Genomic DNA, 55,490 nt, shown 5'->3' with positions numbered 1-55,490 from the left:
CCGAGGTGCTGTGAGGCTGGCGCAGTGGCGGGAGAACGCGGGCCGGCGCGGTGTCGGCCCGCCGGCCCTGGCCGCCATCGCCGATCGCTGCCGGATCACCGCGGATTCCTTCGCGGTGCTGGACGCGCTGACCGAGATCACCGATCCGGCCGGAAAGTCCTTCTTCGCGATCCCGGCCGGCTCGAGCGCCGGTGACATCGCCGCTGCGGTCCTGATGACCTATGTGCTCAACGCCGGAACCGGGTACCGCGCCGCCGGCGCCCCCGGGGATTTCGCCGAGACGCCGTACTCGGTTGCCGAGGTTCGGCGCATCGCGGCTCGCCAGCGCCGCAACCGGTGGAGTTACCCGCGGGCTGCCCTGGCGGTGAATCGGGGCGGCGCGCTGGCCACCACCCCCAACGGCATGCTGATGGGGGTGGGTGGCCCGGTGTTGTCGGCGGTCAGCTTCCGCGGCGGCACCACCTGGGGCGATGTGTTCGCGGTCAATGTCGCCGCAGCCGGGGATCCCGTCGAGGCGCTGCGCGCCAATATCGGTTGCGGGCGAGCGTGTTTCGCCCGCGACGACGGCGTGCTGCGGGCCGGCTCACTGAGCCTGGACCGGCTGCTGCACCACGAAGAACGGCACGCCCAGCAGTGGGCGGTGCGCGGCGCGGCCCGGATGGTCGCCGATTACGCGGCCGGCCAGCTGTACGCGGCCACGACCGGGCGCCCGCATCCGATGGAGGTCGACGCCGGGCTGTCCGACGGTGGGTACCGCTAGACCGCAAGCAATGCCGAGCGTGCGCTGGGTCGCGAGCGAAACCGGAGCCTGCGGAGGTTTGCGCAGCGGGCTCGTTGACGGGTCCGCGTCAAAGTGTGCGCGAAATCGGGGGTGCCGAGGGCGCATTGCCCTTTGGCCGTGCGTTTTCGTGCACATTTTGACGATCGGGATCGTCCGGCTAGATCGCGCGGCGATTGAACGACCGGGCGCCCATGATCAGCGCGAACACCACCAGCGAGCCGACCACCCCGACACCCACCCGAACCGGGGTGGCGTCGGCGGCCGGAAGCAGGTCGAGGGCCTTGATGGCGGTGTCTTCGGCGACGTCGGGCTCGGGCGCGACCAGCGCCGGATCCGGCTCGACGAGTTGGCCGACCGAGGTGCCCGGCTCGGTGCCGAACCCGTAGTCCAGCAGCCGGGCGGCCTGCTCCCACGGCGCGATCGGCACCCGGGTGCCGCGCAGCAGCACCGCGACCAGCCGTCGACCGTCGCGCTCGGCGGCTCCGACGAAGGTCTGCCCGGCGTCGTCGGTGTAGCCGGTCTTGCCGCCGAGAGCCCCGGGGTAGTTGTGCAGCAGCTTGTTGTCGTTCTCCATCTCGTACCCGGGCCGCTCCGGGTCGCCCGGGAAGAAGTAGCTGCGGGTGCCGACGATCTGTGCGAACGCCGGGTTCGACCAGGCGTAGCGGTAAAACAGGCCGACGTCGTAGGCGGAGGTGCTCATGCCGGGGCCGTCCAGGCCCGACGGGGTCGCCGCGCGGGTGTCCCGGGCGCCGAGCTGGCTGGCCAGGGTGTTGATCTTGCCCATGGTGGCGGGCATGCCGCCGAGCTGACCGGCCAGAGCGGTGGCGGTGTCGTTGCCGGACACCATCAGCAGGCCGTGCAGCAGATCGTTGACGGTGTAGGTGCCGCCCGGGTTCACCCCGGCCTTGCTGCCCTCGGTGCGGGCGTCCTCGATGGTGCCGGCGACCGGCTTGTTCAGATTGAGCTCGTTGAGCGACTGCATGGCGATCAGCACCTTGATCACCGAGGCCGGGCGGTGCCGGCCGTGCGGGTCGCGGGCGGCGATGATCTCGCCGGTGTCCAGGTCCGCCAGCAGCCAGGCCTCGGCGGAGACGTCCTCGGGCGCGGGACCGGCGCCCTCGGCGGTGATGATTCCGCAGTTGCTCAGCGCGTCGCCGCCGACGGTCTTGACCGGGACCGGCAGCGGCCCGGGGGTCGGGTCACCGGGCTTGGGCACCTCGGAGGCGTCGACGGCGGGCGGGGTGCTGACCTTGTACGGGCACTCCGGTACCGCGGGGGCGTCGGGTTCGGGGTCGGCGATCGCGCTCGGCGCGAACAGCACCGGAGCGACGACCATGAGCAGCGCTGCGGTCAGCGCGGACAGCCTGCTGGTGCGTGATCGTGAGGTCCCCATTGTGAACAGCAGAGTAGGCGAGGATAGGGCCGATCCCGCGGCGGCGCGCTGTTACGGATGGGATTAATGATGCAATTGTTACTGCGGCGGGGGAGGCGGCTTGGGCGCTCCGGCCGGCGGCGGGATCTTCGGGTAGCTGCGGCCCGCCGGAACCGGCGCGCTGTCCGCGCCAGCCGCGACCGGCATCTCCCGGCCCGGTGACGGGTCCCACCCGGTGTCCACCAGCTTGCGCTGCACCAGCACCGCCAGCACCAGCAGCAGCACCCCGATCAGCACCATCACCACCGCGCCCGGCCAGGAGCCCAGCTTGGCGGCGTTGCCGAGCAGGATGCCGTACCAACCGAAGTCGGTGTCGCCGAAGGTGGTGTTGCCGATCATGCCGATCACCTGCACCAGCAGCGCGGGCAGGAAGGTGATCAGCAGGCCGTTGACGAAACCGCCGGCGATCGCGCCGCGCCGCCCGCCGGTGGCGTTGCCGTACACGCCCGCCGCGCCGCCGGTGAAGAAGTGCGGCACCAGTCCGGGTAGCACCAGCACCAACCCGAACGCCGGGCCGAGCCACAGCGACAGCACCGCCAGCCCGACCAGTCCGGCGGCGAAGCTGGACAGGAAGCCGATCAGCACCGCGTTCTGCGCGTACGGGAAGACGATCGGCGCGTCCAGGGCCGGGACCGCGCCGGGCACCACCCGCTCGGCGATGCCCTGGAAGGCCGGCACCAACTCGCCCAGGATGGTCCGGACGCCGAACAGGATCACCGCGACGGCCACGCCGAAGCTCAGGCCCTCGGTGACCCCCTTCATCAGGAAGTTGCCGACGCCGGTCGCCGCGCCGGCCCCGGTGTCGTCGGCGTAGGCGGTGAACGCGGTGTCGCCGCCGACCCGGCTCAGGTAGATCAGCGACACCACCAGGTACATCAGCACCATCGACAGCGCGGTGGCGACCATCGAATCGCGCAGGAAGCGCAGCCCCTCGGGCAGTTTCAGGTCCTCGGTGGACTTGCTCTTGGCGCCGCCGACGAACCGTCCGGTGATGCCGGAGGCGATGTAGCCCAGGGTGCCGAAGTGCCCGATGGCGATGGAGTCGTCGCCGGTGATCCGTCGGGTCCAGGGCTGGGAGATGGCCGGCAGGGACACCATCACCACCGCCAGCAGGAACCCGCCGAGGACGATCACCGCCCAGGCGGGGAGCTCGCCGGTGGCCAGCACCATGGTCAGCAGGGTCGCCATGAACAGGATGTGATGCCCGGTCAGGAAGACGTAGTGCAGCGGGGTGAACCGCGCCAGCACCAGGCTGATCGCGAAGCCGAGGATCATCAGCCAGGCCACCCGCGCGCCGAACTCCTGCTGCGCGATGCCGACGATGGCCTCATTGGTGGGCACCACGCCCTGTTGGCCGGCCGCCCCGGAGATCATCACCCCCAACGGTTCCAGCGATTTCACCACCAGGGTGGCGCCCGCGCCGATCAGCAGGAAGCCCAGCGTGGCCTTCAGCGCGCCGCCGATCACCTGGCCGGTGGACTTGCGCAGCGCGATCAGGCCGACGGCGGTGATGATGCCGATCAGGTAGGCGGGAACCGCCAGGATCTCGTTGACGATGAATTCGGCGAAGCTGGCAAGCCATCCCATTTCCGGGCTCCTTAGACGTCGTAGGACTCGCGCAGCGCCGCGTCGATCTCGGCGGTGGAGGTGAAGTTCTCGATCACTCGGACTGGCACGCCCACATCGCCGAGGGTCCGGGCGATTTCGCCGGAGGTGAGGATCAGGTCGGCGTCCTTGGCCTTGCCCTTGGCCGAGATGGTGTCGGTGGCCTCGACGGTCAAGAACGGCGACCAGCCCCACGCGGTCAGCACCTGCTCCAGGGTGTTTTTCAGAAACAGGCTGGTGCCCAGGCCATTTCCGCAGACGGTGAGGATCAGGTTGTTGGTGCGGCGCCCGCCCACATCGGGTTCGGTCGGCACGACGGGCACGGTCGCGGGCTCCGGCTCACCGGCGATCACCTGGAGGAGTTCCTCGGGGGTGGCGGCGGTGTCGAGCTTGGCGCGACGGGTCTTGTCGCCCAACAGTTTTGCCAGCTCGGCCATCGCCTTGTTGTGGGCGCCGGTGTCGGTGGCGGCCAGCGCCACCACCAGCGTGACCGGGTCATTGCTCTTGTGCCCGAACGCGACCGGGGACGCCAGTCGGATCCAGGACATCCCGGTGCGGCGCACGGCCTCCGACGGCCGGGCGTGCGCGAACGCGAAACCCGGCGCGACGACGATGTAGGGGCCGTTGGTCTCGACGTTTTCGATCATCGAGTCGGTGTAGGCCTGCTCGGCGACGCCGTCGTGTTCCAACAGGGCCCCGGCGGCGCGGATGGCGGACTGCCAGTCCGGGGCGTCGACGTCGAGCGCGATGCGGCTCGCGTCGAGCAGATCGGTGATAGCGGACATGTCCGACATTCTCACCGGGGAGCGGTGCGAATGTGGAGGTTTGGAGGTCGCGGGCTGGAACCGACCCTGGGAAGCTTCACGAGCGCCGCTTATTGCACGAGCGCCGCTTCTCGCACGTGTTTCCCCAGGACGGGGTGGGCGGAAAGTGGCGCTCGTGCAAAAAGCGGCGCTCGTCAGTGGGCGAAGGGGCGTCAGCGGGCGGCGCCGGCTTCGACCTCGCTCGTCAGCGGGCAGCACCAGATCGCCCGCTTCCTCCCTCGGTCTCCTTCGTCGACCTCGGTCGTCAGCGGGCGAACATCAGCGCCCGCTTGACCTCCTGGATCGCCTTGGTCACCTGGATGCCGCGGGGGCAGGCGTCGGTGCAGTTGAAGGTGGTGCGGCAGCGCCACACCCCGTCGACCTCGTTGAGGATGTCGAGCCGCTCGGCGGCGGCCTCGTCGCGCGAATCGAAGATGAACCGGTGCGCGTTGACGATGGCGGCCGGGCCGAAGTAGGAGCCTTCGTTCCAGTACACCGGGCAGCTGGTGGTGCAGCAGGCGCACAGGATGCACTTGGTGGTGTCGTCGAAGCGGGCCCGGTCGGTCTGGGACTGGATGCGCTCGCGGGTCGGGGCGTTGCCGGTGGTGATCAGGTACGGCTTCACCGCGCGGAAGGCGTCGAAGAACGGCTCCATGTTGACCACCAGGTCCTTCTCCACGGGCAGCCCGCGGATCGGCTCGATGGTGATGGTCAGCGGTTTGTTGTTCTTGGGCAGCAGGTCTCGCATCAGCACCTTGCAGGCCAGCCGGTTCACGCCGTTGATCCGCATGGCATCCGAGCCGCACACGCCGTGCGCGCAGGACCGGCGGAACGTCAGCGTGCCGTCCAGGTAGCCCTTCACATACAGCAGCAGGTTCAGCAGCCGGTCACTGGGCAGGCACGGCACCCGGTAACTCTGGAAGCCGGCGGCGTCGGGATCCTCGGGGTTGAACCGGGCGATCTTCAGCGTGACCATCACCGCGCCGTCGGGCACGGGCGGCAGCGGGGGATCGCCGGCTTCGGGTTTGTCGAGAACTGGTGCGCTCATCAGTACTTCCGCTCCATCGGCTCGTACCGGGTCTGGACGACGGGCTTGTAGTCCAGCCGGATGTCGGACAGCAGGTCGGAACCTTCCTTGTACGCCATGGTGTGGCGCATGAAGTTGACGTCGTCGCGGTTGGGGTAGTCCTCGCGGGCGTGTCCGCCGCGGGACTCCTTGCGGGTCAGCGCGCCGATGACGGTGACCTCGGCCAGCTCCAGCAGGAAGCCCAGTTCGATGGCCTCCAGCAGATCGGAGTTGAAGCGTTTGCCCTTGTCGTGCACCGTGATCCGGGAGTAGCGCTCCTTGAGCGCGTGGATATCGGTGAGCGCCTGCTTGAGGGTCTCCTCGGTGCGGAACACCGCGGCGTTGTTGTCCATCGACTGCTGCAGGGCGGTCCGGATGTCGGCGACCCGCTCGTGGCCGTGGTCGCTGAGGATGTCGCCGACCCAGTTGATGACCATGTCGGCCGGTTCCGGCGGCATCTCGACGAAGTCGTGGCTCTCGGCGTACTTCGCCGCCGCGATGCCGGCCCGGCGGCCGAACACGTTGATGTCCAGCAGCGAGTTGGTGCCAAGCCGGTTCGCGCCGTGCACCGAGACGCAGGCGCACTCGCCGGCCGCGTACAGGCCCGGCACGACATTGTTGTTGTCGCGCAACACCTGTCCGGCCACGTTGGTGGGGATGCCACCCATCACGTAGTGGCAGGTCGGGTAGACCGGCACCAGTTCGGTGACGGGGTCGACGCCGAGGTAGGTGCGGGCGAACTCGGTGATGTCGGGGAGTTTGGCCTCCAGCACGTCCTCGCCGAGGTGGCGCACGTCGATGTAGACGTAGTCCTTGTTCGGCCCGGCGCCGCGGCCTTCGAGCACTTCCAGCACCATCGAGCGGGCCACGATGTCGCGGGGGGCCAGATCGACGATGGTGGGGGCGTAGCGCTCCATGAACCGCTCGCCGTCGGCGTTGAGCAGGCGGCCGCCCTCGCCGCGCACCGCCTCGGAGATCAGGATGCCCAGTCCGGCCAGGCCGGTCGGGTGGAACTGGTGGAACTCCATGTCCTCCAGCGGCAGTCCCTTGCGGAACACGATGCCCAGGCCGTCGCCGGTCAGAGTGTGCGCGTTGGAGGTGGTCTTGTACATCCGGCCCGACCCGCCGGTGGCGAACACGATCGCCTTGGCGGCGAAGATGTGGATGTCGCCGGTGGCGAGCTCGTAGGCGATGACGCCGGTGGCCACCGGGCCGGACGGGGTGTCGGTGAGCACCAGGTCCAGCGCGTAGAACTCGTTGAAGAACTGCACGTCGTGCTTGACGCAGTTTTGGTACAGCGTCTGCAGGATCATGTGGCCGGTGCGGTCGGCGGCGTAACAGGCCCGGCGCACCGGGGCCTTGCCGTGGTCACGGGTGTGGCCGCCGAATCGGCGCTGGTCGATGCGGCCCTCGGGGGTGCGGTTGAACGGCATCCCCATCTTCTCCAGGTCCAGCACCGCGTCGATGGCTTCCTTGCACATGATCTCGACGGCGTCCTGGTCGGCGAGGTAATCGCCACCCTTGACGGTGTCGAAGGTGTGCCACTCCCAGTTGTCTTCCTCGACATTCGCCAGCGCGGCGCACATGCCGCCCTGGGCCGCGCCGGTGTGGCTGCGGGTCGGGTAGAGCTTGGTCAGCACGGCGGTGCGGACCCGGGGGCCGGCCTCCACGGCGGCGCGCATCCCGGCGCCTCCGGCGCCCACGATGACGACGTCGTAGCGGTGTTCCTGGATCATCGAGTGTCCCCTCCGAGGGTTAGATGTTCGGGTTGAACGTCACCAGGACGTAGCTGCCCAGCACCAAGGTGAAGCCGGTGACCAGCAGCAACACCGAGTTCAGCCAGAACTTGGTGGTGTTCTTGCGGGCGTAGTCGCCGATGATGGTGCGCATGCCGTTGGCGCCGTGCACCATCGCCAGCCACAGCAGCGACATGTCCCAGATCTGCCAGAACGGCGAGGCCCAGCGCTCGGCGACGTAGTTGAAGTCGATCCGGTACACGCCGTCGGACCACATCAGCATGATGAACAGGTGGCCGATGACCAGGAAGACCAGGGCGACCCCGGAGAACCGCATGAACAGCCACGCGTACTTCTCGAAGTACGGGATGCCGCGCGGTTTGCGCGGGGCGCGCGGGTGGTCCAGAGCGGCCGGCCGGTCGAATTCCTTCTCCAGCACCGGGGCGATGCGGCCCTCGCGGTGATGCGGGCTCCACGGCGTGCTCATTTAGAGGAACCTTTCTGCCATGTGCATTCCGAGGGTGACCAGCGCCGGCACCATCAGCAGCAGCCAGACCGCCGCCACGATGACGAGCATCTTCTTCTGGTGACGCGGACCCTCGGCCCAGAAGTCGATCAGGATGAGCCGGATACCGTTGAACGCGTGGAACAGCACGGCGGCGACCAGGCCGATCTCCATCAGGCCGACGGGGATGGTCTTGTAGGTCGCGACGACGGCGTTGTAGGCCTCCGGGCTGACCCGGACCAGGGCGGTGTCGAGCACATGCACGACCAGGAAGAAGAAGATGGTCGCACCCGTGATGCGGTGCAGGACCCAGGACCACATGCCCGGATCGCCGCGATACAGGGTGCGTCGGCGTCGGGGGCCCGCCTTTGCGGGCTCGGCCGGTGCCGCTGTTGTCATCAGCGCCTCCAACGTCATCGGTGGTCGCCGGTCGGGGCTGCCCGGGCCGGCGAGGCGGTGTTCGCGAGATTTCCGGCGCGAGGGCTTGATGTCCGGAACAACCGTCTGTTGGACTCTAATCCTTTTCGTTGGCCAGTAACCAACCGAATGGATATGTCTATCTACCTGGGCGTCAAGGGAAAAGGTTTGCCTACCCTTTATTACCCGCGCGTAGCATGCGCGCTCGGAATGCATTCAGAGCGGAGCGACCGATGACCGGAACCGATCCATCGATCGACTGGAAAGTATTGCGGGACAACGCAATCCAAGCCTCAACGCGGGCGTACGCGCCGTATTCGGCGTTCCCGGTCGGCGCGGCCGCACTGGCAGCCGACGGCCGTGTGGTCACTGGGACCAATGTGGAGAATGTCTCATATGGTTTGGGCCTGTGCGCCGAGTGCGCCGTGGTCTGCGCGTTGTTTGCCGGCGAGGGCAGCCGACGCCTGCTGGCGCTGGCCTGCGTGGACGCCGACGGACACGCGCTGCTGCCGTGTGGGCGCTGCCGCCAAGTGCTTTACGAGCACGGCGGCCCGGACCTGCTGATCGACACCCCCGCCGGGCCCCGGCCGCTCGGGGAGTTGCTGCCCGAGGCGTTCGGCCCCGACGACCTGGCCCGGGTGGCCCGCCGATGAGCGAGCAATGCTTTTCCGCGAGCGAACGAGGCGGACAGAGGGCGGAGCTGATGACGGGATTCGACGCGCCGACGGTCATCAAGGCCAAGCGCGACGGCGGGCGACTGTCGGACGACGCCATCGATTGGGTGATCGGCGCCTACACCCGCGGCGAGGTCGGCGACGAGCAGATGGCCGCCCTGCTGATGGCGATCTTCCTGCGCGGCATGACCGGCGGGGAGATCACCCGCTGGACCGCCGCGATGATCAACTCCGGACCGCGGCTGGACTTCTCCGACCTGCGCCGCGACGGCGCCCGGGTCCGGCTGGTCGACAAGCACTCCACCGGCGGGGTGGGCGACAAGATCACCATCCCGCTGGCGCCGATCATCGTCGCCTGCGGCGGGACGGTGCCGCAGGCCTCCGGACGCGGCCTCGGGCACACCGGTGGCACGCTGGACAAACTGGAGTCCATCCCCGGGTTCTCCGGCGAGCTCAGCGTCGCCGCCATCCGGGCGCAGCTGGGGCAGGTCGGGGCGGCCATCTTCGCCGCCGGCGAGCTCGCCCCGGCCGACCGCAAGCTCTATGCGCTGCGCGACATCACCGCCACCGTCGATTCGCTGCCGCTGATCGCCTCGTCGATCATGAGCAAGAAACTCGCCGAGGGCGCCGAATCGCTGGTGCTGGACGTCAAATCCGGCTCTGGGGCGTTCCTCACCGACCCGGAGGAAGCCGCCGCGCTGGCAGCCACCATGGTCGAACTCGGCGCCGGCTACGGGGTGCCGACCCGCGCCCTGCTCACCGACATGTCCGTCCCGCTCGGGCGGATGGTCGGCAACGCCGTCGAGATCGCCGAATCCGTCGAGGTGCTCGCCGGCGGCGGGCCCGACGACGTGGTGGAGCTGACCCTGGCGCTGGCCGCGGAGATGCTGGATCTGGCCGGCCTCGACGGCCGCGACCCCGCCGACACCCTGGCCGACGGCTCCGCGATGGACGCCTACCGCGCGCTGATCCGCGCCCAGGGTGGCGACCCGGACGCGGCGCTGCCGATCGGGGCGTGCCGGGAAACCGTCACGGCGGGCGAAGCCGGGGTGATGGGCGACATCGACGCCCTCGCGGTCGGCATGGCGGTCTGGCGGCTCGGCGCGGGCCGGACAGTTCCAGGCGCGGCCGTGCAGGCCGGCGCGGGCCTGGAGATTCACCGCCGCCCCGGCGAACCGGTGTCCGCCGGACAACCGCTGTTCACCTTGTTCACCGACACTGCCGAGAAACTCGGCCCGGCGCTGGCCGAACTGGACGGCGCCTGGACGGTCGGACAGCGCCCACCACCGCCGAGGAAACTGATCCTGGGCCGGGTCGAGGAGGAGAAGTCATGAGCGCACCCACCCTGGAGACCATCCGGATCGCGCCGAAGGTGCTGCTGCACGACCACCTCGACGGCGGGCTGCGGCCGCAGACCGTGCTGGAACTCGCCGACGCCGTCGGCTACTCCGACCTGCCGGCCGACACCGGACCGGCGCTGGGCGACTGGTTCCGGGTGGCCGCGCACAGCGGATCGCTGGAGCGCTACCTGGAGCCGTTCGCGCACACCGTCGCGGTGATGCAGACGCCCGAGGCGCTGCACCGGGTGGCGTTCGAGGCCGTCGAGGACCTGGCCGCCGACTCGGTGGTCTACGCCGAGGTGCGTTTCGCCCCCGAGTTGCACCTGGAGCGGGGCCTGAGCCTGGAGCAGGTCGTCGAGGCGGTGCTGGCCGGGTTCGCCGATGGGCAGCGCGCGGCCGCGAGCGCCGGGACCCCGATCGTGGTGCGCTGCCTGGTCACCGCGATGCGCCACGCCGCCCGCTCCCTGGACATCGCCGAGCTGGCCATCGCCTACCGCGACCGCGGGGTGTGCGGCTTCGACATCGCCGGCGCGGAGGCCGGCTACCCGCCGACCCGGCACCTGGACGCGTTCGAGCACATGCGGGAGTTCAACGGGCACTTCACCATTCACGCCGGAGAGGCCTTTGGCCTACCGTCCATCCACGAGGCGCTGGCGTTCTGCGGCGCGGATCGGCTGGGGCACGGTGTGCGCATCGTCGACGACATCACCGACGACCCGGCGAGCGGCCGGCGGCTGGGCCGGTTGGCCGCGCTGGTCCGGGACAACCGGGTGCCGCTGGAGATGTGCCCGTCGTCGAACGTGCAGACCGGCGCGGTGGCCAGCATCGCCGAGCACCCGTTCGACCTGCTGGCCCGGCTGCGGTTCCGGGTGACCGTGAACACCGACAACCGGCTGATGAGCGACACCACGCTGAGCCAGGAGATGGCCCGGCTGGTCGAGGCGTTCGGCTACGGCTGGACCGATCTGCAGCGGTTCACCATCAACGCGATGAAGTCCGCGTTCTACCCGTTCGACCAGCGGCTGGCGCTGATCGACGACGTCATCAAGCCCCGCTACGCGGTGTTGGCCGGCTGACTCAAGAGAGCACGGCGATGCCGGTGACGCCGCCGCCCAGGGTGGCCACGGTTCGCTCGGCGCCGCTTGTCAGGTTCACTTCGCGGATCCTGCCGCTGTAGAGCGAGCTGACGTACCAGCGCTCACCGTCGGCCGAGGCCAACCCGATCGCTTCCTGGTAGTCGCCGGAGATCACCCGGTGTGATCCGGGAACCGGTTGCACCACACCGCGATTGAGTGTGTTCCCGGCCGGCGGGTCGCCACGGTCGGTCCACAGCAGGTCGTCGCCGAGCAACTCCAGGTCGATCGGCTCGGGCAGCTGGTCCCACAGCAACTCGACGTCGGCGCGGCGCGCCGCGTCCTGGCCGTCGGGAATCTCGATGGGGCAGCGGAAGATCCGGCCCTGCCCGGCGTTCGGGGCGCCCTTCTGGGTCCAGTACAGCAGCCCGCGGGCGGTGTCCACGGCAATCCCGACGCAGTGATTTCGCGCGTCCGCGGCGTCGTCGGGACCGCTCCCGGTGACCACCACGGCCTCCAACTCGCTGCCGTCCAGGTTGCACCGCCGCACGGCCATGCCTTCCCGGTCGCACCAGTAGAGCTTGCCGGCGGCGAAGTCGGCGGTCAGTTGCTTGCCGGTGGTGAAACCACCCGCCGGCACGATGGTCCTGCGGTTCGAGCCGTCGAGATCCACCCGCTCGATGGATCCGTTCGCGGCCAGGAACGTCGGCTCGGCGCCCGGCGCCGGGGGACCGTCGGGCGCGCCCATATTGGTCCAGTAGATGTGCCCGGCCGCGCGGTCGACGACCACGCCGTCGGGGCACTGATCGACGCCGTCGACCAGCACACGTTCCGGTGAGCCGTCGGTGGGCGCCGCCAGGATCTGCTTGCGGGCCAGGTGCAGCGCCACCAGTTCGGTCACGTGGGATCCTTCGGGTAGGTGTAGAAACCTTCTCCGGATTTCGCGCCGAGCTTGCCGGCGTCGACGTAGCGGTGCAGCAGTTCCCGCGGTCCGGTGGGAAGATTCGGGTTCTCCGCGGCATAGTGGTTCTCGATGTCGAGCACCACATCCAGGCCGACGTGGTCCATCATCTGGAACGGTCCCTGCGCGGAGCCGCTGTTCACCCGCCACATCGCGTCGACGTCCTCAGGTGTGGAAATCCCTTCGGCGACAACGGAAAGCGCCTCGCGTTTGATGGCCGCCCAGATCCGGTTGAAGATGAACCCGGTGCTCTCCTTGTGGCACAGGAACGGTGACAGGCCGTAGTCGGGGAAGGCGGCCAGCACGAAATCGAGCACCTCGTCGGAGGTTTCGCCGTTGCTCATCACGTCGACCGCGAGCTGCAGGGGCGGCATGTAGAAGTGCGTGTTGCACATCCGCGACGCGGTCGGCAGACCCGCGGTGAACAGCCGACTGGCATACGACGACGAGTTCGAGGTGACGACGGCGTCCGGCGGCCGCCTGGTCGTCGGTGTGGCGCGCCGACCCGGCGGTGAACCCGTCATGCCGGGACACCCACGCCGCGAGCTGCTCGTTGACGTAGGCCACCGCGGCGGCGCCGACCTCGGCGTTCGGGTCGCTGATTCGGACCTCGCCCCCGCGGCCGGCGAACATCAACGCGATGCGTCGGCCCAGGGTGCCCGCGCCGATCACCGCCACGGGACGGTGCTGGAAGTCGGTCGGAATGCCCATCCGGCCACGCTAGCGCCGCGTGCCCGGGTGCGGAAGGACTATTCCCGCCGCAGCCGCGACTCCACGAACCGCTCCAGCTTTTCCCAGGAGCTGACCGCCTCGGCCGGCTTGGCCGGGGCGTCGGCGCCGTCGAGCACGTGGGAGACGAAGGCGCCCAACGCCGCGTCGGAGGCCAGCGCCTTTTCGACGGTGTCCTCCTCGGAGTAGTCGCCCACGTCGCGCAGCAACTCGACCGCGAGCTCCAGCTGGTCGTGGTCGACCGCGTCGGCGCCGTCGGCGATGTCGTCGGCCAGCCCGGTCAGCACGTACACGTTCTCGTCGGTCACCTTGACCACCAGCGAGCCGTCGGTCGCGGCGGTGCGGATGTCGTCGTAGGTGACCAGGTCGGCGAGGTCGTGGTCGTGCTCGTCGGCCAGGTAGCGGGCCAGCGCGCGCTCGGAGCTGAACACGCTGATTCGGCCGTTGCGGCCCAGGAAGATCGGCCGGTCGCGGAAGTAGCAGCGCAGCGTGTAGAAGGTGCCCGAGCCGATCATCAGCCGGATCGGGTCGATGCCCACCCGGCCCCAGAAGTCGGCGTCACTGCCCAGGACCGCGGTGTCGCCGGCCGCGCGGACCGCGCCCGGCTCGACACCGTCCCCATCCTCGGCGGTTTCGGCGCCCTCGGCGTCGTCGTCCTCCTCGATGATGAGGACGTCCTCCTCCTCGATGACCGGCGGATCGGCTTCCAGCTCCTCGGCGGCCTTCGCGGAGGCCTTCTCGTCCACCTCGGGGGTGCTCAGCACCTCGTCGATGGCGGCGAGCACCTTCTCCCAGTTGCGGGCGATGACCGCGGCGATGGCGTCCCAGCGCTTGCGGCCGGCCCGGCCGCTGAACTCGTCGACGCCGTTGTTCAGGGTGACCAGCGACGGGTTTCCGTTGAAGAATTTGGTGACGGCGGGCAACTCGCACACCGACCCGATCGCCGACACCACCGCGAGGGTGGAGGCCAGCGAGGTCACCGAGGTCTCGCTCGGCTTCTCGGCGGCCAGTTCCTCGACGGCCAGCAGGTCGAAGTGGTGGTCCTCGTCCGGGTTCAGCGCGTGCGCGTTGGCCTCGGTCAGCGCGGCCCAGGCCGGGTGGTCGGACAGATCGTTCTCGGCGCCGGAGCGCACGAACGCGGCCAGGTCGGCGGCGCTGGCGAAGCCGTACAGGTCCTCGTCCTTGCCCAGGAACGCCTCCCACTCGTCCCCGGCGTCGCGCCACGGCGGCGCCCAGAGGGTGTACAGGTCGCCGGCGGTCACACTGAGCCGGATGGGTACCAGGTCTGCTGCCATGGCGCTCAGAATAACGGCGCCGACCGGGGCGCGAACTCGCCCGTAGGCCGTAGTGTCCTCGTCCATGGACCTCCGCGTGATCAACCACCCACTCGCCGCGGTCCGGATGACGACGCTGCGCGACGCGCACAGCGGCAACGCGGCCTTCCGCGCCGCGCTGGCCGAGCTCACCCTGATGCTGGTCTACGAGGCGACCCGGGACCTCTGCTGCGACGAACAGACCGTGACGACGCCGCTGGCGCCGACGACGGGTCACCGGCTGTCGGCGCCGCCGCTGCTGGTGCCGGTGCTGCGGGCGGGGCTGGGCATGCTGGCCCCCGCGCAGCAACTGCTGCCGGAGTCGCGCGCCGGGTTCGTCGGGATGGCCCGCGACGAGGCGACCCACCGGGCGCACGAGTACCTGGTGTCGTTGCCCGATGACCTCGGCGGCGTCCCGGTGCTGGTGCTGGACCCGATGCTGGCTACCGGCGGGTCGCTGGCGCACGCGCTCGGGCTGCTCGCCGACCGCGGGGCCACCGACGTCACCGCCGTCTGCGTGGTGTCCGCGCCCGACGGCATCGACGTCATCGAGAAGTTCTCGTCGCGATTCGAGAAGTATGCGCTGGTGACGGCCGTCGTCGACGACGGCCTCAACGGCGACAAGTTCATCGTGCCGGGCCTCGGCGACGCGGGGGACCGGCAGTTCGGGCCCCGCTAGTCACCCCAGGGACACCGTGTCGTGCGTCGAATCGTGCGGGATGCCCCCGTCGACGACGGCGGTCACCACGCAGTTGTTCAGCGCGATCGCGCCCTTGTGGTTGTCCAGGAACGCGGTGTCCGCGGCGTCGCGTCCGGTGGTGATCCGCACCATCGACTGACGCGGCGCCAGGCAGGTCGCGTCCACCACCCGCCAGGCGCCGTCGACGAACGCCTCGGCGACGGCGTGGAAATCCATCGGCTCGCATCCCGGCGCGTAGACCGCCACCAGCCGGGCGGGGACCTTGACCGCCCGCAGCAACGCCACCACCAGGTGGGCGTAGTCGCGGCAGACACCGCGGCCCGCCAGCAGGGTGTCGGTCGCCCCGTCGATCGGGTCGCTGGCCCCGGGGACGTATTCCAGCCGCGTCCCGACCCACGCCGACACCTTCTCCAGCAGCGTGACCGAGTCGCTGTACTCGCCGAACTCGGTGCCGGCGAACCCGAAGAACTTGTCGGATTCCGCGTAGCGGCTCGGCCGCAGGTAGCGGGTCAGGTCGGCCGCGCAGACCTCCGCGGGTTCGGCGCGGCCCAGCAGCGTCGCGGAATAGCTGGCGGTGACGTTGCCCTCGCCGACTTCCAGGGCGTGGATCCGGTTGCCGTGTTCGGCGATGATCTCGGTGGCGGCGACCTCCTCGCCGTTCCAGGTGAACGTCAGTGATTCGGTCACCGCCACGTCGGGATGGGGCGCCACCGCGATCTGGAACTCCAAGGTGGTGGGCGCGAGGATCCGCACATCGAGGTCGGCGGTGACGTCCCTTTTCATACCGGGGTTGTACCCGGGGCCGCTGCCGGCCGCAATTCGGCGATCACCGCGCGCAGCAATTCGCCCATCCGGGTCGCCGACGCGCGCCCGGCCTCGAGCACCTCGGCGTGCGACAGCGGCTCACCGGTCATTCCGGCGGCCAGGTTCGTGACCAGCGACAGGCCCAGCACCTGAGCGCCGGCCGCGCGGGCGGCGATCGTCTCGTGCACGGTGGACATCCCGACCAGGTCGGCGCCGAGGGCGCGCAGCATCCGAATCTCGGCGGGCGTCTCGTAATGCGGGCCGGGCAGGCCCGCGTACACCCCTTCGGCGAGCCGGGGATCGACCCGCCGGGCCAGCGCGCGAAGCTCCGGTGAGTATGCGTTGACCAGGTCGACGAACTGCGCCCCGACCAGCGGGGAGCGGGCGGTCAGGTTCAGGTGGTCGGCGATCAGCACCGGCTGACCGACCTGGTGCTCCGGACGCAGACCACCGGCGGCATTGGTCAGCACCACCGTGGTGGCGCCGGCCGCGCACGCGGCGCGCACCGGGTGCACGACGGCGGACAGGTCGTGGCCCTCGTAGGCGTGGATCCGGCCGAGCAGCACCAGCACCCGCCGTCCGCCGATCTGCAGCGAACGCAGCTGACCACCGTGCCCGGCGGCCGTCGGCGTGCTGAAGCCGGGAAGTTCAGCCATCGGGATCACCGACCGCGGGTCGCCCAGCGCGTCGGCGGCGGGGGCCCATCCCGAGCCCAGCACCACCGCCACGTCGTGGGTGGCGATTCCGGTGCCTTCGGCGATGACGGCCGCGGCCTGCGCGGCCTGCTGCGTCGGTGTCACAGCCCGGCAGCTTAATCGCCGGACGCGAGGTGAAATACTGCGGGAATGAGTCTGGCCGACAGCGCGGAGAGCTGGCTGGCTGCGCATTGCGCCGACGTGGTCAGCTGGCGTCGTCGCATTCACGCTCACCCGGAGCTGGGCCGCCAGGAGCACGCCACCACCGCCTTCGTCTACGAGACGTTGACGGCGGCCGGTCTCGCGCCGAAGATCCTGCCCGGCGGCACCGGTCTGACCTGCGATATCGGCCCCGACTATCTGGCAAGGATCGCGCTGCGCGCCGACATGGACGCGTTGCCGATGCTGGAGAACACCGGGCTGGCGTTCGCTTCCGAGGTGCCCGGCGTCGCGCACAGCTGCGGCCACGACGCGCACACCGCGATCCTGTTGGGGGCCGGTCTGGCGCTGGCCGCGGCGCCTGCGCTGCCCGTCGCGGTGCGGTTGGTGTTCCAGCCGGCCGAGGAGCTGATGCCCGGCGGCGCGCTAGACGCGATCGCCGCCGGCGCCCTGGACGGGGTGTCCCGGATCTTCGCGCTGCACTGCGACCCGCGGCTGGCCGTCGGCAAGGTGGCCATCACCCCCGGCCCGATCACCTCCGCCGCGGATTGGATGAGCGTCACCCTGGCCTCCCCGGGCGGGCACACTTCCCGGCCGCACCTGACCGGGGACCTGGTCTATGCGCTGGGCGCGCTGATCACCGGGGTGCCCGGGGTGCTGTCGCGCCGGCTGGACCCGCGCGATTCCACGGTGATGGTGTGGGGCGCGGTCAACGCCGGGATGGCCGCCAATGCCATCCCGCAGAGCGGCACCCTGTCCGGGACGGTGCGGACCGCCAGCCGCGAGGCCTGGCGGGAGATGGAGGCGCTGGTCCGCGAGGTGGTGGCCGCTCAACTGGCCACCCTGAACGTCGAGCACACCCTGACCTACACCCGCGGGGTGCCGCCGGTGGTCAACGACGAGATCAGCACCCGGATCTTCACCCACGCCATCGAGTCCGTCGGGCCCGAGGCACTGGCCGACACCCGGCAGTCCGGCGGCGGCGAGGACTTCTCCTGGTACCTGGAAGAGGTGCCGGGCGCCATGGCGCGCCTCGGCGTGTGGAGCGGGATCGGGCCGCAGCTGGACCTGCACCAGCCGAACTTTGACATCGACGAGCGGGCCCTGGCCATCGGCGTGCGCGCGTTCGTCGGCGTCGTCGAGCAGAGCGCGGCTTTCGTCTAGGTGTTGCCCGGGGTTCCGGGCCCGATATTGCGCGCCGGGCGGGTGCGCAGGTCGTGCACGTACTGCGCGGGCGCCCCGGCGATCTCGGCGGCGTCGGCCATCACCCCGATGTAGCGCGCGGACGGCAGCCCGCCCTCCCAGGCGTCGACCACATACAGCCAGGCCAGCACCGGATCCGTCGTGGTGTCCGAGGTTTCGCGGTGCACCCGGCAGCGGATCTTCTTGTGGAAGCCCAGCTCCGAGCCCTCCCAGCGGTCCAGGCTCTTCTCGTCCTCGGGGGTCATGTCGTAGAGCACCACGAACACCTGCGAGCCCGGATCCTGCACAACGGTGGCCAGCGCGCCTTCCCAGCCGATGTCCGCGCCGCCGAAGGTCAGCCGCCAGCCGTGCAGCCAGCCGGTGCCCGCCATCGGGGAATGCGGAGCCCGCTCCCGCATCTGTTCGGGATGCATGTTGGACCCGTAGGCGGCGTACAGCGGCACTCGCTGATCTTAAACACCGTGACCCGACCTCGTTGGCCGGTGGCCGAGGCGTTCAGGCATTAGGTTGATCGTCGTGATCACCCGGATTGTCATCATCGGTGGGGGGCCGGCCGGATACGAGGCCGCGCTGGTGGCCGCGGGCTGCGGGCCGGACAAGGTGCACGTGACCGTCGTGGACTCCGACGGCCTCGGCGGCGCGTGCGTGCTGTTCGACTGCGTGCCGTCCAAGGCGTTCATCGCCTCGACGGGGGTGCGCACCGAGCTGCGCCGCGCCGAGGGCCTGGGCTATGACATCGGCATCGAGGACGCCCCGATCACGTTGCCGCAGATCAACCGCCGCGCTTTGACCCTGGCGGTGTCCCAGTCGGTGGACATCGGCACGCAGTTGACCAACGCCGGGGTCACCCTCGTGCGCGGCCGCGGTGAATTCGTGGACACCGAGCCCGGTATGGCGCATCACCGGATCAAGGTCACCACCCCGGAGGGCCGGGTGGCCATCCTCAAGGCAGACGTCGCGCTGATCGCCACCGGCGCCAGCCCCCGGGTGCTGCCCAACGCGGTGCCCGACGGGGAACGCATCCTGACCTGGCGACAGCTCTACAGCCTGCAGGAACTGCCCGAACACCTGGTGATCGTCGGCTCCGGCGTGACCGGCGCGGAGTTCTGCAACGCCTACACCGAACTCGGCGTCGAGGTCACGGTGGTGGCCAGCCGCGACCTGATCCTGCCGCACGAGGACCCCGACGCCGCCGCCGTGCTGGAGGAGGTGTTCGCCGAGCGCGGCGTCAAGCTGGTCAAGAACGGCCGCGCCGACGCGGTGGTGCGCACCGACGACGGCATCCGCGTCGAGTTGTCCGACGGCCGCACCGTCGAGGGCAGCCACGCCCTGATGAGCATCGGCTCCACCCCGAACACCGCCGGGCTGGGCCTGGAGGCGATCGGCGTCGAGTTGGCCCGGTCCGGGCACATCCCGGTGGACCGGGTGTCGCGCACCGGCGCGTCCGGGGTGTACGCCGCGGGCGACTGCACCGGGCTGCTGCCGCTGGCGTCGGTGGCCGCCATGCAGGGCCGCATCGCGATGTATCACGCGCTCGGCGAAGGGGTGAACCCGATTCGGCTGCGCACGGTGGCGTCGGCGACGTTCACCCGGCCCGAGATCGCCGCCGTCGGGATCCCGCAGCGTTCCATCGACGACGGGTCGGTGCCGGCCCGCACCATCATGCTGCCGCTGAACAGCAATGCCCGCGCCAAGATGAGCCTGCTCCGGCACGGTTTCATCAAGATCTTCTGCCGGCCCGCCACCGGCACCGTGATCGGCGGCGTGGTGGTCGCGCCGATCGCCTCCGAGCTGATCCTGCCGATCGCGCTGGCCGTGCAGAACCGGATCACCGTCGCCGACCTGGCCCAGACGCTATCGGTGTACCCGTCGCTGTCCGGGTCGATCGTGGAGGCGGCGCGGCGGCTGATGGCCCACGACGATCTGGATTAGGCTGACGCCCGTACCGACGAGTAACAAGGGGTGCATCCGTGAGCGAGCCGCTACCGAGTTCGATGCTCGACCCGGCGCAACGCAAGCAGAACTGGGATCGCCTGGGCAGCGAGCAGTTCGACGTCCTGGTGATCGGCGGTGGGGTGGTCGGGGCCGGGGCCGCCCTGGACGCCGCCACCCGCGGTCTCAAGGTCGCCCTCGTCGAGGCCCGCGACCTCGCCTCAGGCACCTCCAGCCGGTCCTCCAAGATGTTCCACGGCGGACTCCGCTATCTGGAGCAGCTCGAGTTCGGCCTGGTCCGTGAGGCCCTGCACGAACGCGAACTGTCGCTGACCACGCTGGCCCCGCACCTGGTCAAGCCGCTGCCGTTCCTGTTCCCGCTGACCACCCGGTGGACCGAGCGGCCGTACGTGGCCGCCGGCATCTTCCTCTACGACCAGCTCGGCGGCGCGAAATCGGTGCCCGCCCAGAAGCACCTGTTCCGCGCCGGCGCGCTGCGCCTGGCGCCGGGCCTCAAGCGCAGCTCGCTGATCGGCGGCATCCGCTACTACGACACCGTCGTCGACGACGCCCGGCACACCATGACCGTCGCGCGCACCGCCGCCCACTACGGCGCGGTGGTCCGCACCTCCACCCAGGTGGTCGGCATGCTGCGCGAGGGCGACCGGGTGGTCGGGGTGAAGCTGCGCGACTCCGAGGACGGCGCGGTCACCGAAGCCCGGGCGCACGTGGTGATCAACGCGACCGGGGTGTGGACCGACGAGATCCAGGCGCTGTCGCGCCAGCGCGGGCGATTCCGGGTGCGCGCGTCCAAGGGCGTGCACATTGTGGTGCCGCGGGACCGGATCGTCAGCGAGGTGGCGATCATCCTGCGCACCGAGAAGTCGGTGCTGTTCGTCATCCCGTGGGGCACGCACTGGATCATCGGCACCACCGACACCGAGTGGAACCTGGACCTGGCGCACCCGGCGGCCACCAAGGCCGACATCGACTACATCCTGGAGCGGGTCAACACGGTGCTGGCCACCCCGCTGTCCCACGACGACATCGACGGCGTCTACGCCGGCCTGCGGCCGCTGCTGGCCGGGGAGAGCGACGAGACCTCGAAGCTGTCCCGCGAGCACGCGGTGGCGGTTTCCGCGCCGGGGCTGGTCGCGATCGCCGGCGGTAAGTACACCACCTACCGGGTGATGGCCGCCGACGCGATCGACATGGCCGCCCAATTCGTGCCGACCCGGGTCGCGCCGTCGATCACCGAGAAGGTGCCGCTGCTGGGCGCCGACGGGTACTTCGCGCTGGTCAACCAGACCCAGCACGTGGGGGAGCCGTTCCGGCTGCACCCGTACCGGGTGCGGCACCTGCTGGATCGCTACGGCTCGCTGATCGGCGATGTGCTGGAGCTGGCGGCGAGCGACCCCGAGCTGCTGGAGCCGATCACCGAGGCGCCGGTGTACCTGAAGGTGGAGGCGGCCTACGCCGCGGCGGCCGAGGGGGCCTTGCACCTGGAGGACATCCTGGCCCGCCGGATGCGGATCGCGATCGAGTACCCGCACCGCGGCGTGGAGTGCGCCCGTGAGGTCGCCCAGATCGTCGCCCCGATCCTGGGCTGGAGCGCCGAGGACGTCGACCGCGAGGTCGAGACCTACATCGCCCGGGTGGAGGCCGAGGTGCTGTCCCAGACCCAGCCCGACGACGCCTCCGCCGACGCGCTGCGGGTGGCCGCGCCGGAGGCGCGCGCGGAGATCCTCGAGCCGGTGCCGCTGCCGCGGTCGTGAGGCGGCGACGCGTCGCCCCGCTTCCGGCGCGCGACGGGGTCGGGCCGACCCGGGTCCGGCTTCTGGGCGGTGGCGTTCGTGACGAGCTGACCCGCCGCTTCGGGGAAGCCGCGGGTTCGAAAGTCCTTGCCGGCGAGGTGTTCTCCGACGACGGCTCGGTGCTCGCGGCGGATGCCGTTGCCGCCGAGGGTGATTGCGTGTGGGTGTACCGCGACCTCCCCGACGAGGTCGAGGTCCCGTTCGACATCCCGATCCTGCACTGCGACGAGAACATCCTGGTGGTCGACAAGCCGCACTTCCTGGCCACCATGCCGCGCGGCTCGCACGTCGCGCAGACGGCGCTGGTGCGGCTGCGCCGCGAGCTCGAGCTGCCGGAACTCTCCCCGGCGCACCGCCTGGACCGGCTGACCGCCGGGGTGCTGCTGTTCACCGTGCGCCGCGAGGTGCGCGGGGCGTACCAGATGCTGTTCTCCCGCGACGAGGTGCGCAAGGTGTACCTGGCCCGCGCCGGGGTGGACCCGTCGCTGGAGTTTCCGATCAGGCTGCGCTCCCGGATTGTCAAGGAGCGCAGCCGGTTACAGGCCTACGAGGAACCCGGGGAGGTGAATGCTGAGACTCTGGTTGAGCACCTCGGTGACGGGCGCTACCGGCTCAGCCCGCGCACCGGCCGGACGCATCAGCTCCGGGTGCACATGGCCTCCCTCGGCCTGCCGATCAGCGGGGATCCGTTGTACCCCGAGGTGATCGACGTCGCCCCGGACGACTTCTCCACCCCGCTGTCACTGCTGGCGCAGACATTGGAGTTCGAGGATCCGCTGACCGGTCGGAGTCTCGGCTTCGCCAGCGACCGGCAGGTCTAGCCGGTGGCCTGCGGGCCGCGGCTGAAGAGCTCGTTGGCCGACGGGTTGCCGCCGCTGCGCCAGTTGAACACGCCGATCATCATCATCCGCAGCTGCCGGACCGCGGTGTTTCGGATGTCCTCCACGCTGGCCGGATCCGACGCGTCCTCGACGGCCTCGGCGATGGAGATCATCGCGTTCACCATCAGGCTGGCCAGAATGTTCAGATCGTCGTGGGTCCAGCCGTTCAGCCCGGGGATGCGGGCCAGGTCGATGGCCAGCTCGGAGGTGATCACCCGGATCTCGGCGCGGATCGCGTGCCGCAGGGTGGCCACCCCGCTGTGTCGCTCGCGCGCGATGAACCGCCAGTGCTCCGGGTCCTGCTTGACGCCCTTGATCAGGATGTCGATGGAGGAGTCGATGATGCGCTTGGGATCCAGTTGGCCGGTGCGCGCCCCGCGCAGCATCTCGCGCAGCTTGCGGAACGACTCGTCGATCAGCACCAAACCGAGGGCGTCCATCGAGTCGAAGTGCCGGTAGAACGCCGTCGGCGCGATGCCGGCCTCGCGGGCCACCTCGCGCAGGCTCAGCGCGGTGAAACTGCGCTCGGCCAGCAGGTCCAGCGCCGAGTCCAGGATCGCGCGACGGGTGGCGCCCTTGCGTTCGTCGCGGGAGACCGTGACACGGCGCTCCTTGGAGACGCGGCGTTCGGATTCCTTGGACTTGCGCTCCTCGGATGCGCGCGCGCGAGACTCCCGGAGGCGCTTCGCGCGGCCGGTATGCGATGACGGTGTACGACTGTCCACTGAATGTGAACGCTAACACAATCCGGCGCGTTTCCATTGACGCATCCGGGGCCCCTGACGCATTGTGTACACATGTTCACCGAAATGCTTAGCCCCCGCCTCCGGGAGCGCGTCCTGGAGTCTTCCCTGATGAAGGTGCTGACCTGGCCGCAAGGCGTGGACAGCTTCACTGAGGTCGTCGACCCCGCTTGGACCCACAAGGAAGGTCGCGCGACCATCACCGCCGTGCGCTGGCAGACCCCGCGCAGCGTCACCCTGACCCTGACCCCCAACGGACTCGGAGAACAGCTGTTCTCCAAATTTCGGGCCGGCCAGCACGTCAACGTCTCGGTCGAGATCGACGGTCGCCGGCACAGCCGCTGCTACTCGCCGGTCAACGCCGAAGGCGACACCGCGACCATCGAGCTGACCGTCGGCCTGCACGACGGCGGCCTGGTCTCCACCCACCTGTACAAGAACGCCCGCCCCGGCATGGTGCTCGGCATCGGCGCCCCGGCCGGCGACTTTGTCCTGGACCCCGCCGCCCGTCGCATCCTGCTGGTCTCCGGCGGCAGCGGCATCACCCCGATGATCGCCATGCTGCGCACCCTGCGCGCCAATGGCCACACCGGCGAGGTCGCCTTCGTGCACTACGCCCGCACCGGCGACGAACTGGCCTACGCCCAGGAGCTGCGGGCGGTCGCCGCAGCCGGCGCCGCCACCGTGCTGTTCGGGTTCACCCGCTCCGACGACGGCGACCTCGTCGGCCACGTCAACGCCGACCACCTCGCCACCGCGATGGCGCACCCGGAGGCGGTCTACGTCTGCGGCCCGGGCGCCCTGGTCAATGCGGTCCGCGAGGTGCACCCGGAGGCGCGCTCGGAGAGCTTCGTGCCCCCGAGCTTCACCCCGGGCGAAGCCTCCGGCGGACTGGTGTCCTTCGTCGACAGCGACGTCTTCGTCGAGGACGACGGCAAGACCCTGCTGGAGCAGGCCGAGGCCGCCGGTCTCAAGCCCGAGTTCGGCTGCCGGATGGGCATCTGCCACGGCTGCACCAAGCTCAAGTCCCGCGGCGTGGTGAAGAACCTGAACACCGGCGCCGTCTCCAACGCCGAAGCCGAAGAAATCCAGATCTGCGTCACCGTGCCCTGCGGCGACGTCGACGTCGAGCTCTAACCGCCCCCCCCCGAACAAACTCCCCGAAAGGATTTCGTGAGATGACTGCCCTTGCAGAACCGATCCACATTGACGACACCGCCGAGGTTCTCGTGCCCGAAGAGGTCTTCGAGAAGCAGGTTGGCGACGTCACCGTCCGGATGACGCGCACCCAGATGGAGGAGTTCGGCCGCGAGCTGGACGCCATCCGCGAGCGGGTGCTGGGCGATCTGGGCGAGAAGGACGCCGAGTACATCCGCAACATCATGAAGCTGCAGCGCAAGCTGGAGGTTGGCGGACGCGCGGCGCTGTTCCTGTCCATCATCCCGCCGTTCTGGCTGGTGGGCGCCGGCATGCTGGGCGCGGCCAAGATCCTCGACAACATGGAGATCGGCCACAACGTCATGCACGGCCAGTACGACTGGATGGGCGACCCGGCCCTGCGCGGCCAGGTCTTCGAGTGGGACAACGCCTGCCCCGCCGAGCAGTGGCGCTACACCCACAACTACATGCACCACACCTACACCAACGTCGTCGACCTGGACCGTGACATCGGCTACGGCATCCTGCGGATGAGCCCGGACCAGCCGTGGCAGAAGTACTACCTCGGCAACCCGCTCTACGCGTTCCTGCTGATGGTGCTGTTCCAGTACGGCGTGGCCCTGCACGAGCTGGAGACCGAGCGGGTCCGCGACGGTGAATTCCCCTTCAAGGAGAAGAAGGAAGTCATTCGCGAGATCTGGGGCAAGGTCGGACGCCAGACCCTCAAGGACTACGTCGCCTTCCCGCTGCTGGCCAGCCCGTTCGCGCCGCTGGTGTTCCTCGGCAACGGCCTGGCCAACCTGATCCGCAACGTGTGGTCCTACACCATCATCTTCTGCGGGCACTTCCCCGAGGGCACCAGCGAGTTCTCCATCGAAGAGGCCCGCAACGAGACCCGCGGCCAGTGGTACTTCCGCCAGGTGCTGGGCTCGGCGAACATCTCCGGCGGCAAGTGGTTCCACATCTTCAGCGGCAACCTGTCGTTCCAGATCGAGCACCACCTGTTCCCGGATCTGCCGGCGCACCGGTACGAGTCGATCTCCGTCGAGGTCAAGGACATCTGCGACCGCTACGGCATCCCCTACAACACCGGCCCGATCCACAAGCAGTTCGGCTCGGTGGTGAAGAAGATCTGCAAGCTGGCCCTGCCCCCGGGCCTCGGCGGCGTCGGCGAGCGCAAGCCGAAGGTCGACAAGAAGCAGATCCGCGCCGAGTACCTGGCCAAGAAGGCGGCCGAGGAAGCCGGCCAGATCGTCCACGTGCCGGGCGAGCCCTACGTCAAGCCGTACAAGGTGAAGGCCATCGGCTAGCCATCACAACCCAGGACGCCCCGCCCTCACCGGCGGGGCGTTCTGCGTTCCCGGCCTCAGCGCTGGCAGGACGGGCACCAGAAGCTCACCCGCTGCCCGACGGTCGCGGTGACAATGGCGGTCCCGCAGCGACGGCAGTCTCGCCCGGCCCGCCCGTACACCCATAGCTCGCGACCTCGCCGGGTGTCCCCGGTGGTCACCCGCTGGGCGCGAGACAGGTTGGCCGTCAACATCTGGTGAGCGCGCCGCACCAGCCGAGCGGGGTCGGCCACCGAGCCCACCGGGGAGTCCGGCGCGACACCGGCGATGAAACACAACTCGTTGGCGTACACATTGCCGACGCCGGCCAGGTTGCGTTGGTCCAGCAGCGCCGGCGCCAAGGCCCGGTCCGGCTCGGCGGCCAGATTCGCCGCCGCGAGCTCCGGATCCCAGTCCGGGCCCAGCAAATCCGGACCCAGGTGAGCCACCGCCGACATCTCCTCGGAACGTTTGAGCACCTCCAGCAGCCCGAGGTCCACCCCGGCGGCCCGAACGTCACCGGCGCACAGCAGCGCGCGGATGCGATGCTCGGCCACCCGCGCGTGGCCGATTCGCCACGCGCCCTCCATCGACAGGTGCGAGTGGATGCTCGCCGCGCCGGTCCGGATGAACAAATGCTTCCCGCGGCAGATCACCTCGTCGACGGTTTCCCCGGTCAGGTCCACGGTGGCGAAGCGCGGCACCCTAATGTCGCAGCGGGTCAGCGCCTTGCCGGCCAGCGCGTCGTGCAGCGCGCGTGCGGTCCGCCAGACGGTGTCACCCTCGGGCATCGGTCACCGCCGCAACCGCAGGCCACGCGGGGTGCGCGCGAACCCGGCCGACACCAGCGCCGCCGCCGAGCCGCCCGCGCGCGGATCCAGCGCGGGCGACCCGTCGACGCGCTCCGCCAACAGTCCGGCGACCCGCCCGTCGGCCACCAGCGCGGCCAGCGCCGCCGCGGCGGCGGCCAACCGTCCCTCGTCGTCGGTGAAGCTCAGCAGCGACTTGCCGCCGCGCTCGACGAACCAGGTCAGTTCCCCGTCGGTCAGCACCACCAGCGCGCCGGCCCGGCGGCCCGGCCGGTGCGACCCCTCGGTGTCGGCGCGCGCTGGCCAACTCAACGCCGCGCCATACGGATTGGCCGGATCGGTCGCGGCCAGCGCGAGTCCTTCTGGCGGACCGGAGGGCTCCTGCAGCGGGTCGGCGAAACCACGCAGCCGGTCCACCGTCGACGCCGACGAGAACTGCGCCCCACCAAGGGATTCCACGAAATAGCCGCGCTGGCAGCGGCCGGCCTCCTCGGCGGCGGACAGCACCTTGTACAGCAGGGCGAAACCACCCGGGATGTCCTCGGCGGCGACGGCGCCGCGGGTCAGCACGCCGTGTCGGGCCAGCAGCAGATCGGCCTGAAACTGGGCGCGAACGGTGGGATCCGGTTCCGGTTCGGGCAGCAGCGACCAGCGACCGGCCACCGTGGCGTCGACGCCGCGCGCCGCCGGCGCCGCCAGACCGAAGCGGCCCGGCCGCGGCGGCCGGCGGCGTGCCCGGGCCGCCGCGGCGCGGGGCTGGCGCCCGGAGCCGCCCAGCCGGGCCCGCATCGGAGCGAAGGTGTCCCCGGTGACGCGCCCGGACCAGATGAGTTGCCACAGCGCGTCTTTGGCCTCGGACTCATTGGCCCCGGCGAGCTGGCGGAAGAAGTACGCCCCGCCCCCGGACAGCGCGTCCAGGAGCTCGCGGTGGGTCTCGGTGAGCTCCAGCTCCTCGGGTGGGGGCAGCGTCAGAGCGGCGGTGTCGGCCAGGTGGAAGCACACCCAGCCGTCGCCGCCGGGCAGGGCGCCCGCGCCGGACCAGAGCACCTCGCCGGAGGCCAACAACTCATCGAGCAGGGCGGGGGAGTAGTCCCGCACCCGCTGCCCGAAAATCAGTGGCTCCACCGTGGAGGCGGCCAGCGGCGCCCCGGCCAGCTGCTCGATCACCGACAGCAACCCATCGGGGCCGTCGGCGGTGCCGAGCTGCTGCCAGGACGGCAGGAACCGGGCGTAGGCGGCGGTGCTGACCGGTTCGATCTGCGCCCGCAGCGCAGCTAGCGACCGCCGGCGAAGCACCCGCAGCACTCCGGCGTCGCACCACTGCTCGGCGCCCGGGAAATCGGTTGGGCTGTCGGTGAACTCACCGCGGATGAGCCGGTGATCGGCGGCCAGCCGGCTCAGCACATCGCCGGCGATCCGCAGGCCCAGACCGAAGCGGGCGGCGGCCTCCGCGGTGGAGAACGGGCCGTGGCTGCGGGCGTAGCGGCCCAGCAGGTCGGCGAGCGGGTCGGCCACGGGTTCGGTGAACGCCGCCGGCACCCCGGGCGGGACCGGCACGCCCACGCCGTCGCGCAGCCGGCCGATGTCCTCGACCGCCGCCCACCAGCTCTGCCCGGCATAGGACACCGGCAGCACCCGTCGGGCCGAGCGCAACTGCTCGAGCTGGTCGGGGGCCTCGTCGGGCGCGGCGCAGCGTTCGGCGATCTCGGCGGTGGTCAGCGGTCCCAGCACCCGCAGCAGGTCTGCCACCCCCTCGGCGTCGCGCGCCTGACGCTCCGGTGTCAGGCGCCCCAGCGCGCGAGCGGTGGCCATCACCACGTCCGGATCCAGCAGCTCCCGCAGCTCCACCCGGCCGAGCAACTCGGCCAGCAGCGTGGTGTCCAGCGACAGCGCCGCGGCGCGGCGTTCTGCCAGCGGGCTGTCGCCCTCGTACATGAACGCCCCGACGTAGCCGAACAGCAGCGCCGCCGCGAACGGCGACGGCGTTTCGGTGCGCACCTCGGTGACCCGCACGCCCCGGCCGGCGATCATCGCCATCAGCTGTGTCAACGCCGGCACGTCGTAGACGTCCTGCAGGCATTCCCGGACCGTTTCCAGCACGATCGGGAAATCCGGGTAGCGCCGCGCCACATCCAGCAATTGGGCGGCGCGCTGGCGCTGATGCCACAGCGGGGAACGCTTGCCCGGGTCGCGGCGCGGCAGCAGCAGCGCGCGGGCCGCGCACTCCCGGAACCGGGACGCGAACAGCGCCGACCCGCCGACCTGCGCGGTGACCAGCTCCTCGATCTCGTCGGGCTCGAAGACGAAGATCTCCGCGCCGGGCGGGTTGGCGTCGACATCCGGCGGGGCGGCCGGCAACCGCACGATGATCCCGTCGTCGGAGGCGGTCGGCTTCTCCTCGATGCCGTACCGCTGGAAGATCCTCGCCCCGACCGCCAACGCGAGCGGACCGTGCACCCCCAGTCCGTAGGGCGAGTGCAGGATGATCCGCCAGTCGCCGAGTTCGTCGCGGAAGCGCTCCACCACCAGCTGTCGGTCCCCGGGCAGCACCCCGGTGGCGGCACGCTGCTCGTCGAGCAGCCGACGCAGATTGTCGGTCGCGTAATCGTCGAAACCGATTGCGGCGCACCGTGACCGGAATTCGTCGTCATCGAGGGCGGCCATCTCGGTGATGAACGCGCCGATCGCCGCCCCCAATTCGGCGGGGCGCCCGACGTTGTCGCCACGCCAGAAGGGCAACCGGGCCGGCTGACCGGGCGCGGGGATCACCAGCACCCGGTCGTGGGTGATCTCGGAGATCCGCCAGCTCGTCGCGCCGAGTGAGATGACGTCACCCGGTCGGGACTCGTAGACCATCTCCTCGTCGAGTTCGCCCACCCGGGAAGGCTTTTCGGTGTCCGAGGCCAGATACACGGTGAACATCCCGCGGTCCGGGATGGCGCCGCCGGAGGTCACCGCCAGCCGTTGCGCGCCGGGCCGACCGGTCAACGTGCCGGCATCGCGGTCGTAGACCAGCCGAGGCCGCAGCTCGGCGAAATCGGTCGACGGATACTTGCCGCTCAACAGGTCCAGCGTCGCCTCGAACGCGCTGCGCGGCAACGCCGCGAACGGGGCGCTGCGGCGCACCGTGTCGAACCACTCGTCGGCGCTGATCGGCTCCAGCGCGCACGCCGCGACGGTGTGCTGGGCCAGCACGTCCAGCGGATTGGCCGGGACCTTGAGCGTCTCGATCTGACCCGCGCGCATCCGGGTGACCGTCACCGCGCAACCGATCAGATCGTTGCGGAACTTGGGGAAGAGTATGCCTCGGCTGACCTCGCCGACCTGATGCCCGGCCCGACCGATGCGCTGCAAGCCGCTGGCCACCGACGGCGGGGACTCCACCTGGATCACCAGATCGACTGCGCCCATGTCGATTCCGAGCTCCAGGCTGGAGGTGGCCACCACCGCGCGCAGTGTCCCGCTCTTGAGAGCTTCCTCGACCTCGGCCCGGGTTTCCTTGGACACCGAGCCGTGATGCGTCCGTGCCAGCACGGGATCGGCGCCGTAGGTCTGGCCGCTGCCCAAGAGTTGCGCCGGAGCGCCGCCGGCCACCATCGGATTGTGGGCGCCGAGCTGGACACCGGCGCGCTCGGCGTGGATCTCGTTGATCCGGGAGGTCAATCGCTCCGCCAGCCGCCGCGAGTTGGCGAACACGATGGTGGAATTGTTCGCCTCGATCAGGTCGACGATGCGCTCCTCGACATCCGGCCACAGTGAGCCCGCGTCCAGGTTGGCCATGTCCGGCACCGGGACCACCACGTCGAGGTCGAAGGTCTTGGCGGCCGGTGGAGCCACGATGCGCGCCGGGCGGGCCCCGGACAGGAACCGGGCCACCTCCTCGGGCGGTCGGACCGTGGCAGACAGCCCGATGCGCTGGGCGGGCCGCGTGAGCATGGCGTCCAGGCGTTCCAGCGACACCGCCAGGTGTGCGCCGCGTTTGGTTCCGGCCACCGCGTGCACCTCGTCGACGATGACGCTTTCCACCTCGGTGAGGGTGGAGCGGGCCGCGGAGGTGAGCATCAGGAACAGCGACTCTGGGGTGGTGATCAGGATGTCCGGCGGCCGAGTGATCAGCTCGCGACGCCGGTGCGGTGGCGTGTCCCCGGAACGCACCCCCACCGTGATGTCCGGCGCGGTGAGCCCGTGGCGCTCGGCGGTTCGGGTGATCCCGGCCAGCGGGGTGCGCAGGTTGCGCTCCACGTCGACGGCCAACGCCTTGAGCGGGGAGATGTAGAGCACGCGGGTCTTCGGCGTGCCCGGGTCGGCCGCGGCCGCCTTCTCCCGCGCGAGTTCGTCGATGGCCCACAGGAACGCCGCCAGGGTCTTGCCGGATCCGGTCGGCGCGATGACCATGGTGTTGTCCCCGTCGGCGATCGCCGCCCAGGCCTGCTCCTGGGCGGGCGTCGGCCCGGGGAAGGCGGCGGTGAACCACTCCCGGGTCAGCGGTGAGAAGCGCGACAGCGAATCGCGCGGACCGGTCATGGAACCATCGTGCCAACGGAGTCCGACACTGATCACACCGCGTCGCCAAGTTGTTCCACGCGGAAGCCGTTGGCGATTTCTGGGCGTTATTTCGCCCAGGCGATCCGCACGGCGCGGTTGTGCACAACCCGGCGGAATCCTGAAGTGCGATCGTCGGCGGCTCCGCGAAGACTCCGCCCATGGAGGAACCTTTCGTCGGATCGGAGGCGCTCGCCGCCGGGATTACGCGCCACCAGCTGCGAACCCGGTACATGGCAATCCACTGGGGTGTCTATGTCACGGTCGGCACGGAGCCGACGCCGGTGCTGCGCGCGAAGGCCGCCTGGCTGCGATCCCGTCGGCGCGGGGTGTTGGCGGGGTTCTCGGCTGCCGCGATGCACGGGGCGCGATGGATCGACTCGGACCAACCGGCGTGCGTCATCGATGAAAACCACCGTCCGGAGCGGGGGATCGTGGTGTGGCGCGATGATGTCCTCGACGACGAGATCTGGCTGATCGACGGCATCCGCGTCACCAACCCCATCCGCACCGCGATCGACCTGGCCTGCCGGTTCCCACCGAAAGTCTCGATCCCGGCGATCGACGCATTGCTTCGCGCGACCAAGCGGACCCGCGCAGATGTGCTGGCGGCGCTGCCGCGGCACGCCGGCCGCAAGGGGATCGTGCGGGCGCGGAAGGCGATTGCGCTCGTCGACGGGGCCGCCCAATCCCGCAAGGAGACCTGGTTGCGGCTGCTGTTCCTGAAGGCGGGCTACCCGTGGCCGGAGGCGCAGTGCATTGTCTACGACGACTTCGGAGCGGAGATCGGACACGTCGACGGGGGTTGGCGCGATCGGAAGATCGGCTATGAGTACCAGGGCGAACACCACACCGACATCGAGCAGCTGACCTACGACATCCGGCGGGTGGACGCGATGCGGGAGATGGGCTGGATCATTCTCCAGTTCACCTGCCGCGACGGGACCGCTGCCATTCTGGCGCGATTGGCGAAGGCCTGGGCTGCGCAGTCGGGCAGCGGCGTCGAGGATCGCTCGGCCATGTAGCCGCAGGGCCTCTCACGGCTGCGCCGTGGCCGGGGCCGTGGTGCTGCTGGGGGCGGCGGTGCTGCTGGGATCGGGGTGGCTGGTGAGTGCCACGCCGCGTGTGCAGCCCGCTCCGTGTGGATCGCTATGGCGATAGATCGCCGATTTTTCGCCCAGGCGTTCCGCATGGACCACCATGGCGACCCGCGCGGCGCCGGTTGGGCTCTACTCGGTTGTCGGGGTTTCCTTCGCGGGCTTGGCCGGCGTTTTCTTGGCGACGGCCTTCTTGGCCGGCGTCTTCTTCGCCGCTACCTTCTTGGCGGGCGCCTTGGCGACAGCCTTCTTGGCCGGCGCCTTCGTCGCGGCAGCTTTCGCAGCCGGCGCCTTCGTCGCCGCCACCTTCGCGGCCGACTCTGTCACGGGCTCCTCAACCGCGGCCTGCACCTGCTCCAGCAGCTCCTCGGTGTGCGCGACCTCGGCCTCGGCGGCCTCCACCCGCTGGGTCAGCGTGCGGGTGGTGACCAGGTGCCCGACGCCGACGGCGACAGCCACCGGCCAGTCGATGACCTGCAGCGCGGCCAGTCCGCCCAGCACTCCGTAGAACGCCAGCTGGCGCGGGGAGGGCACCCCCACCTTGCCGAGAAGCGGAAGCTGGACCGAGAACCGCTCGGCCTCGGACACCAATTTGCTGATGTCGCGGTGCTCATCGACGAACGATTTCGCCGAATCCAACATTTTCGTCTCCGTTCGGTCATTTGCCACTGACATTTCGCCGACCATTCGGTTAGGCTTCCCTCATGAGCGAGATCAAGGCGGCGATGAGCCCGGACACGCTGCTCAGCGCGGGTGTCCAGCTGCTCACCCCGCCCATCCGCGAACTCTATGCGCTGCTCGTTCGCGCCGGAGTTCTCGTCATCGACGACTGAGGACATCCCGTCACCGCTGGTGACGCGTCCCCGCGGTCCGTGCTGCCCGCAGTCACCGACCACAGATCACTCCGCCTCGCCCATATTCGCTGCCGGCGCAGCACCCTCGGCCGGATCACCAGCATCGGACGGGTCGCCGTCCTCGGCCGGGTCAGCATCGGCCGGGTCGCCGACTTCCGCCACACTCTCTGACTCCGCGCCGGATTCCAGGTGCTCCCGCGCCCACTGGCCGATCCGCTCGGTCAGCTCCGGCGCCGCCTTGGCGAACGCCGTGGCGGCGCCGGCGGCCAGCGCCGCCTGACCCCAGCCGACGGGCCCCAGCGGAGTGCAGCCGAACAGGTGGCTGACGCCGGGGATCGAGATCACCCCGGCCATGAACACGAAGGTGCCGGCGCTGGTGGCCACCACCAGCGGGCCGTGCGACTCGGTCACGATCGAGAACAGCTGCGTCAGCACCAGCCCGGCCAGGCCGACCGTCGCGGCCCGCTCCGGACGTCCGGTCATCCGGCCCATCGCCCACGCCAGCGAGGCGCCGACGGTGGTCGACGCGCCGTGGATGTAGATGGCCCGCCACAGCGCCGACTCGTCGAAATCAGCCAGTCCGGAGCCGAGCTGCGGGCTGACCGCCAGCGCCGCCGCCGGCAGCGCGTCGGTGAGCATGTTGATCAGCAGGATCTGTCGCGCCGAGAGCGCCGGATGCCCGGTCAGCAGGCTGGTGATCAGCGCGAAGCTGACCTCGCCGAGGTTGTGGCCGACCAGCATCGACACCGCGGCCTGCACGCGGCGCCACAGTTGATGGCCCTCATCGATGGCGACCAGCAGCGCGTCGATCTGCCCGTCCAGCAGCAACACGTCGGCCGCCGAGCGCGCCGGGTCGCTGCCGCTGGACACCAGGCCGACGCCGACCGTCGCCGCGCGGATCGCCGCGGCGTCATTGGCGCCGTCGCCGACCATCGCGGTGACCAGGTCGGCGGCCTCCAGCGCCTGCACCACCTGGACCTTGTGCTCCGGGGCCATCCGAGCGAACACCTGGCAGCGCCGCACGGCGTCGAGGCGTCCGTCGGTGGTCAGCTTCTCCCACTCGTCGCCGGTCATGATCCCGGTGACGGCCATGCCCAGATCGCGGGCGATGACGCCGGCGGTGACCGGGTGGTCACCGGTGATCAGCCGGACCCCGATGCCGCGGCCCTGCAGCTCCTCCAGCAGCGGGCGGGCGGTCGGGCGGGGAGTGTCGGCGATGCCGATGACGCCCAGCGGGTTCAACCCGGACCGGCACAGCGTGACCAGTTCGGCCTGGTCGGAGATCGCCGCGTTCACCTCCGCGTCGGTCAGCATCCGCTCGGCCACCGCGATCACCCGCAGCCCGGACGCGGCCATCTCCTCGATCAGCGGGGTCAACGGGTCGTCGCCGGCCAGCGCGCCGACGATCGCCTCCGGGGCGCCCTTGACCGACAGCCGGTTGCCGACGACGCCCGCCGCGAACGGCCGGTCGGATTGGAACGGCAGCTGCGCGTCGGCCCCGCCGATCTTGATGCCCAGCTCGGTCGCGCGGACCCGGATCGCCTCATCGGTGGCGTGGTCGATGCGCTTGCCCTTGCGGACCAGCACGGTGTTGGCGGCCGCGGCCAGCACCTCGGCGTCGTCGACGCCCGGCGCCGCGCTCACCGCGGTCACCTGCAGCCGGTTCTCGCTGAGCGTGCCGGTCTTGTCGAAGCACACCACGTCCAGTCGGGCGAACGCCTCGATGGAGCGCGGGTTGCGGATCAGCACGTGCTGCCCGGTGAGCCGACGGGCCGCCGCCAACTGGGCCATCGTCACCACCAGCGGCAGTCCCTCGGGCACCGCGGCGACGCCGATGGCCACCCCTGAGGCGGCCGCTTGGCGCAGCGGGTTGCCGCGCAGCAGCGACAGCAGTCCGACCAGCCCGCCGCCGCCGATGCTCCACGGCAGCGCCTTGTTGGTGATGTGCGACAGCTGCGCCTGCAGACCCACCTTGCGCGCCTTGCGGGCCTGCATGGCGGTGGCCCGGTTTATCTGGGTTCCGGCGCCGACGGCGGTCACGATGGCGGTGACCCGCCCGGTCACCAGGGTGGTGCCGGCGAACAGCATCCCGGAACGCTCGGCCAGCGGAGCGCCGGGGGTGGCGTCGGCGGATTTGGCCACCGGCAGCGACTCACCGGTCAGCGCCGACTCGTCGGCCTCGGCGGACTCGGCCACCAGAATCCGGCCGTCGGCCGGCGCGACCTCACCGGAGACCACCAGAATCAGGTCGCCCAGCTCCAGCGCGCCGGCCGGCACCATGTCGAAATCACGTTCGCCGATCGCCCCGACCAGCCGTCGGGCCATCGGCTCCTGCACGGCCAGCAGCTCGGCCAGGGTGCGTTCGGCGTGCACCGACTGCTGCGCGGAGATGCCGGTGTTGAGCAGCAGCACCCCGGCGACCAGCGCCGCGTCCAACGGCGAGCCCAGCAGCGCGGTGGCCGCCGCGCCGGTGGCCAGGATCGGGGTGATCGGGTCGTCGAGATCCTCGCGGATCGCGTCGAACAGCTCGCGGGCCCGCCCCCGGCCGGCGTCGACGGCGGAGACCACCGGTCGCAGCGGGGCGGCCAGCGCGCCGGCCAGCGGAACGCCGGGCGCCTCGGCCGCCGGGTGGTCGTCGCGCGCCGGGCGGGGCAGCAGCCGGGACACCTCGTCGACCGGCAGGGCGTACCAATCATGGCCGGACTCCGGGTGCGGCAACGGATCGTCGAACACCTTCGCCCCGATCCGGTACCCGGTGAACAGCGCCGCCATCGCCGCGGTGTTCACCGACGCCGGGCCGCTGCCCGGCACGTCGGGGATCAGCATCAGGGCGCCGAGCGCCGAACCGGAGGCGGCGGCCTGCACGCCGCGCTTGGCGGCCTGGCGGGCCGCGGGCAGCGCGTGCACCAGCCGCCACATCGCGCTCAGGTCCGGCAGCAGCAGATCCGCGCCCCACGGCGGGACGGCGCCGGCGCGCCACAACCCGACGGTCAACTCGGCAGGCAGCGCGGCGATGTCCGCGGAGACGGTCAGCACCGCCACCCGGGCGCCGTCGGCGCGCAACTGCGCCAGCGCCGAGGCCAGCGCGGAGTCGACGTCACAGGTGTGCTCGAAGAGCCGGTCGAATCCCTGCCCGAGGGACCGCAGACCCTCGTCGTCGAGCGTCGCCACCTTCACCCCGACGCGGCGGGCCTCGGTGACCAGTGCCGCGGCCAGCGGGTCGCGGACCGGGCTGATCAGCGCCTCGCCCCCGCGGCCGGCGCCCTTGACCCGGGACAGTTTGTGCCAGCCGGCGCCCAGTGCGCCGTCGGCCAGCGCGGCGCGGGCGGCCTCCCAGGCCGTGGCGCGTCGCTCGGCGGGCACGCCGTTGATCCGGGTGACCGACAGTTCGTCGGTGTAGAGCACCCGCGGGTCGATCAGCACGGTGTCGATCACGTCGAGGCGGCGCAGCACCGACGGGCGCATGATCAGCGCGCCGTGCCGACCGGTCAGGCCGCGGCCCAGCGCGATCGCGAAGGACTCCCGGGTGCTGCGCACCGGTTTGGGCGCCGCGGTCAGCGCCGCGGCGCCGGCCATATCGGTGTTCCGGCTGGCCAGTCCGACGATGGCGGCCGCCGCCACTCCGATCGCCGCGGAGCGGTCGGCGTAGCTGTCGCCCACGCCGTCGCCGGCGAACACCGGCTCGGCCGGGTGATGGTCGTCGGGGGCGCGGAAGGCCTGCTCGGCCAGCCGCTGTTCGGCGCGCCCCCAGCCGGACCGCGTGGTCAGCGTCTCGGCGGCCTGCATCCACCGGGTCAGGGCTTCGTTGGCCAGCCCGGCCGGCGCCGCGGTCAGCACGCCGGCGGCGGCCCCGGCCAGCGAGAATGCCAACTCCGCGCCGTCGTGCCCGAGCTGCTCGTGGATGAGCCGCCGCACACTGGGGGAGTAGCCGGCGAGCGCGACCGGGGCGGAGATGGCGCGGGTGAGCCGGGTCATCCGCAGCGCCGCGGCGGCTGCCGTGCCGACGCCCAGGCCGACGGTGGCGACCGACGCGGACAGCACCCGGGCGGCCAGCGCGGCGTCGTCGCCGGGCAGCGTGGTGGGCAGTTCTCGAACCGGCGCGCCGTTGGCGTACTCCTCGGCCTCGGCGACCACCGCGGCCAGCGCGCGGGCGTCCGGCCCGTCGGGCACGACGGTGACCACGACGCGGGAGGTGGCGCCGTTGATGACGGCGCCGGTCACACCGACGGTGTCGGTGAGGAAGGCCAGCACCTCCTCGGCGATGCGGGCGCCGTTGTCGCCGGCCAGGCCGCGGACTTCGATCCAGCGGCGGTCACCGTGGCTGCTGGTGCGCCGAACCGGTGGTCCGGCCATCGCCTCGACGACCATGCCGGCCGCGTCCCTGGCCAGGTTGGCGGCCTCGGGCAGCGGTGCGAGCATCGCGCCGACCACGGCGCCGGTGACGTCGCGGCCGGTCTTGATCGCGGCGTCGCCGCCGAGCAGCGCGACGCCGGCGGCGAATTGGGCTACCCGCAGTGGTGTGGACAGCAGTCCCATGTGATCGCGTCCTTCAGCTCGCCCCCAGGCTGATGGGGACGCAGACGCGTCCCCGGAGGCCGTTTCCCGATCCTATTTGTCCGCCGGTCGCGGCCGGAAATCATCGACCGGATCCGCGCCGGGACGGCATGCCCAGCGACAACCAGGACCGCTTGGGGTTGGTGGCCCGCACAGTGGTGATCTGTGGGAAGTGCGCGGTCACGGTCTCTCGGACCAGGTCGTCGAGGGTTTTGTGGCCCAGCGCGCAGCCCTTGCACGCGCCGGACATCGACACCGTCAGCACCCCGTCGTCGATGGACTCCACGGTGATGCCCCCGCCGTGCGAGGCGGCGTACGGTTCGACATCGCGCTCGATCAGTTCGACGACGCGCCGTCGCAGTTCCGCCGGGGCCAGTTCCGCGGTCGGCGGCAGGTCGCGCAGCGCGGTGAACAGCGCGGTGCGCACCACCGGCCCGGCGTCCGCCCAGGACCGGCCGTCGGCCAGCCAGGTGCGGATCTCCCCGGGGCCGATCTCGCCGCGGTCCAACACTCCCTGCTCGACCAGTTGGTCCAGCGCGGGCAGCGCGGCCGGCAGCTGCGACGAGGTGACCCAGCGCAGCATCCGGGGATCCCCGGAGGACTGCGGGTGCAGTGCGACGGCGGTCATCGTCATCATCCGGTGAAGAACAAGGTGATGTGCCGGGCGGCGAAGGCCGCCACCCAGGCCAGCACCAGCATGTAGGTGAACGCCACCAGCGGCCAGCGCCAGGAATTCGTCTCGCGCCGGATGGTCGCCACCGTCGACATGCACAGCAGCGCGTAGGCGAAGAAGATCAGCAGCGCGACCACCGTCGCGGTGGTGAACAGCGGCGTCCCGGCCATCGGCCCGTCCAGCCAGACCGCGTTGGCCAGCTGGGTGGACGGATCCTCGGGGTCGACGGCAGCGAAGATCTGGCCCATGGTGGACACGAACACCTCACGGGCGGCCATCGCGCCGATCAGCCCGACCGCGATGCGCCAGTCGAAGCCCAGCGGCTCAAAGACGGGCGCGATGAACTTGCCGATGCTGGCGGCCCAGGAGTTGTCCAGCACGTAGGCCGAGGCCTGTTCCTCGTCCATGCCGACGATCTCGGCGGTGCGGGTCGGCAGGTTCAGCAGGAACCACAGGATGATGGTGGTCGCCAGGATGATGGTGCCGGCGCGACGCAGGAACGCCTTGGTGGCGTCCCACATGGTCAGCAGCACCGACTTGATGGCCGGGAAGCGGTAGGGCGGCATCTCCATGTAGAACGGCAGCAGTTCGCCGCCGAGCACCCGCGATTTGAAGATCGCCGCGGCCACCATCGCCGACACCCCGCCGAGGATGTACATGCCGAACATCGCCGCGCCCTGCATGGAGAACGGGCCGAATTTGGCGGTGTCGTCGACCAGCAGGCCGATCAGCAGAATGTAGACCGGAAGGCGCGCCGAGCAGGTCATCAGCGGCGCGCCCATGGAGGTGGCGATCCGGTCCCGCGACGACGGCAGGGTGCGGGTGGCCATGATGCCGGGCACTGCGCAGGCCACCGAGGACAGCATGGCCACGAACGCGCGGCCCTCCAGGCCGGTGATGGACATGATCCGGTCGACCAGGAACGCGGCCCGCGACATGTAGCCGACGTTCTCCAGGATCGCGATCAGCAGGAACATCAGGGTGATCTGCGGGATGAACACCAGCACCGCGCCGACGCCGCCGATGATGCCGTCCTGGACCAGCCCGGCGATCATGTCGTTCGGGATCAGCCCGCCCACGGCTTCGCCGATCCAGCCGATCCCGACTTCGACGAGGTCCTGCAGCGGCGCGGCGACGGTGAAGATGACCTGGAAGAACAGGAACATCACCACGAAGAAGGTCAGCGTTCCGAACACCGGGTGCAGCAGCAGCTTGTCGATCCGGGCGCTGCGCGAATCCGGTTCGGGCGCGCGGTATTTCGCGGCGTCGAGCACCGAGGTGATCCAGGCGTTGAATTCGTCGTCGTCCCGCGGCGGGGCGACCGGCGCGGTCTGCCACTGGCCGGGCGCGGCGAGCTTCTCCCGCAGCGGGCCGAAGCCCTTGCCGCGGCTGCCGACCACCGCCACCACCGGCACCCCCAGCGCGCTGGAGAAGCCGTCGACGTCGATGTGGCCGCCGCGGGCGGCGAGCTCGTCGATCATGGTCAGGATCACCATGGTCGGTTTGCCGAGCGCGAGCACCTGCGCGACCAGCGACATCGACCGCTCCAGCACCGTGACGTCGACGACGACGGCCATCGCGTCCGGGGCCTCGATGCCGGCGATCTTGCCGTGCAGCACGTCGGCGACGATCTGCTCGTCGGGGCTGACCGGGTGCAGGCTGTAGGCGCCCGGCAGGTCTTCGATGGACACCTCGACGGTGTTGCCGTCGGCGCCCTTGCAGCGGGCCACGCCGAGGGTGCGGGTGACGGTGACGCCCGGGTAGTTGCCGGTCCGGGCGCGCATTCCGGTCAGATTGTTGAACACGCTGGTCTTACCGGCGTTCGGGCTGCCGACCAGGGCGATCCGATTCAGGCCTTTGGGGGGTTCGACGACGGCGCCGGACCCGTGGCACGGCGCGGTCATTTCAGCCCCACAACCGCGATGTAGCGAGCCTCATGCGCGCGCAGGCACATGTCGTAGCCGAGCAGGCGGTACATCACCGGGTCGTTCAGCGGCGCCTTCCGGCGCGCTTCGACGAGGTTGCCGGCCCGGAAGCCGAGGTGGCGCAGCCGGGTGGTCACGTCCTCGGGCGCGCCGGGCGCCAGTCCCACGATGCGCGCGCTGACGCCGACCGGCAGCTGGGCCAGGGTCATTTCGACCAGTAGGGGTTTCTCTGACATGGTCGTGCCTCTCGGACTGGGCTGGTGAGCGATCAATGTAGTCGCCGCCACCTGAGAGATTAGCCAAATCAAAGATTGGCAAGCCTGCGCAATGGTCTCCGTTTCCGGTGCCAAATGTCACCGATTGGTCCTGAGTCCAGTGATGATCCGTCTCAACTGTGGCAGCTCATCACCGCCCACCAGGATGGTGCCGTGCCGCTCGGCGAGTTTGCGGGCGGCCGGGGTGAAAGCGGTGTTGGTCACCACCATGGTGTGCGCGCAATCCTGCATCGGGGCGCCGGCGACCACCTCCTGAACCGCACCGGGCCCCACCGGCCGGGAGTAGCGCTTGCACTGCACCGCGATCCGGTTCGGCCGGCGCCCGATGATCAGATCGACGCCCCAATCCCCGGACAACGGAGTCATGATCACCGGCGCCCCGCAGCTGCGCGCGATGTGGGCGACGTGGTCCTCGAACTCCGTTCCCGTCATCTGCGCGGTCACCGAACGCTCGCCGCGGCCCGGGGTGCGCAATCCGGTCGCGATGCCGGCGGTCAACCGCGGCCCGATCGCCAGGGTGAGTGGGGTGAGCACCGCGGCGGCCACGCTCAGGGTCGGGGACGCGCCGGAGATCGCCGTCGCCGCGCCGGCCAGCAGGCCGGTCAGCGCCGCCGTCGTGATTCGCATGGCCGCCGATGGTAGGCGCGGGGTCTGACACCGACGGCAAGGGGACAATGGGGGAATGGCCGAGAAACTGGAGCACGGTGAAGGAGACAACCTGGGGCGCATCGACAACGATGTGCGGCAGGCGGGCCGCTACCTACTGCTGTGGGGCGTGATCGGGACCGCGCTGCTGGTGCTGGTGGCGTTCTGGTTGCGCGGCTGCGGCCCGTTGGCCGAGTCGAACACGGTGGCCTGCGGCAAACCCGAGCGCATCGCCTTGGCGCTGGTTCCGCCGGCAGTGTTGTTCGTCGCGGCCGTCGGCGCATTCGTCCGCACCTTCCGGCTGTGGAAGGTGGAGCGCACCTGGTGGGGTTGGCAGGGCGCCGGCTGGTTCCTGTTGACGTTGATGGTGCTGGTGGTGACCACCGGGCTGCCGGCCCTGGCCGGCGCGGGGCTCCGCTAGCTAGCCTCCGCAGTCCTCGCCCTTGCGGACCACGCCGACGGCGGCGTAACTGTCCGCGCTCAACTCGGTGCCGGCCTTCGGCAGCTGCGAGCAGACCTTCCACAGGTTGGCGGCCCGCTGTTTCTGCGGGTAACCGGTGATATTGATCGAGTCCAGCGGCAGGCCGATATCGGCCATGGTGGACTGCGCGGCGGCCAGCGAGTCGCCGGTCAGATCCGGCATGGTGATCGCGCCGTCGCCCTCGCCGTCGTCGGCGAGCGCCGCCGGGGCGACGCCCACCGCGAGCGCCAGCGACACCAGGGCCGAGGCGGTCAGGCTGGCGGTTCTTCTCATGGTGTTTCCCCCGAGGTCGAAGTGCTGGCGAAAATGTACCGCAGTACCCAGGTCATCGGCGCTGCTTCGCCATTCGCTACAGCAGCCGCGGCGACTACAGCAGCCCCAGCGCCGCGACGGCGTCGCGCTCGGCGCGGAGCTCGGCGACCGAGGCGTCGATGCGCTGCCGGGAGAACTCGTTGACGTCCAGGCCCTCCACGATCTGCCAGCGGCCGTCGACCGACCGGCACGGGAACGAGCAGACCAAGCCCTCCTCCACGCCGTACGCTCCGGGGGACGGCAGCGCCACCGAGGTCCAGTTGTCGCCGTCGGTGCCGTGCACCCAGTCGTCGATGTGGTCGATGGCGCCGTTGGCGGCCGAGGCCGCCGAGCTCGCGCCGCGGGCCTCGATGATGGCGGTGCCGCGCTTGGCGACCGTCGGGATGAAATCCTCGGTCAGCCAGGTGGTGTCGGCGGCGTAGTCCGCGCCGGAGCGCCCACCCACCCGGGCGTGGAAGATGTCCGGGTACTGGGTCGGGGAGTGGTTGCCCCAGATGGTGATCCGGTCCACGTCGGTGACCGGGACGCCGGTGTGCCGGGACAGCGCCGCGACGGCCCGGTTGTGGTCCAGCCGGGTCAGCGCGGTGAACCGCTCGGCGGGGATGTCGGGGGCGTGCCGGGAGGTGACCAGCGCGTTGGTGTTCGCCGGGTTGCCGACCACCAGCACCCGCACGTCTGCGCCGGCGCCCGCGTTCAGCGCCTTGCCGGCGGTCGCGAAGATCTCGGCGTTCGCGCCGAGCAGGTCGGCGCGCTCCATGCCCTTGCTGCGCGGTTTGGCGCCCACCAGCAGCGCGACGTCGACGCCGTCGAAGGCGCGCACCGGGTCGTCGTAGATCTCCATGCCGGCCAGCAGCGGGAACGAGCAGTCGTCGAGCTCCATCACCACGCCCTCGGCCGCGCGCACCGCGGCCGGCAGCTCCAGCAGCCGCAGCACCACGGGGGTGTGGTGGCCGAGCATCGCGCCGGCGGCGATGCGGAACAGGGCCGCGTAGCCGATCTGGCCGGCGGCGCCGGTGACGGTGACGATCTGCGGTCGGGTCATGGTGCTCCCTCGATGACGGCGGCGAATCTTCGGACGGCGGCCTCGGCGGCACGGGCGGCGTCGTCGTGCCCGGGCCGGGCCCGGGTGCTGACGACTCCGCTGGACGGTATGAGCGCGACCTCGGCGAGCATCTCGCCGGTGGTCGGCTCACACACCGCCCAGCTGTACCGTACGTCGCTGCGCCAGTCGGCGTCGGCGCGGGCGACGTAATCGGGCCCGTGTTCAGGCTCGGTTAACCGCGCCAACGCGTACCGGTCATCCATTCGCTCGTCGGCCCGCAACGCGCGCAGATACCAGTTGCCCGCGTTGATCTCGACGGGGTCCACGCGTCGGGGCTAGTCCTTGATCTCGGCGATCACGGTGCCCTGGGTGATGGCCGCGCCGGCTTCGACCGCCAGGCCGGTGATGACACCGTCCTTGTGCGCGGTCACCGGGTTCTCCATCTTCATGGCTTCGAGCACCACGACCAGATCGCCGGCGGCCACCTGCTGGCCCTCCTCGACCGCCACCTTGACCACGGTGCCCTGCATCGGGGCGGTCACCGAGTCGCCGGAGGCCTTCGCGCCGCCGCCGGCGGCGCGCTTGCGCGGCTTGGGCTTGCGGCGGATCGCGCCGTGGGTGGGCCCGCCGTTGACCAGGTCGGCCGGCAGCGAGACCTCGACGCGGCGGCCGCCGACCTCGACCACGACGGTCTGACGCGGCTCGGGCTCTTCCTCGTCGTTGGCGCCACCGCCGGTGAACGGCTCCACGGTGTTGTCCCACTCGGTCTCGATCCACCGGGTGTGCACGGTGAAGCCGTTCTCGTCGCCGATGAACGCCGGGTCGGAGACCACCAGACGGTGGAACGGGATGACGGTGGCCAGGCCTTCGATGTCGAACTCGGCCAGCGCGCGCCGGGAGCGCTCCAGCGCCTCGGTGCGGGTGGCGCCGGTGACGATCAGCTTGGCCAGCATGGAGTCGAACTGGCCGCCGACCACCGAGCCGGACTCCACACCGGAATCCAGCCGGACGCCGGGGCCGGTCGGCGGGTCGAACTTGATGACCGGGCCGGGGGCGGGCAGGAAGCCGCGACCGGCGTCCTCGCCGTTGATCCGGAACTCGAAGGAGTGCCCGCGCGGGGTCGGGTCCTCGGTGATCTCGAGCACGCCGCCGTTGGCGATGTGGAACTGCTGGCGGACCAGGTCGATCCCGGAGGTCTCCTCGGTGACCGGGTGTTCCACCTGCAGCCGGGTGTTGACCTCGAGGAACGAGATCAGCCCGTCCTGGCCGACGAGGTATTCCACCGTGCCGGCGCCGTAGTAGCCGGCTTCCTTGCAGATCCGCTTGGCGGACTCGTGGATCTCGGTGCGCTGCGCCTCGGTCAGGAACGGCGCGGGGGCCTCCTCGACCAGCTTCTGGAAGCGGCGCTGCAGCGAGCAGTCGCGGGTGCCGGCGACGATGACGTTGCCGTGCTGGTCGGCGATGACCTGCGCCTCGACGTGGCGGGGCTTGTCCAGGTAGCGCTCGACGAAGCACTCGCCGCGGCCGAACGCGGCCACGGCCTCGCGGGTGGCCGATTCGTACAGCTCGGGGATCTCCTCGATGCTGCGGGCGACCTTCATGCCGCGGCCGCCGCCACCGAAGGCGGCCTTGATGGCGATCGGCACGCCGTGCTCCTGGGCGAACGCGACGACCTCGTCGGCGTCCTTGACCGGGTCGGGGGTGCCGGGCACCAGCGGGGCGTTGGCGCGGGCGGCGATGTGGCGGGCGGTGACCTTGTCGCCGAGGTCGCGGATGGACTGCGGGCTCGGTCCGATCCAGATCAGCCCGGCGTCGATGACGGCCTGGGCGAAGTCGGCGTTCTCGGAGAGGAAGCCGTAACCGGGGTGGACGGCGTTGGCGCCGGACTTCGCGGCGGCGTCGAGCAGCTTGCCGAAGTCCAGGTAGGACTCCGCCGAGGTCTGCCCGCCCAGCGCGAACGCCTCGTCGGCGAGCTTGACGTGCGGCGCGTCGGCGTCGGGCTCGGCGTAGACCGCGACGCTGGGCAGGCCCGCGTCCTTGGCGGCCCGGATGACCCGGACGGCGATCTCTCCACGGTTGGCTACCAGGACCTTGGAAATGGTCGCGTTGCCGGGCTTGGGCACCTGAGCCTCCTGATTGGCAGTTCTCTAAGAAACGTCTTTAGGAATCTATCGCGGGCAGTCTATTCGCCGCGAGTTTTCGACCGGCGAGCCGGTCCGATTACTTTCCGGTAGCTATTCGACGACCGCCCGGATGCGGCGTTTGATGCGATGCAACATCGCCGACAGGCCGCGGGTGCGCAGCGGGCTGATCAGCTTCGCCAGGCCCAGCTCCAGATAGAAATCGTCGGGCACCGCGAGAATGTCGGCGGCCGGCTGACCGTCCAGGCCGGCGGCCAGAATGGCCGCGAATCCGCGCGTGGTCGGCGCCTCCGCCGGAGCGCTGAAATACAGCCGGACCTGCTCGGGGTCGCTCGCGTCGACGTGCAGGAACAGCGGCGACTGGCACTCCGGCACCGGCTCCATCGCGGCCTCTTCGAGGTCGGCCGGCAGCGCGGGCAGATCATTGGCGAATTCCAGCAGCATGGCCAGCTTGTCCTGGCCGTCCACGTCGGCGAAGTCGGCGATGATCTCGGCCAGCGGGGCGGGCGTGCTCACTCGGGCCTGGCGCCGGGCAAAGTCCCCGGGTCCTCACCGGCGGCGATCGGCGTCCGCACCATGTTTCCCCACTCCGTCCAGGAGCCGTCGTAGTTGCGCACGCCGGGAACCCCGAGCAGGTGGGTGAGCACGAACCAGGTGTGGCTGGAGCGTTCCCCGATCCGGCAGTAGGCGATCACCGGGCGGTCGGGATCGTCGATGACGAAGTCGTAGACCTCGTCGAGTTCGGCGCGGGAACGGAACTTGCCGTTGTCGGCGGCGGCGCGGGCCCACGGCACCGACACCGCGGTCGGGATGTGCCCGCCGCGCAGCGCGCCTTCCTCCGGGTAGTCGGGCATATGGGTGCGCTCGCCGGTGTACTCCTGCGGGGAGCGCACATCGATCAGCGTCTGCGATCCGATGGCGGCCAGCACGTCGTCCTTGTAGGCGCGGATCGGGGCGTCATCGCGAGTGACGACGGGGTAGCCGCTGCTGGTCCGCGCCGGCACGTCCAGAGCGGTTTCCCGGCCGTCGGAGATCCAGAGGTCGCGCCCACCGTCGAGCAGGCGCACGTCGGGGTGGCCGAACAGGGTGAACACCCACAGCGCGTAGGCCGCCCACCAGTTGGACTTGTCGCCGTAGATGACGACGGTGTCGTCGCGGCCGATGCCTTTGCTGTCCATCAGCGCGGCGAACTGCTCACCGTCGATGTAGTCGCGCACCAGCGCGTCATTGAGGTCGGTGTGCCAGTCGATCTTCACCGCCCCCGGAATGTGCCCGATGTCATACAGCAGGGTGTCCTCGTCGGATTCGACGATCACCAGGCCCTCGGCGCCCATATGCGAGGACAGCCAGTCCGGGGTGACCAGGCGTTCCGGATGGGCGTAGGCGGCGAGCTCGGGGCTGGGATCTGCGGGAAGCGGCACGGTGCGAGCCTACTCCGGGCGGCGCGGCCGCTCGGCGTTAATTCCGCGGGTTGGCCGTCCACGCGGCGGCGACCGAAACGCCCAGGCGGGCCAGCATTCGGCGCAGCAGCGGCAGGCTCAAACCGATCACGTTCGACGGATCCCCGTCGATGCGGTCCACGAACCAGCCGCCGAGGGAGTCCAGGGTGAACGCGCCGGCCACCCCAAGTGGTTCGCCGGAGGCCAGGTAGGCGTCCAGGTCCGCCTCCGTCGGGCTCCCGAAATGTACTGTGGTGCAACCGGTTTCGGCTGCCGAGCTCGCAATCTCGCCGTCGCGCAAGCGAATCAGGGCGTGGCCGGTCAGCAGCTGCCCGGAGTTGCCGGCCATCCGGGCCCATTGGGCGCGGGCGCGCTCCGCGGTCCCGGGTTTGCCGGACAGTTCCCCGTCGAGCAGCAGCATCGAATCACAGCCGATGACAACGCAATCCGCGGCCAGCTCGGCGGGCAACGCCGACGCCACCTCGGCGGCTTTGGCCTGGGCCAGGGCGACGACCACCTCGGCCGGAGCGGCCCCGGCGTGCGCCGCGATCACCGCGTCCTCATCGACGTGGGACACCAGCACCGCCGGGTCCACCCCGGCGTTGCGCAGCACCGCGAGTCGGCCCGTGGAGGCCGACCCCAGCACCAGTCTTGTCATCGACGCATATGGGTGCGCTCCAGCAGGGTGACCAACTGCCAGCTGGTCACCGGGTAGCGCAGCTTGTCCACCGGCGAGCCCCACGGGTTGAACTCCTGCGGCCCGGGGTTGCCGCCCTGCTTGGCGATCCCGGCCAGCACGGTGGCCAGCGCGGCCAGATCCTCGTCGCTGGGGTTGCCGCGCAGGATCCGGGCATCCGGCATCTTGGGTTCGGGATCGTCGATGGTGAGATCCCGGTGGTCGCTGATCTCGGTGATGTCTTCGTCGTGGTTCATGGCTATCGCTTTCGGCTATCGCTGGGCACGTCCTTACAGCGGGATGTTGCCGTGCTTCTTCGGCGGAACCTGAACGATCTTGCGCTCCAGCAGCCGCAGCGCGGTCGCGATGTAGCCGCGGGTCTGCGACGGCGGGATGACCGCGTCGATGTAGCCGCGTTCGGCCGCCACGTACGGGTTCACCAGGGTGTCCTCGTACTCCTCCTGCAGCTTCAGCCGCAGCGCGTCGACGTCGTCGCCGTTGGCGGCGGCTTCCTTGAGCTCGTTGCGGTAGACGAAGCCCACCGCGCCGGAGGCGCCCATCACGGCGATCTGCGCGGTCGGCCACGCGACGTTGACGTCACAACCCATGTCCTTGGAGCCCATCACGCAGTACGCGCCGCCGTAGGCCTTGCGGGTGATGACGGTGACCTTGGCGACGGTCGCCTCGCCGTAGGCGTACAGCAGCTTGGCGCCGCGGCGGATGATGCCGTTGTACTCCTGGTCGGTGCCCGGCAGGAAGCCCGGCACGTCCACCAGCATCACGATCGCGATGTTGAACGCGTCGCAGGTCCGCACGAAGCGGGCGGCCTTCTCCGAGGCGTTGATGTCCAGGCAGCCGGCGAACTGGGTGGGCTGGTTGGCGACGACGCCGACGGCGCGGCCGTCGACCCGGCCGAAGCCGCAGATGATGTTCTGCGCGTAGCCGGCCTGTACCTCCAGGAACTCGCCGTCGTCGAGGATCCGGTTGATCACCTCGTGCATGTCGTACGGCTGGTTCGGCGAATCCGGGATCAGCGTGTCCAGTTCCAGATCCTCGGCCGTGAGGTTGTCCTCGATCGCGCCCGGGTGCGGCTGCGCCGGGTAGCGCGGCGGCTCGGCGTAGTTGTTCGGCGGCAGGTAGCTCAGCAGGTCGCGGACCCAATCCAGCGCGTCCTGTTCGCTGGCGCCGACGTAGTGCACGGTGCCGGACTTGGACATGTGGGTCTGCGCGCCGCCGAGGTCCTCCATGGTGACGTCTTCGCCGGTGACGGTCTTGATCACGTCGGGGCCGGTGATGAACATCTGGCTGGTCTGGTCGACCATCACCACGAAGTCGGTCAGCGCGGGGGAGTACACGTGGCCGCCGGCCGCGGCGCCCAGGATCAGCGAGATCTGCGGGATGACGCCGGAGGCCTTGATGTTGTTGCGGAAGATCCGGCTGTACAGGCCGAGGGAGACCACGCCCTCCTGGATCCGGGCGCCGGCGCCGTCGTTGATGCCGATCAGCGGGCGGCCGGTCTTGAGCGCCAGATCCTGGACCTTGACGATCTTCTCGCCGTAGACCTCGCCGAGGCTGCCGCCGAAGACGGTGGCGTCCTGGCTGAACACGCAGACCTCGCGGCCCTCGATGGTGCCGTAGCCGGTGATCACGCCGTCGCCGAGCGGACGCTTCTTCTCCATGCCGAAGTTATTGCTGCGGTGCTTGGCCAGCGCGTCGAGTTCGACGAACGACCCCTCGTCCAGCAGTGCCAGCACCCGCTCGCGGGCGGTCAGCTTGCCGCGCGCGTGGACCTTCTCGATCACCTGTTCGCCGACCGGGTGCAGCGCTTCCTCGGCGCGTTTGCGCAAGTCGGCGAGCTTGCCCGCGGTGGTGTGGATGTCGATCTCGTGCTCGGCGGCCGGTTCGGCGGTGTGCTCGGAAACGCTGGTCATGAGAACAGATGCTAACGGCTCGCAGGTCGGATTCACGCGTTGGGTCTTACTTTTTCCTTAATGTGTTACCGGTGGGTAGGGCGGCGTCGCGCCGCCGGTCCGATCAGGCGCCTTAATCTGCACGTCATGGGCTACCCCGAAAATGTCCTCGCCGGCGACGAGCAGGTGGTCCTGCATCGCCACCCGCACTGGAAACGGCTGGTCGGCTCGGTGTTGGTGCTGCTGCTCGCAACCTTCGTCGCGGCGCTGGCCGCGGCCTGGGTGGACACCCTGAGCTGGGCGGACAACGCCAAGCTGGTGGTGTCGCTGGTGATCGGCGTGTTGTGGCTGCTGCTGGTCGGCCGGTTCACCTTGTGGCCGTTCCTGACCTGGTTGACCACCCACTTCGTCGTCACCGACCGGCGGGTGATGTTCCGGCACGGACTGCTGACCCGCAGCGGCATCGACATCCCGCTGGCCCGGATCAACAGCGTGGAATTCAGCCACGGCGTCATCGACCGGATGCTGCGGACCGGCACCCTGACCATTGAGTCGGCCAGTCAGGACCCGCTGGAGTTCTACGACATCCCGCAGGTGGAACGCGTGCACTCACTGCTGTACCACGAGGTCTTCGACACCCTGGGGACAGAGGAATCCGGCCGCTAGGACGACTTGCGGGTCTGGGAGTTGCGTGACGCCTGGCGCTGGCCGCGGCGGCGGCGCAACGGGGTGACATTGGGGCCGAGGTCGGTGATCACGTCGTCGCCCAGATGCCGCGACTCGTAGTGATCCTCCAGCGCCTCGGCGATGCCGCCACCGGTCAGCGTGGACTCCAGCGCCTTCTCCGGGTTGCGGGCGAACTCGTCGGGGAACACGAACCGGCGGAAGGCCCAGAACCGGAACGCCATCTGCAGCAGGTTGCCCAGGATGTAGGCGGAAACGAAGTCGGCGATGTTCTCCACCATCAGCGACACCTCGGGAACGCGCAGCCCGAGGACGTAGCTGGAGAACCACAGCGGGGCCATCGAGAGCACCACGCCGATGCCGCTGACCCCGAAGAACAGCAGCGCCTCGTGGTGACGTTCGCGGCCACCGCGGTCGCGGAAGCTCCACTCCCGGTTCAGGATGTAGGACGCGATCACCGCGACGATGCCGGCGATGATCTTCGCGGTCACCGGCTTGGGTTCGAGGATGGTGAGCTTCAACGAAAAGAAGATCGCCATGTCGATAATGAACGTCGTGCCACCGACGATGGCGAACTTGATCAGCTCATGGTGCCGCTCAGCGAACGGACGGATCGGCGCCGGCAGGCGGGCGATCGTGTTATCGGCAAAGGACACAAGGATCCATTGTACGGAAACCACCTGTTAATCACCCAAATCATCGGGTTTCCGCTGCTGGTGATGTTGACCACGGTCAGACCGCAGGCGTCGGGCGTGACACCATATGCCGGTGCCCAACCCCAGTGAGAATATGCCGCGCCGGCCATCCGCGGGCGTCCCCGTCGTCGCGATGGTCGGCGGCGGCCAGCTCGCGCGGATGACCCATCAGGCCGCGATCGCGCTGGGCCAGTCCCTGCGGGTGCTCGCCGCCGACCCGCGCGATCCCGCCGCGCAGGTCAGCCCCGACATCGTGCTCGGCTCGCACACCGACTACGACGCGCTGTGCCGGGTGGCCGACGGCGCGACCGTGCTCACCTTCGACCACGAGCACGTGCCGACCGAGCACCTGGACCGGCTGGTCGCCGCCGGGGTCGACGTGGCCCCGCCGCCGCAGGCACTGGTGCACGCCCAGGACAAGCTGGTGATGCGGCGCAAACTCGCCGACCTGGGGGCCCCGATTCCGCGCTTCGCCGAGGTCACCTCCGCCGAGCAGGCCGAAGCCTTCGCCGTCGAATGCGGCGGCGGCGCGGTGATCAAGACCATCCGCGGCGGATACGACGGCCGCGGCGTGGTGCTGTGCGACACCGCCGCGCAGGCCCGCGACGCCGCCGCGCGCCACCTGGCCGACGGCACCCCGATTCTGATCGAGGCCAAGGTCGACATGCGTCGCGAGCTGTCGGCGCTGGTCGCCCGCTCGGCGTTCGGCCAGGGCGCCGCGTGGCCCGTCGTGCAGACCGTGCAGCGGATGGGCATCTGCGTGGAGACCATCGCCCCGGCCCCGGACCTGCCCGAGGAACGCGCCGCCGCCGCCGCGCAGCTGGGCCTGCGGCTGGCCGCCGAACTCGGGGTGGTCGGCGTGCTCGCCGTCGAACTCTTCGAAACCCGCGACGGAGACATCCTGGTCAACGAGCTGGCCATGCGGCCGCACAACTCCGGCCACTGGACCATGGACGGCGCGGTGACCAGCCAATTCGAACAGCATTTGCGCGCGGTGTTGGATTATCCGCTCGGCGACACCGCCGCCCGCGCGCCGGTGACGGTGATGGCCAACGTGCTCGGCGCGCCGGAGACCCCGGCGATGAGCGTCGATGAGCGGCTGCATCACCTGTTCGCCCGGATGCCGGACGCAAAGGCGCACCTGTACGGCAAGGGGGAGCGGGCCGGACGCAAACTCGGGCACGTCAACGTCGTCGGCCGGGCCGGCGAGGACGTGGCCACGGTGCGGGAACGCGCCAATCGGGCGGCACACTGGCTGTCGCACGCCACCTGGACCGACGGATGGGACGGACACTGATGAATCCGCGTGTTGGCCTGATCATGGGCAGCGACAGCGACTGGTCGGTGATGACCGACGCCGCGGACGCGCTGGCCGACTTCGAGGTGCCGTTCGAGGTGGGGGTGGTGTCCGCGCACCGCACCCCGGCCCGGATGCTCGACTACGCCCAGCGCGCGGCCGACCGCGGCATCGAGGTGATCATCGCCGGCGCGGGCGGCGCCGCGCACCTGCCGGGCATGGTCGCCGCGGCCACCCCGCTGCCGGTGATCGGCGTGCCGGTGCCGCTGGCCCGGCTCGACGGTCTGGACTCGCTGCTGTCCATCGTGCAGATGCCCGGCGGTGTGCCGGTCGCCACAGTCTCCATCGGCGGCGCGCGCAACGCCGGACTGCTGGCCGTGCGCATTCTGGGCGCCGCCGACCGGGGGCTTCGGGCCAAGATGGTCGAGTTCCAGGCGGACCTGGAGGCCACCGTGCTGGAGAAGGATGAGGCGCTGCGACGCCGACTGCTCGGCGCCGCCGAGTAGAGTCACCGCGAACCAACTCACAAAGGAGTGCTTATGGCCGCTTGGGGTGGAGACCCGTCGTTCGATTTGTTCCAGTTGCCGCAGGAGCATCAGGAGTTGCGGGCGGCGATCCGCGCGTTGGCGGAGAAGGAGATCGCCCCGTATGCCGCTGATGTGGACGCCAACGCGCGTTTCCCCGAGGAGGCCCGGGTGGCGTTGGTGGCCAGTGGTTTCAACGCGGTGCATGTGCCCGAAGAGTATGGCGGCCAGGGCGCGGACTCGGTGGCGGCGTGCATCGTCATCGAAGAGGTCGCCCGGGTGGATTGTTCGGCGTCGCTGATCCCCGCGGTCAACAAGCTGGGCACCATGGGCCTGATCCTGCGCGGCTCCGATGAGCTGAAGCACCAGGTGCTACCGGGGATCGCGTCGGGCGAGACGATGGCCTCCTACGCGCTTTCCGAGCGGGAGGCTGGGTCGGATGCGGCGGCGATGCGGACCCGCGCCAAGGCCGACGGCGACGGCTGGATCCTCAACGGCTCCAAGTGCTGGATCACCAATGGCGGTGTGTCGGACTGGTACACCGTGATGGCGGTGACCGACCCGGACAAGGGCGCCAACGGCATTTCGGCGTTCATGGTGCACAAGGACGACGAGGGCTTCTCGGTCACCGGCTACGAGCACAAGCTCGGCATCAAGGGGTCCCCGACCGCCGAGCTGGCGTTCGAGAACTGCAAGGTGCCCGGGGATCGGATGATCGGCGATCCGGGCACCGGGTTCAAGACGGCGTTGGCGACCTTGGACCACACCCGCCCGACCATCGGCGCCCAAGCCGTCGGGATCGCCCAGGGCGCGTTGGACGCGGCGATCGCCTACACCAAGGACCGCAAGCAGTTCGGGACCTCGATCAGCACCTTCCAGGGCGTGCAGTTCATGCTCGCCGACATGGCCATGAAGCTGGAGGCCGCGCGGTTGATGGTGTACCACGCCGCCGCCCGCGCCGAGCGTGGCGAATCCAATCTCGGGTTCATCTCCGCGGCGTCGAAGTGCTTCGCCTCCGATGTGGCGATGGAGGTCACCGTGGACGCCGTGCAGCTCTTCGGCGGCGCCGGCTACACCGTCGATTTCCCCGTCGAGCGCATGATGCGCGACGCCAAGATCACCCAGATCTACGAAGGCACCAACCAAATCCAACGCGTCGTCATGAGCCGCGCCCTGCTGCGCTAGGCGTTCCCCTTGGTTTGCCGGTCGGTCGGCAGCGGTTCGCCGGCCGGCATATGCCCGGACTCCGCGCCGTGAATGTAGGCGTCACTGGTCGCCAGCCCGGGCAGCCAGCGTCTCTTGCCCTGCCAACCGCAGGTGCATGAGCCGCGGTTGTTCAGGAACGCCATCACCACGTGGAACCGCATAGCTGGAATCGTAGCGATCCGCTCCTGGCCGGACCGTCATTCCTGCGGTCGAAGATGGGTGATGTCCCCGGCGGCGATGACGTGCCGGGCGCCGTCGTCATCGATGACCAGGCGGCCCAACGTGTCCAGATCGGTTGCCACGCCGGTGATCTCGGTGTCCCCGGGGAGCAGGGCGCGCACCCGGGAGCCGAGGGTGACGCTGAGCGCGCGGTAGTCGTCGATCAGCTTCGGGCCCGCGCCGCCGGCGGTGCGCCAGTCGGCGATGCGGTGGCCGAGGTTCGCCAGAATCGTCGCGGCCAGTCGGTTTCGGTCGACGTCGTCGCGCCCGAGCATGTGCAGCGAAGTGGCGGTGTCCACCGGGGCCTGCTCTCTGGTCAACGACACGTTGACGCCGAGCCCGATGACGACCGTGTTCTCCCCGGCCACCTCGGCTAGAATGCCGGCCAGCTTCCCGCCGGAGACCAGCACGTCGTTGGGCCACTTCAGGCCGGGCGGCACACCGGCGACCTCCTGGACGGCGTCGGCCACCGCGACCCCGGTGAGCAGCGCCAGCCAACCCCAGCCGTCCGGCGGCACCCGGGAGACGTCGACGCCCACCGACATGGCGATCTGCGCGCCCGGGGGACTCACCCAGGCGCGGCCGTGGCGGCCGCGGCCGGAGGTCTGCGATTCGGCCAGCAGCGCCGCGCCGTCGATGTCTTCCCCGGCACCCGCCCGCGCCACCAGATCGGCGTTGGTGGAACCGGTTTCGGCGACGACGTCCACCCGTCGCCAGAAGCTGCTCGTCAGTTGATCGGGGTCGAGCGACGGGGAACTCATACATCCAGCCTATGCCTGCGCCGGACCTGGCTACAGAACCCGCGACACCCGCTCGGTCTCGATGCGCCGCGGCAGTTTCTCCGGGTCGGCGTTCGCGACCTGCACCAGCGAACCCCCGACGGCGAACACCGACAGCAGGTGATTGACCAATTGCTCGCCGGTGTCCCACGAGCGGGTGGACAGCACCCGCTGCCCGCGCGTCAATCCCAGTGTGGCCGCGGCGTTTTGGGCGGCGGCGTAGACCTCGTCGGCGGCTGCGCCGTCCAGCGCCGGGCCGGGGGAGCGCTCGGGCACGATCTGATCGCCATGCGCGCGCACCGCGGTGGCGAAATCGGTCAGCCCCACCGGCAGATCGTCGACGGCCCGGCCGAACGGGTCCAGCGACGCCACCGCGATCTCGCCACCGCCCACGTAACCGTCGGCCTCATCGAGGCGGTCACGGGTGCACACCGCCAACTCGGCGTCGCCGGCCAAAACAGTCTCGCAGCCGATCCACCACACCCCCAGCAGCACCGCCGCGGTCTGCCAGTGCGCGGGCAGCAACACCGCCACCCGGTCGCCGGGCGTCGCGCCGAGCTCGTCGCGCAGCAGGTTGGCGGTCTTGGCCGCCCAGTTGGCCAGCGTCACCGCCGACAGCTCGATGCGCTCGCCGGACGCGTCGTCGTAGTAGGTGATCCGCGGCCCCACCGGGTCGGCGGCCAGCATCGGGTCCAGCAGCGCGCCGGCAAGCGTCGAGGGGCTCACGCCGGACCTAGTTCACGCATTTGGGGTCGTCGCTTCCGGCGGTGATGACCGGCGACGGGGCCAGCGGCGCCTCCTGGATGGGCGCCGCCTCGCCGCTGGACGGGACGCCCTCGCTATTGCTCAGCGTGGTTCC

Annotated in this window: 55 protein-coding genes and 1 pseudogene (2 of these 56 cut by a window edge); 19 read left to right on the top strand and 37 right to left on the bottom strand. The window is 70.3% G+C overall.

The annotated features are described in order from the left end of the window. Together L2Z93_RS15360 and L2Z93_RS15355 are read left to right on the top strand one after the other, a co-directional pair. Window positions 1-14, top strand: the 3' portion of a protein-coding gene (locus L2Z93_RS15360) for an NAD(P)H-dependent flavin oxidoreductase (protein WP_090587515.1). The gene continues 883 nt to the left of window position 1, outside the view; only the last 14 of its 897 coding nucleotides appear in the window; its start codon lies off the left edge, out of view; the stop codon is at window positions 12-14. Then, on the top strand, window positions 11-760 hold the full coding sequence (locus tag L2Z93_RS15355) for a hypothetical protein (protein ID WP_090587512.1): 750 nt from the start codon (window positions 11-13) through the stop codon (window positions 758-760). The genes L2Z93_RS15360 and L2Z93_RS15355 overlap by 4 nt, the downstream gene beginning before the upstream one ends. Window positions 761-938: 178 nt before the next feature. Here the strand turns inward: L2Z93_RS15355 and L2Z93_RS15350 are convergent, their stop codons facing one another. The 7 genes from L2Z93_RS15350 to sdhC form a co-directional block, all read right to left on the bottom strand. Beyond that, window positions 939-2,174: a D-alanyl-D-alanine carboxypeptidase family protein gene (locus L2Z93_RS15350; RefSeq protein WP_090587510.1), complete on the bottom strand. Its 1,236-nt coding sequence runs from the start codon at window positions 2,172-2,174 to the stop codon at window positions 939-941. Between the two features lie 78 nt (window positions 2,175-2,252). Next, complete coding sequence (locus L2Z93_RS15345) at window positions 2,253-3,800, bottom strand: PTS ascorbate transporter subunit IIC (protein ID WP_090587508.1); 1,548 nt, start codon at window positions 3,798-3,800, stop codon at window positions 2,253-2,255. A gap of 11 nt (window positions 3,801-3,811) precedes the next feature. After that, window positions 3,812-4,603 carry a PTS sugar transporter subunit IIAB gene (locus tag L2Z93_RS15340; protein WP_090587505.1) on the bottom strand — a complete coding sequence of 264 codons (792 nt, stop codon included), beginning with the start codon at window positions 4,601-4,603 and terminating at the stop codon, window positions 3,812-3,814. A gap of 283 nt (window positions 4,604-4,886) precedes the next feature. Beyond that, complete coding sequence (locus tag L2Z93_RS15335; protein WP_090587503.1) at window positions 4,887-5,669, bottom strand: succinate dehydrogenase iron-sulfur subunit; 783 nt, start codon at window positions 5,667-5,669, stop codon at window positions 4,887-4,889. Then, complete coding sequence (gene sdhA, locus L2Z93_RS15330; RefSeq protein ID WP_090587501.1) at window positions 5,669-7,423, bottom strand: succinate dehydrogenase flavoprotein subunit; 1,755 nt, start codon at window positions 7,421-7,423, stop codon at window positions 5,669-5,671. The genes L2Z93_RS15335 and sdhA overlap by 1 nt, the downstream gene beginning before the upstream one ends. Window positions 7,424-7,442: 19 nt before the next feature. Then, window positions 7,443-7,910: a succinate dehydrogenase hydrophobic membrane anchor subunit gene (locus L2Z93_RS15325; protein WP_090587499.1), complete on the bottom strand. Its 468-nt coding sequence runs from the start codon at window positions 7,908-7,910 to the stop codon at window positions 7,443-7,445. Further along, entirely contained in the window at window positions 7,911-8,327 is a 417-nt protein-coding gene (gene sdhC / locus L2Z93_RS15320) for a succinate dehydrogenase, cytochrome b556 subunit (protein WP_090587646.1), read from the bottom strand. 251 nt (window positions 8,328-8,578) lie between these two features. On the opposite strand from sdhC, the gene L2Z93_RS15315 reads away from it, so the two are divergent. The 3 genes from L2Z93_RS15315 to L2Z93_RS15305 are packed head-to-tail and all read left to right on the top strand — an operon-like array spanning window position 8,579 to window position 11,435. Further along, window positions 8,579-8,998, top strand: coding sequence for a cytidine deaminase (locus tag L2Z93_RS15315; protein ID WP_090587496.1), 420 nt, complete (start codon window positions 8,579-8,581; stop codon window positions 8,996-8,998). A gap of 50 nt (window positions 8,999-9,048) precedes the next feature. After that, on the top strand, window positions 9,049-10,353 hold the full coding sequence (locus tag L2Z93_RS15310; RefSeq protein WP_090587494.1) for a thymidine phosphorylase: 1,305 nt from the start codon (window positions 9,049-9,051) through the stop codon (window positions 10,351-10,353). Beyond that, window positions 10,350-11,435, top strand: coding sequence for an adenosine deaminase (locus tag L2Z93_RS15305; protein WP_090587492.1), 1,086 nt, complete (start codon window positions 10,350-10,352; stop codon window positions 11,433-11,435). Before L2Z93_RS15310 ends, L2Z93_RS15305 begins: the two co-directional genes overlap by 4 nt. A 1-nt stretch (window position 11,436) precedes the next feature. Here L2Z93_RS15305 and L2Z93_RS15300 read toward each other — a convergent pair whose 3' ends face one another. From L2Z93_RS15300 to L2Z93_RS15290, 4 genes and pseudogenes are all read right to left on the bottom strand, one after another. Continuing rightward, a complete protein-coding gene (locus tag L2Z93_RS15300; protein ID WP_090587490.1) occupies window positions 11,437-12,333 on the bottom strand; it encodes a hypothetical protein in 897 nt (298 codons plus the stop codon). Next, window positions 12,330-12,917 carry a 3-hydroxyacyl-CoA dehydrogenase family protein gene (locus L2Z93_RS15295; protein ID WP_306439043.1) on the bottom strand — a complete coding sequence of 196 codons (588 nt, stop codon included), beginning with the start codon at window positions 12,915-12,917 and terminating at the stop codon, window positions 12,330-12,332. The genes L2Z93_RS15300 and L2Z93_RS15295 overlap by 4 nt, the downstream gene beginning before the upstream one ends. 58 nt (window positions 12,918-12,975) lie before the next feature. Then, a pseudogene (locus L2Z93_RS19380) lies at window positions 12,976-13,026 on the bottom strand (hypothetical protein); the annotation flags it as partial. Between the two features lie 116 nt (window positions 13,027-13,142). After that, on the bottom strand, window positions 13,143-14,417 hold the full coding sequence (locus tag L2Z93_RS15290) for a SatS C-terminal domain-containing protein (protein ID WP_090587488.1): 1,275 nt from the start codon (window positions 14,415-14,417) through the stop codon (window positions 13,143-13,145). A 64-nt stretch (window positions 14,418-14,481) separates the two neighbouring features. On the opposite strand from L2Z93_RS15290, the gene upp reads away from it, so the two are divergent. After that, window positions 14,482-15,114: a uracil phosphoribosyltransferase gene (gene upp, locus L2Z93_RS15285; RefSeq protein ID WP_090587485.1), complete on the top strand. Its 633-nt coding sequence runs from the start codon at window positions 14,482-14,484 to the stop codon at window positions 15,112-15,114. On the opposite strand, the gene L2Z93_RS15280 is transcribed toward upp, so the two are convergent. Together L2Z93_RS15280 and L2Z93_RS15275 are read right to left on the bottom strand one after the other, a co-directional pair. Next, on the bottom strand, window positions 15,115-15,918 hold the full coding sequence (locus tag L2Z93_RS15280; protein ID WP_090587484.1) for a transglutaminase-like domain-containing protein: 804 nt from the start codon (window positions 15,916-15,918) through the stop codon (window positions 15,115-15,117). Beyond that, a complete protein-coding gene (locus L2Z93_RS15275; protein ID WP_234786054.1) occupies window positions 15,915-16,739 on the bottom strand; it encodes a purine-nucleoside phosphorylase in 825 nt (274 codons plus the stop codon). The genes L2Z93_RS15280 and L2Z93_RS15275 overlap by 4 nt, the downstream gene beginning before the upstream one ends. Window positions 16,740-16,784: 45 nt before the next feature. Here L2Z93_RS15275 and L2Z93_RS15270 point away from each other — a divergent pair, with 45 nt between their 5' ends. Then, on the top strand, window positions 16,785-17,957 hold the full coding sequence (locus L2Z93_RS15270) for an amidohydrolase (RefSeq protein WP_090587482.1): 1,173 nt from the start codon (window positions 16,785-16,787) through the stop codon (window positions 17,955-17,957). On the opposite strand, the gene L2Z93_RS15265 is transcribed toward L2Z93_RS15270, so the two are convergent. After that, complete coding sequence (locus L2Z93_RS15265) at window positions 17,954-18,439, bottom strand: gamma-glutamylcyclotransferase family protein (protein WP_090587480.1); 486 nt, start codon at window positions 18,437-18,439, stop codon at window positions 17,954-17,956. The two genes, L2Z93_RS15270 and L2Z93_RS15265, sit on opposite strands and share 4 nt — an antisense overlap. Window positions 18,440-18,512: 73 nt before the next feature. Here L2Z93_RS15265 and L2Z93_RS15260 point away from each other — a divergent pair, with 73 nt between their 5' ends. From L2Z93_RS15260 to L2Z93_RS15250, 3 genes are all read left to right on the top strand, one after another. Continuing rightward, complete coding sequence (locus tag L2Z93_RS15260) at window positions 18,513-19,928, top strand: NAD(P)H-quinone dehydrogenase (protein ID WP_090587640.1); 1,416 nt, start codon at window positions 18,513-18,515, stop codon at window positions 19,926-19,928. A 62-nt stretch (window positions 19,929-19,990) separates the two neighbouring features. Beyond that, window positions 19,991-21,703, top strand: a complete 1,713-nt coding sequence (locus L2Z93_RS15255; RefSeq protein ID WP_193438904.1) for a glycerol-3-phosphate dehydrogenase/oxidase — start codon at window positions 19,991-19,993, stop codon at window positions 21,701-21,703. After that, window positions 21,700-22,563, top strand: coding sequence for a pseudouridine synthase (locus tag L2Z93_RS15250; protein WP_090587476.1), 864 nt, complete (start codon window positions 21,700-21,702; stop codon window positions 22,561-22,563). Before L2Z93_RS15255 ends, L2Z93_RS15250 begins: the two co-directional genes overlap by 4 nt. Here L2Z93_RS15250 and L2Z93_RS15245 read toward each other — a convergent pair. Further along, window positions 22,560-23,348 carry a TetR family transcriptional regulator gene (locus tag L2Z93_RS15245; RefSeq protein WP_090587474.1) on the bottom strand — a complete coding sequence of 263 codons (789 nt, stop codon included), beginning with the start codon at window positions 23,346-23,348 and terminating at the stop codon, window positions 22,560-22,562. The genes L2Z93_RS15250 and L2Z93_RS15245 overlap by 4 nt on opposite strands. A 72-nt stretch (window positions 23,349-23,420) precedes the next feature. Here L2Z93_RS15245 and L2Z93_RS15240 point away from each other — a divergent pair, with 72 nt between their 5' ends. Both L2Z93_RS15240 and L2Z93_RS15235 read left to right on the top strand, forming a co-directional pair. After that, a complete protein-coding gene (locus tag L2Z93_RS15240) occupies window positions 23,421-24,503 on the top strand; it encodes a flavin reductase family protein (RefSeq protein ID WP_090587472.1) in 1,083 nt (360 codons plus the stop codon). Window positions 24,504-24,643: 140 nt separating this feature from the next. After that, window positions 24,644-25,834 (top strand): fatty acid desaturase family protein, encoded by a 1,191-nt coding sequence (locus tag L2Z93_RS15235; RefSeq protein WP_090587637.1) that lies wholly within the window; start codon window positions 24,644-24,646, stop codon window positions 25,832-25,834. 56 nt (window positions 25,835-25,890) lie between these two features. Here the strand turns inward: L2Z93_RS15235 and nei2 are convergent, their stop codons facing one another. Next, the gene (gene nei2 / locus L2Z93_RS15230; RefSeq protein ID WP_090587470.1) at window positions 25,891-26,643 is read right to left on the bottom strand and encodes an endonuclease VIII Nei2; all 753 of its coding nucleotides are present in this window, start codon (window positions 26,641-26,643) and stop codon (window positions 25,891-25,893) included. A 3-nt stretch (window positions 26,644-26,646) separates the two neighbouring features. Next, the gene (locus L2Z93_RS15225; RefSeq protein WP_090587467.1) at window positions 26,647-31,185 is read right to left on the bottom strand and encodes an ATP-dependent helicase; all 4,539 of its coding nucleotides are present in this window, start codon (window positions 31,183-31,185) and stop codon (window positions 26,647-26,649) included. 179 nt (window positions 31,186-31,364) lie between these two features. Between L2Z93_RS15225 and L2Z93_RS15220 the strand changes: the two genes are divergently transcribed. Beyond that, entirely contained in the window at window positions 31,365-32,228 is an 864-nt protein-coding gene (locus tag L2Z93_RS15220; RefSeq protein ID WP_090587464.1) for a hypothetical protein, read from the top strand. Window positions 32,229-32,432: 204 nt separating this feature from the next. Here L2Z93_RS15220 and L2Z93_RS15215 read toward each other — a convergent pair whose 3' ends face one another. After that, window positions 32,433-32,942 (bottom strand): hypothetical protein, encoded by a 510-nt coding sequence (locus L2Z93_RS15215; protein ID WP_090587459.1) that lies wholly within the window; start codon window positions 32,940-32,942, stop codon window positions 32,433-32,435. A 62-nt stretch (window positions 32,943-33,004) separates the two neighbouring features. On the opposite strand from L2Z93_RS15215, the gene L2Z93_RS15210 reads away from it, so the two are divergent. Then, window positions 33,005-33,133, top strand: coding sequence for an Rv1535 domain-containing protein (locus L2Z93_RS15210; RefSeq protein ID WP_237674040.1), 129 nt, complete (start codon window positions 33,005-33,007; stop codon window positions 33,131-33,133). 66 nt (window positions 33,134-33,199) lie between these two features. On the opposite strand, the gene L2Z93_RS15205 is transcribed toward L2Z93_RS15210, so the two are convergent. The 5 genes from L2Z93_RS15205 to L2Z93_RS15185 form a co-directional block, all read right to left on the bottom strand. After that, window positions 33,200-37,690 (bottom strand): cation-translocating P-type ATPase, encoded by a 4,491-nt coding sequence (locus L2Z93_RS15205; RefSeq protein WP_099541333.1) that lies wholly within the window; start codon window positions 37,688-37,690, stop codon window positions 33,200-33,202. Between the two features lie 100 nt (window positions 37,691-37,790). Further along, a complete protein-coding gene (locus tag L2Z93_RS15200; RefSeq protein WP_162561883.1) occupies window positions 37,791-38,336 on the bottom strand; it encodes a NifU family protein in 546 nt (181 codons plus the stop codon). A gap of 5 nt (window positions 38,337-38,341) precedes the next feature. Then, the gene (feoB, locus tag L2Z93_RS15195; RefSeq protein ID WP_090587453.1) at window positions 38,342-40,285 is read right to left on the bottom strand and encodes a ferrous iron transporter B; all 1,944 of its coding nucleotides are present in this window, start codon (window positions 40,283-40,285) and stop codon (window positions 38,342-38,344) included. Beyond that, window positions 40,282-40,542, bottom strand: coding sequence for a FeoA family protein (locus L2Z93_RS15190; RefSeq protein WP_234786053.1), 261 nt, complete (start codon window positions 40,540-40,542; stop codon window positions 40,282-40,284). Before L2Z93_RS15190 ends, feoB begins: the two co-directional genes overlap by 4 nt. 117 nt (window positions 40,543-40,659) lie before the next feature. Next, on the bottom strand, window positions 40,660-41,208 hold the full coding sequence (locus L2Z93_RS15185) for a restriction endonuclease (RefSeq protein ID WP_090587446.1): 549 nt from the start codon (window positions 41,206-41,208) through the stop codon (window positions 40,660-40,662). A 55-nt stretch (window positions 41,209-41,263) separates the two neighbouring features. On the opposite strand from L2Z93_RS15185, the gene L2Z93_RS15180 reads away from it, so the two are divergent. Further along, window positions 41,264-41,647 (top strand): hypothetical protein, encoded by a 384-nt coding sequence (locus L2Z93_RS15180; RefSeq protein WP_090587443.1) that lies wholly within the window; start codon window positions 41,264-41,266, stop codon window positions 41,645-41,647. On the opposite strand, the gene L2Z93_RS15175 is transcribed toward L2Z93_RS15180, so the two are convergent. The 9 genes from L2Z93_RS15175 to L2Z93_RS15135 all read right to left on the bottom strand — a co-directional run bounded on the left by L2Z93_RS15175 (window position 41,648) and on the right by L2Z93_RS15135 (window position 49,248). After that, a complete protein-coding gene (locus L2Z93_RS15175) occupies window positions 41,648-41,980 on the bottom strand; it encodes a PASTA domain-containing protein (RefSeq protein ID WP_090587440.1) in 333 nt (110 codons plus the stop codon). A gap of 94 nt (window positions 41,981-42,074) precedes the next feature. Continuing rightward, window positions 42,075-43,061 carry a malate dehydrogenase gene (locus L2Z93_RS15170; RefSeq protein ID WP_090587438.1) on the bottom strand — a complete coding sequence of 329 codons (987 nt, stop codon included), beginning with the start codon at window positions 43,059-43,061 and terminating at the stop codon, window positions 42,075-42,077. Next, window positions 43,058-43,387, bottom strand: a complete 330-nt coding sequence (locus L2Z93_RS15165) for a hypothetical protein (RefSeq protein WP_090587435.1) — start codon at window positions 43,385-43,387, stop codon at window positions 43,058-43,060. Before L2Z93_RS15165 ends, L2Z93_RS15170 begins: the two co-directional genes overlap by 4 nt. Window positions 43,388-43,396: 9 nt before the next feature. Then, complete coding sequence (locus L2Z93_RS15160) at window positions 43,397-45,184, bottom strand: acetyl/propionyl/methylcrotonyl-CoA carboxylase subunit alpha (RefSeq protein WP_090587433.1); 1,788 nt, start codon at window positions 45,182-45,184, stop codon at window positions 43,397-43,399. Window positions 45,185-45,295: 111 nt separating this feature from the next. Beyond that, entirely contained in the window at window positions 45,296-45,718 is a 423-nt protein-coding gene (locus L2Z93_RS15155; protein ID WP_090587430.1) for a SufE family protein, read from the bottom strand. After that, entirely contained in the window at window positions 45,715-46,623 is a 909-nt protein-coding gene (locus tag L2Z93_RS15150) for a sulfurtransferase (protein WP_090587427.1), read from the bottom strand. The genes L2Z93_RS15155 and L2Z93_RS15150 overlap by 4 nt, the downstream gene beginning before the upstream one ends. A 37-nt stretch (window positions 46,624-46,660) precedes the next feature. After that, entirely contained in the window at window positions 46,661-47,299 is a 639-nt protein-coding gene (locus L2Z93_RS15145; protein WP_090587424.1) for a Maf family protein, read from the bottom strand. After that, window positions 47,296-47,574 carry an acyl-CoA carboxylase subunit epsilon gene (locus L2Z93_RS15140; RefSeq protein WP_090587421.1) on the bottom strand — a complete coding sequence of 93 codons (279 nt, stop codon included), beginning with the start codon at window positions 47,572-47,574 and terminating at the stop codon, window positions 47,296-47,298. Before L2Z93_RS15140 ends, L2Z93_RS15145 begins: the two co-directional genes overlap by 4 nt. A 33-nt stretch (window positions 47,575-47,607) precedes the next feature. Continuing rightward, a complete protein-coding gene (locus tag L2Z93_RS15135) occupies window positions 47,608-49,248 on the bottom strand; it encodes an acyl-CoA carboxylase subunit beta (RefSeq protein ID WP_090587417.1) in 1,641 nt (546 codons plus the stop codon). A gap of 126 nt (window positions 49,249-49,374) precedes the next feature. On the opposite strand from L2Z93_RS15135, the gene L2Z93_RS15130 reads away from it, so the two are divergent. Further along, a complete protein-coding gene (locus L2Z93_RS15130; protein ID WP_090587415.1) occupies window positions 49,375-49,893 on the top strand; it encodes a PH domain-containing protein in 519 nt (172 codons plus the stop codon). Here L2Z93_RS15130 and L2Z93_RS15125 read toward each other — a convergent pair. Then, a complete protein-coding gene (locus L2Z93_RS15125) occupies window positions 49,890-50,567 on the bottom strand; it encodes a GtrA family protein (protein ID WP_090587412.1) in 678 nt (225 codons plus the stop codon). The two genes, L2Z93_RS15130 and L2Z93_RS15125, sit on opposite strands and share 4 nt — an antisense overlap. 106 nt (window positions 50,568-50,673) lie before the next feature. Between L2Z93_RS15125 and L2Z93_RS15120 the strand changes: the two genes are divergently transcribed. Genes L2Z93_RS15120 through L2Z93_RS15110 form a run of 3 tightly spaced genes read left to right on the top strand, consistent with a single transcriptional unit; the run spans window position 50,674 to window position 53,612 of the window. Continuing rightward, window positions 50,674-51,903, top strand: coding sequence for a 5-(carboxyamino)imidazole ribonucleotide synthase (locus L2Z93_RS15120; protein ID WP_162561882.1), 1,230 nt, complete (start codon window positions 50,674-50,676; stop codon window positions 51,901-51,903). Continuing rightward, window positions 51,903-52,409, top strand: coding sequence for a 5-(carboxyamino)imidazole ribonucleotide mutase (gene purE / locus L2Z93_RS15115; RefSeq protein ID WP_090587408.1), 507 nt, complete (start codon window positions 51,903-51,905; stop codon window positions 52,407-52,409). Before L2Z93_RS15120 ends, purE begins: the two co-directional genes overlap by 1 nt. Window positions 52,410-52,442: 33 nt before the next feature. Then, the gene (locus L2Z93_RS15110; protein WP_090587405.1) at window positions 52,443-53,612 is read left to right on the top strand and encodes an acyl-CoA dehydrogenase; all 1,170 of its coding nucleotides are present in this window, start codon (window positions 52,443-52,445) and stop codon (window positions 53,610-53,612) included. Here L2Z93_RS15110 and L2Z93_RS15105 read toward each other — a convergent pair. The 4 genes in view from L2Z93_RS15105 to L2Z93_RS15090 are tightly spaced (at most 46 nt apart) and all read right to left on the bottom strand, a layout consistent with a single transcriptional unit that may run on beyond the window. Further along, the gene (locus L2Z93_RS15105; protein WP_090587402.1) at window positions 53,609-53,794 is read right to left on the bottom strand and encodes a hypothetical protein; all 186 of its coding nucleotides are present in this window, start codon (window positions 53,792-53,794) and stop codon (window positions 53,609-53,611) included. The genes L2Z93_RS15110 and L2Z93_RS15105 overlap by 4 nt on opposite strands. 36 nt (window positions 53,795-53,830) lie before the next feature. Continuing rightward, window positions 53,831-54,613 (bottom strand): biotin--[acetyl-CoA-carboxylase] ligase, encoded by a 783-nt coding sequence (locus L2Z93_RS15100; protein ID WP_090587399.1) that lies wholly within the window; start codon window positions 54,611-54,613, stop codon window positions 53,831-53,833. A 30-nt stretch (window positions 54,614-54,643) separates the two neighbouring features. Next, the gene (locus L2Z93_RS15095) at window positions 54,644-55,318 is read right to left on the bottom strand and encodes a TIGR03089 family protein (RefSeq protein WP_090587631.1); all 675 of its coding nucleotides are present in this window, start codon (window positions 55,316-55,318) and stop codon (window positions 54,644-54,646) included. Between the two features lie 46 nt (window positions 55,319-55,364). Beyond that, window positions 55,365-55,490, bottom strand: the end of a protein-coding gene (locus L2Z93_RS15090) for an LCP family protein (RefSeq protein WP_090587396.1). Its footprint extends 1,311 nt past the window's final position; only the last 126 of its 1,437 coding nucleotides appear in the window; the start codon falls outside the window, past its right edge — the gene reads right to left on this strand; it ends in the stop codon at window positions 55,365-55,367.

This window comes from Mycolicibacterium brumae, from assembly GCF_025215495.1.
GTDB lineage: Bacteria > Actinomycetota > Actinomycetes > Mycobacteriales > Mycobacteriaceae > Mycobacterium > Mycobacterium brumae.
Note: the sequence above shows the minus strand (reverse complement) of the source record. Positions and strands in the feature narration are given on the sequence as shown.

Bases quoted from the DNA above. Each gene is read 5' to 3' on its own strand.
- L2Z93_RS15290 (WP_090587488.1), bottom strand. From the start codon at position 14,417: ATGGCAGCAGACCTGGTACCCATCCGGCTCAGTGTGACCGCCGGCGAC.
- sdhA (WP_090587501.1), bottom strand. From the start codon at position 7,423: ATGATCCAGGAACACCGCTACGACGTCGTCATCGTGGGCGCCGGAGGC.
- nei2 (WP_090587470.1), bottom strand. From the start codon at position 26,643: ATGCCCGAGGGTGACACCGTCTGGCGGACCGCACGCGCGCTGCACGAC.
- L2Z93_RS15135 (WP_090587417.1), bottom strand. From the start codon at position 49,248: ATGACCAGCGTTTCCGAGCACACCGCCGAACCGGCCGCCGAGCACGAG.
- purE (WP_090587408.1), top strand. From the start codon at position 51,903: ATGAATCCGCGTGTTGGCCTGATCATGGGCAGCGACAGCGACTGGTCG.
- L2Z93_RS15220 (WP_090587464.1), top strand. From the start codon at position 31,365: ATGGAGGAACCTTTCGTCGGATCGGAGGCGCTCGCCGCCGGGATTACG.
- L2Z93_RS15310 (WP_090587494.1), top strand. From the start codon at position 9,049: ATGACGGGATTCGACGCGCCGACGGTCATCAAGGCCAAGCGCGACGGC.
- L2Z93_RS15200 (WP_162561883.1), bottom strand. From the start codon at position 38,336: ATGACCGCCGTCGCACTGCACCCGCAGTCCTCCGGGGATCCCCGGATG.
- L2Z93_RS15280 (WP_090587484.1), bottom strand. From the start codon at position 15,918: ATGAAAAGGGACGTCACCGCCGACCTCGATGTGCGGATCCTCGCGCCC.
- L2Z93_RS15105 (WP_090587402.1), bottom strand. From the start codon at position 53,794: ATGCGGTTCCACGTGGTGATGGCGTTCCTGAACAACCGCGGCTCATGC.
- L2Z93_RS15315 (WP_090587496.1), top strand. From the start codon at position 8,579: ATGACCGGAACCGATCCATCGATCGACTGGAAAGTATTGCGGGACAAC.
- L2Z93_RS15140 (WP_090587421.1), bottom strand. From the start codon at position 47,574: ATGAACCACGACGAAGACATCACCGAGATCAGCGACCACCGGGATCTC.
- L2Z93_RS15295 (WP_306439043.1), bottom strand. From the start codon at position 12,917: ATGACGGGTTCACCGCCGGGTCGGCGCGCCACACCGACGACCAGGCGG.
- L2Z93_RS15180 (WP_090587443.1), top strand. From the start codon at position 41,264: ATGGCCGAGAAACTGGAGCACGGTGAAGGAGACAACCTGGGGCGCATC.
- L2Z93_RS15110 (WP_090587405.1), top strand. From the start codon at position 52,443: ATGGCCGCTTGGGGTGGAGACCCGTCGTTCGATTTGTTCCAGTTGCCG.
- L2Z93_RS15130 (WP_090587415.1), top strand. From the start codon at position 49,375: ATGGGCTACCCCGAAAATGTCCTCGCCGGCGACGAGCAGGTGGTCCTG.
- upp (WP_090587485.1), top strand. From the start codon at position 14,482: ATGGACCTCCGCGTGATCAACCACCCACTCGCCGCGGTCCGGATGACG.
- L2Z93_RS15305 (WP_090587492.1), top strand. From the start codon at position 10,350: ATGAGCGCACCCACCCTGGAGACCATCCGGATCGCGCCGAAGGTGCTG.
- L2Z93_RS15210 (WP_237674040.1), top strand. From the start codon at position 33,005: ATGAGCGAGATCAAGGCGGCGATGAGCCCGGACACGCTGCTCAGCGCG.
- L2Z93_RS15175 (WP_090587440.1), bottom strand. From the start codon at position 41,980: ATGAGAAGAACCGCCAGCCTGACCGCCTCGGCCCTGGTGTCGCTGGCG.
- L2Z93_RS15205 (WP_099541333.1), bottom strand. From the start codon at position 37,690: ATGGGACTGCTGTCCACACCACTGCGGGTAGCCCAATTCGCCGCCGGC.
- L2Z93_RS15095 (WP_090587631.1), bottom strand. From the start codon at position 55,318: ATGCTGGCCGCCGACCCGGTGGGGCCGCGGATCACCTACTACGACGAC.
- L2Z93_RS15185 (WP_090587446.1), bottom strand. From the start codon at position 41,208: ATGCGAATCACGACGGCGGCGCTGACCGGCCTGCTGGCCGGCGCGGCG.
- L2Z93_RS15345 (WP_090587508.1), bottom strand. From the start codon at position 3,800: ATGGGATGGCTTGCCAGCTTCGCCGAATTCATCGTCAACGAGATCCTG.
- L2Z93_RS15145 (WP_090587424.1), bottom strand. From the start codon at position 47,299: ATGACAAGACTGGTGCTGGGGTCGGCCTCCACGGGCCGACTCGCGGTG.
- L2Z93_RS15170 (WP_090587438.1), bottom strand. From the start codon at position 43,061: ATGACCCGACCGCAGATCGTCACCGTCACCGGCGCCGCCGGCCAGATC.
- L2Z93_RS15190 (WP_234786053.1), bottom strand. From the start codon at position 40,542: ATGTCAGAGAAACCCCTACTGGTCGAAATGACCCTGGCCCAGCTGCCG.
- L2Z93_RS15335 (WP_090587503.1), bottom strand. From the start codon at position 5,669: ATGAGCGCACCAGTTCTCGACAAACCCGAAGCCGGCGATCCCCCGCTG.
- L2Z93_RS15270 (WP_090587482.1), top strand. From the start codon at position 16,785: ATGAGTCTGGCCGACAGCGCGGAGAGCTGGCTGGCTGCGCATTGCGCC.
- L2Z93_RS15325 (WP_090587499.1), bottom strand. From the start codon at position 7,910: ATGAGCACGCCGTGGAGCCCGCATCACCGCGAGGGCCGCATCGCCCCG.
- sdhC (WP_090587646.1), bottom strand. From the start codon at position 8,327: ATGACAACAGCGGCACCGGCCGAGCCCGCAAAGGCGGGCCCCCGACGC.
- L2Z93_RS15120 (WP_162561882.1), top strand. From the start codon at position 50,674: ATGCCGGTGCCCAACCCCAGTGAGAATATGCCGCGCCGGCCATCCGCG.
- L2Z93_RS15215 (WP_090587459.1), bottom strand. From the start codon at position 32,942: ATGTTGGATTCGGCGAAATCGTTCGTCGATGAGCACCGCGACATCAGC.
- L2Z93_RS15225 (WP_090587467.1), bottom strand. From the start codon at position 31,185: ATGACCGGTCCGCGCGATTCGCTGTCGCGCTTCTCACCGCTGACCCGG.
- L2Z93_RS15255 (WP_193438904.1), top strand. From the start codon at position 19,991: ATGCTCGACCCGGCGCAACGCAAGCAGAACTGGGATCGCCTGGGCAGC.
- L2Z93_RS15235 (WP_090587637.1), top strand. From the start codon at position 24,644: ATGACGCGCACCCAGATGGAGGAGTTCGGCCGCGAGCTGGACGCCATC.
- L2Z93_RS15240 (WP_090587472.1), top strand. From the start codon at position 23,421: ATGTTCACCGAAATGCTTAGCCCCCGCCTCCGGGAGCGCGTCCTGGAG.
- L2Z93_RS15350 (WP_090587510.1), bottom strand. From the start codon at position 2,174: ATGGGGACCTCACGATCACGCACCAGCAGGCTGTCCGCGCTGACCGCA.
- L2Z93_RS15340 (WP_090587505.1), bottom strand. From the start codon at position 4,603: ATGTCCGCTATCACCGATCTGCTCGACGCGAGCCGCATCGCGCTCGAC.
- L2Z93_RS15100 (WP_090587399.1), bottom strand. From the start codon at position 54,613: ATGAGTTCCCCGTCGCTCGACCCCGATCAACTGACGAGCAGCTTCTGG.
- feoB (WP_090587453.1), bottom strand. From the start codon at position 40,285: ATGACCGCGCCGTGCCACGGGTCCGGCGCCGTCGTCGAACCCCCCAAA.